General features: G+C 60.5%; 53 protein-coding genes, 1 tRNA gene and 1 pseudogene (1 of these 55 only partly in view). 21 read left to right on the top strand and 34 right to left on the bottom strand.

From position 1 onward, the window contains the following. The 5 genes from EI291_RS18540 to EI291_RS18520 form a co-directional block, all read left to right on the top strand. Positions 1-856: the end of a hybrid sensor histidine kinase/response regulator transcription factor gene (locus tag EI291_RS18540; RefSeq protein WP_125423564.1), read on the top strand. Its footprint begins 3,422 nt before the window's first position; only the last 856 of its 4,278 coding nucleotides appear in the window; its start codon lies off the left edge, out of view; its stop codon occupies positions 854-856. Positions 857-1,353: 497 nt separating this feature from the next. Further along, positions 1,354-2,592 (top strand): DUF2264 domain-containing protein, encoded by a 1,239-nt coding sequence (locus tag EI291_RS18535; protein WP_125423561.1) that lies wholly within the window; start codon positions 1,354-1,356, stop codon positions 2,590-2,592. Positions 2,593-2,642: 50 nt separating this feature from the next. After that, positions 2,643-3,830 (top strand): DUF4861 family protein, encoded by a 1,188-nt coding sequence (locus EI291_RS18530; protein ID WP_125423558.1) that lies wholly within the window; start codon positions 2,643-2,645, stop codon positions 3,828-3,830. Positions 3,831-3,870: 40 nt separating this feature from the next. After that, positions 3,871-5,052, top strand: coding sequence for a galactokinase (gene galK / locus EI291_RS18525; protein WP_125423555.1), 1,182 nt, complete (start codon positions 3,871-3,873; stop codon positions 5,050-5,052). Positions 5,053-5,079: 27 nt separating this feature from the next. Beyond that, positions 5,080-6,132 (top strand): UDP-glucose--hexose-1-phosphate uridylyltransferase, encoded by a 1,053-nt coding sequence (locus tag EI291_RS18520; protein WP_125423552.1) that lies wholly within the window; start codon positions 5,080-5,082, stop codon positions 6,130-6,132. Positions 6,133-6,211: 79 nt separating this feature from the next. Here EI291_RS18520 and EI291_RS18515 read toward each other — a convergent pair whose 3' ends face one another. From EI291_RS18515 to EI291_RS18470, 10 genes are all read right to left on the bottom strand, one after another. Next, positions 6,212-6,916 (bottom strand): RibD family protein, encoded by a 705-nt coding sequence (locus EI291_RS18515; protein ID WP_125423549.1) that lies wholly within the window; start codon positions 6,914-6,916, stop codon positions 6,212-6,214. A gap of 58 nt (positions 6,917-6,974) precedes the next feature. Beyond that, positions 6,975-7,520: a hypothetical protein gene (locus EI291_RS18510; RefSeq protein ID WP_125423546.1), complete on the bottom strand. Its 546-nt coding sequence runs from the start codon at positions 7,518-7,520 to the stop codon at positions 6,975-6,977. A 75-nt stretch (positions 7,521-7,595) separates the two neighbouring features. After that, positions 7,596-7,683, bottom strand: a tRNA-Ser gene (locus tag EI291_RS18505). A gap of 69 nt (positions 7,684-7,752) precedes the next feature. Beyond that, entirely contained in the window at positions 7,753-8,802 is a 1,050-nt protein-coding gene (locus EI291_RS18500) for an asparaginase (protein ID WP_240635598.1), read from the bottom strand. A gap of 201 nt (positions 8,803-9,003) precedes the next feature. Continuing rightward, positions 9,004-9,789 carry a TatD family hydrolase gene (locus EI291_RS18495; protein WP_125423539.1) on the bottom strand — a complete coding sequence of 262 codons (786 nt, stop codon included), beginning with the start codon at positions 9,787-9,789 and terminating at the stop codon, positions 9,004-9,006. 276 nt (positions 9,790-10,065) lie between these two features. Next, positions 10,066-12,339: a glycoside hydrolase family 3 C-terminal domain-containing protein gene (locus tag EI291_RS18490; RefSeq protein WP_125423536.1), complete on the bottom strand. Its 2,274-nt coding sequence runs from the start codon at positions 12,337-12,339 to the stop codon at positions 10,066-10,068. A gap of 234 nt (positions 12,340-12,573) precedes the next feature. Beyond that, the gene (locus EI291_RS18485) at positions 12,574-13,674 is read right to left on the bottom strand and encodes a glycosyltransferase (RefSeq protein WP_125423534.1); all 1,101 of its coding nucleotides are present in this window, start codon (positions 13,672-13,674) and stop codon (positions 12,574-12,576) included. Between the two features lie 3 nt (positions 13,675-13,677). Next, positions 13,678-14,307: a polysaccharide deacetylase family protein gene (locus EI291_RS18480; protein ID WP_240635597.1), complete on the bottom strand. Its 630-nt coding sequence runs from the start codon at positions 14,305-14,307 to the stop codon at positions 13,678-13,680. Positions 14,308-14,414: 107 nt separating this feature from the next. Further along, on the bottom strand, positions 14,415-15,545 hold the full coding sequence (locus EI291_RS18475) for a glycosyltransferase family 4 protein (protein ID WP_125423531.1): 1,131 nt from the start codon (positions 15,543-15,545) through the stop codon (positions 14,415-14,417). 48 nt (positions 15,546-15,593) lie between these two features. Then, on the bottom strand, positions 15,594-17,006 hold the full coding sequence (locus EI291_RS18470; RefSeq protein ID WP_170172716.1) for an oligosaccharide flippase family protein: 1,413 nt from the start codon (positions 17,004-17,006) through the stop codon (positions 15,594-15,596). A 234-nt stretch (positions 17,007-17,240) separates the two neighbouring features. Here EI291_RS18470 and EI291_RS18465 point away from each other — a divergent pair, with 234 nt between their 5' ends. Together EI291_RS18465 and EI291_RS18460 are read left to right on the top strand one after the other, a co-directional pair. Continuing rightward, positions 17,241-18,323 carry a GumC domain-containing protein gene (locus tag EI291_RS18465; RefSeq protein ID WP_125423524.1) on the top strand — a complete coding sequence of 361 codons (1,083 nt, stop codon included), beginning with the start codon at positions 17,241-17,243 and terminating at the stop codon, positions 18,321-18,323. After that, positions 18,320-19,771: an O-antigen ligase family protein gene (locus EI291_RS18460; protein ID WP_125423522.1), complete on the top strand. Its 1,452-nt coding sequence runs from the start codon at positions 18,320-18,322 to the stop codon at positions 19,769-19,771. Before EI291_RS18465 ends, EI291_RS18460 begins: the two co-directional genes overlap by 4 nt. A gap of 83 nt (positions 19,772-19,854) precedes the next feature. Here the strand turns inward: EI291_RS18460 and EI291_RS18455 are convergent, their stop codons facing one another. The 6 genes from EI291_RS18455 to EI291_RS18430 form a co-directional block, all read right to left on the bottom strand. Beyond that, positions 19,855-21,087, bottom strand: a complete 1,233-nt coding sequence (locus EI291_RS18455) for a PP2C family protein-serine/threonine phosphatase (RefSeq protein ID WP_125423519.1) — start codon at positions 21,085-21,087, stop codon at positions 19,855-19,857. A gap of 100 nt (positions 21,088-21,187) precedes the next feature. Continuing rightward, the gene (locus EI291_RS18450) at positions 21,188-22,360 is read right to left on the bottom strand and encodes an ABC transporter permease (protein ID WP_240635596.1); all 1,173 of its coding nucleotides are present in this window, start codon (positions 22,358-22,360) and stop codon (positions 21,188-21,190) included. 5 nt (positions 22,361-22,365) lie between these two features. Continuing rightward, entirely contained in the window at positions 22,366-22,623 is a 258-nt protein-coding gene (locus tag EI291_RS18445) for an ArsR family transcriptional regulator (protein WP_125423516.1), read from the bottom strand. Between the two features lie 52 nt (positions 22,624-22,675). Then, positions 22,676-23,218: a c-type cytochrome gene (locus tag EI291_RS18440; protein WP_240635595.1), complete on the bottom strand. Its 543-nt coding sequence runs from the start codon at positions 23,216-23,218 to the stop codon at positions 22,676-22,678. A gap of 95 nt (positions 23,219-23,313) precedes the next feature. Next, positions 23,314-24,492, bottom strand: a complete 1,179-nt coding sequence (locus EI291_RS18435; protein ID WP_125423513.1) for a glycosyltransferase — start codon at positions 24,490-24,492, stop codon at positions 23,314-23,316. Further along, positions 24,489-25,532 (bottom strand): lysylphosphatidylglycerol synthase transmembrane domain-containing protein, encoded by a 1,044-nt coding sequence (locus EI291_RS18430; protein WP_240635594.1) that lies wholly within the window; start codon positions 25,530-25,532, stop codon positions 24,489-24,491. Before EI291_RS18430 ends, EI291_RS18435 begins: the two co-directional genes overlap by 4 nt. 140 nt (positions 25,533-25,672) lie before the next feature. Here EI291_RS18430 and ruvC point away from each other — a divergent pair, with 140 nt between their 5' ends. Both ruvC and EI291_RS23555 read left to right on the top strand, forming a co-directional pair. Beyond that, on the top strand, positions 25,673-26,311 hold the full coding sequence (ruvC, locus tag EI291_RS18425) for a crossover junction endodeoxyribonuclease RuvC (RefSeq protein ID WP_125423507.1): 639 nt from the start codon (positions 25,673-25,675) through the stop codon (positions 26,309-26,311). 649 nt (positions 26,312-26,960) lie between these two features. Beyond that, a pseudogene (locus tag EI291_RS23555) lies at positions 26,961-27,092 on the top strand (KTSC domain-containing protein); the annotation flags it as partial. Positions 27,093-27,192: 100 nt separating this feature from the next. Here the strand turns inward: EI291_RS23555 and EI291_RS18415 are convergent. From EI291_RS18415 to EI291_RS18390, 6 genes are all read right to left on the bottom strand, one after another. Further along, positions 27,193-28,266, bottom strand: a complete 1,074-nt coding sequence (locus EI291_RS18415) for a tetratricopeptide repeat protein (RefSeq protein WP_125423501.1) — start codon at positions 28,264-28,266, stop codon at positions 27,193-27,195. Positions 28,267-28,380: 114 nt separating this feature from the next. Further along, positions 28,381-28,776, bottom strand: coding sequence for a hypothetical protein (locus tag EI291_RS18410; protein WP_125423498.1), 396 nt, complete (start codon positions 28,774-28,776; stop codon positions 28,381-28,383). Further along, entirely contained in the window at positions 28,760-29,449 is a 690-nt protein-coding gene (locus EI291_RS18405; RefSeq protein WP_240635593.1) for a class I SAM-dependent methyltransferase, read from the bottom strand. Before EI291_RS18405 ends, EI291_RS18410 begins: the two co-directional genes overlap by 17 nt. Before the next feature lie 68 nt (positions 29,450-29,517). Further along, complete coding sequence (locus EI291_RS18400) at positions 29,518-30,252, bottom strand: DUF2071 domain-containing protein (protein ID WP_125423492.1); 735 nt, start codon at positions 30,250-30,252, stop codon at positions 29,518-29,520. A gap of 18 nt (positions 30,253-30,270) precedes the next feature. Continuing rightward, positions 30,271-30,672, bottom strand: a complete 402-nt coding sequence (locus tag EI291_RS18395) for a DoxX-like family protein (RefSeq protein ID WP_125423489.1) — start codon at positions 30,670-30,672, stop codon at positions 30,271-30,273. Beyond that, positions 30,669-31,466 carry a PhzF family phenazine biosynthesis protein gene (locus tag EI291_RS18390; protein WP_125423486.1) on the bottom strand — a complete coding sequence of 266 codons (798 nt, stop codon included), beginning with the start codon at positions 31,464-31,466 and terminating at the stop codon, positions 30,669-30,671. The genes EI291_RS18395 and EI291_RS18390 overlap by 4 nt, the downstream gene beginning before the upstream one ends. Positions 31,467-31,713: 247 nt before the next feature. On the opposite strand from EI291_RS18390, the gene EI291_RS18385 reads away from it, so the two are divergent. From EI291_RS18385 to EI291_RS18375, 3 genes are read left to right on the top strand one after another with little or no spacing between them, the layout of a single operon-like run. Continuing rightward, positions 31,714-32,268 carry an RNA polymerase sigma factor gene (locus EI291_RS18385; RefSeq protein ID WP_125423483.1) on the top strand — a complete coding sequence of 185 codons (555 nt, stop codon included), beginning with the start codon at positions 31,714-31,716 and terminating at the stop codon, positions 32,266-32,268. Beyond that, a complete protein-coding gene (locus EI291_RS18380; RefSeq protein WP_125423480.1) occupies positions 32,261-33,820 on the top strand; it encodes an outer membrane beta-barrel protein in 1,560 nt (519 codons plus the stop codon). The genes EI291_RS18385 and EI291_RS18380 overlap by 8 nt, the downstream gene beginning before the upstream one ends. Positions 33,821-33,862: 42 nt before the next feature. After that, positions 33,863-34,831 carry a hypothetical protein gene (locus tag EI291_RS18375; protein WP_125423477.1) on the top strand — a complete coding sequence of 323 codons (969 nt, stop codon included), beginning with the start codon at positions 33,863-33,865 and terminating at the stop codon, positions 34,829-34,831. 71 nt (positions 34,832-34,902) lie between these two features. On the opposite strand, the gene hutI is transcribed toward EI291_RS18375, so the two are convergent. Further along, positions 34,903-36,168 (bottom strand): imidazolonepropionase, encoded by a 1,266-nt coding sequence (gene hutI, locus EI291_RS18370; protein WP_170172715.1) that lies wholly within the window; start codon positions 36,166-36,168, stop codon positions 34,903-34,905. Positions 36,169-36,434: 266 nt separating this feature from the next. On the opposite strand from hutI, the gene EI291_RS18365 reads away from it, so the two are divergent. Beyond that, the gene (locus EI291_RS18365; protein WP_125423471.1) at positions 36,435-38,006 is read left to right on the top strand and encodes a T9SS type A sorting domain-containing protein; all 1,572 of its coding nucleotides are present in this window, start codon (positions 36,435-36,437) and stop codon (positions 38,004-38,006) included. A gap of 56 nt (positions 38,007-38,062) precedes the next feature. Then, positions 38,063-38,614: a 2'-5' RNA ligase family protein gene (locus EI291_RS18360; protein ID WP_125423468.1), complete on the top strand. Its 552-nt coding sequence runs from the start codon at positions 38,063-38,065 to the stop codon at positions 38,612-38,614. On the opposite strand, the gene EI291_RS18355 is transcribed toward EI291_RS18360, so the two are convergent. Both EI291_RS18355 and EI291_RS18350 read right to left on the bottom strand, forming a co-directional pair. Further along, entirely contained in the window at positions 38,598-39,482 is an 885-nt protein-coding gene (locus EI291_RS18355) for a hypothetical protein (RefSeq protein WP_148103429.1), read from the bottom strand. The genes EI291_RS18360 and EI291_RS18355 overlap by 17 nt on opposite strands. A 125-nt stretch (positions 39,483-39,607) precedes the next feature. After that, entirely contained in the window at positions 39,608-40,036 is a 429-nt protein-coding gene (locus EI291_RS18350; RefSeq protein WP_125423463.1) for a BLUF domain-containing protein, read from the bottom strand. A 145-nt stretch (positions 40,037-40,181) separates the two neighbouring features. On the opposite strand from EI291_RS18350, the gene pncA reads away from it, so the two are divergent. Continuing rightward, entirely contained in the window at positions 40,182-40,778 is a 597-nt protein-coding gene (pncA, locus tag EI291_RS18345; protein ID WP_125423460.1) for a bifunctional nicotinamidase/pyrazinamidase, read from the top strand. Between the two features lie 6 nt (positions 40,779-40,784). On the opposite strand, the gene EI291_RS18340 is transcribed toward pncA, so the two are convergent. Next, positions 40,785-41,588 carry a class I SAM-dependent methyltransferase gene (locus EI291_RS18340; RefSeq protein WP_125423457.1) on the bottom strand — a complete coding sequence of 268 codons (804 nt, stop codon included), beginning with the start codon at positions 41,586-41,588 and terminating at the stop codon, positions 40,785-40,787. Between the two features lie 125 nt (positions 41,589-41,713). Between EI291_RS18340 and EI291_RS18335 the strand changes: the two genes are divergently transcribed. Both EI291_RS18335 and EI291_RS18330 read left to right on the top strand, forming a co-directional pair. After that, positions 41,714-42,832 (top strand): mechanosensitive ion channel family protein, encoded by a 1,119-nt coding sequence (locus EI291_RS18335; protein ID WP_240635592.1) that lies wholly within the window; start codon positions 41,714-41,716, stop codon positions 42,830-42,832. A 107-nt stretch (positions 42,833-42,939) separates the two neighbouring features. Further along, a complete protein-coding gene (locus EI291_RS18330; RefSeq protein ID WP_125423454.1) occupies positions 42,940-43,476 on the top strand; it encodes a GNAT family N-acetyltransferase in 537 nt (178 codons plus the stop codon). Positions 43,477-43,478: 2 nt separating this feature from the next. On the opposite strand, the gene EI291_RS18325 is transcribed toward EI291_RS18330, so the two are convergent. Next, positions 43,479-43,934, bottom strand: coding sequence for a hypothetical protein (locus tag EI291_RS18325; protein WP_125423451.1), 456 nt, complete (start codon positions 43,932-43,934; stop codon positions 43,479-43,481). Between the two features lie 183 nt (positions 43,935-44,117). Between EI291_RS18325 and EI291_RS18320 the strand changes: the two genes are divergently transcribed. Continuing rightward, on the top strand, positions 44,118-45,635 hold the full coding sequence (locus EI291_RS18320; protein ID WP_125423448.1) for a malate:quinone oxidoreductase: 1,518 nt from the start codon (positions 44,118-44,120) through the stop codon (positions 45,633-45,635). Between the two features lie 91 nt (positions 45,636-45,726). Here EI291_RS18320 and ctlX read toward each other — a convergent pair whose 3' ends face one another. Continuing rightward, on the bottom strand, positions 45,727-46,662 hold the full coding sequence (gene ctlX, locus EI291_RS18315; RefSeq protein ID WP_205701631.1) for a citrulline utilization hydrolase CtlX: 936 nt from the start codon (positions 46,660-46,662) through the stop codon (positions 45,727-45,729). A gap of 191 nt (positions 46,663-46,853) precedes the next feature. Here ctlX and EI291_RS18310 point away from each other — a divergent pair, with 191 nt between their 5' ends. Continuing rightward, entirely contained in the window at positions 46,854-47,912 is a 1,059-nt protein-coding gene (locus EI291_RS18310; protein WP_125423445.1) for a TolB family protein, read from the top strand. 9 nt (positions 47,913-47,921) lie between these two features. Here the strand turns inward: EI291_RS18310 and EI291_RS18305 are convergent, their stop codons facing one another. Next, complete coding sequence (locus EI291_RS18305; RefSeq protein ID WP_125423442.1) at positions 47,922-49,124, bottom strand: DUF1624 domain-containing protein; 1,203 nt, start codon at positions 49,122-49,124, stop codon at positions 47,922-47,924. Positions 49,125-49,330: 206 nt separating this feature from the next. Between EI291_RS18305 and EI291_RS18300 the strand changes: the two genes are divergently transcribed. Next, complete coding sequence (locus EI291_RS18300; protein ID WP_125423439.1) at positions 49,331-50,272, top strand: NmrA family NAD(P)-binding protein; 942 nt, start codon at positions 49,331-49,333, stop codon at positions 50,270-50,272. An 86-nt stretch (positions 50,273-50,358) separates the two neighbouring features. Here the strand turns inward: EI291_RS18300 and EI291_RS18295 are convergent, their stop codons facing one another. Next, positions 50,359-50,550 carry a cold-shock protein gene (locus EI291_RS18295; RefSeq protein WP_125423436.1) on the bottom strand — a complete coding sequence of 64 codons (192 nt, stop codon included), beginning with the start codon at positions 50,548-50,550 and terminating at the stop codon, positions 50,359-50,361. 390 nt (positions 50,551-50,940) lie between these two features. Here EI291_RS18295 and EI291_RS18290 point away from each other — a divergent pair, with 390 nt between their 5' ends. Further along, positions 50,941-51,867 carry a glycoside hydrolase family 43 protein gene (locus EI291_RS18290; protein ID WP_125423654.1) on the top strand — a complete coding sequence of 309 codons (927 nt, stop codon included), beginning with the start codon at positions 50,941-50,943 and terminating at the stop codon, positions 51,865-51,867. Between the two features lie 140 nt (positions 51,868-52,007). Here the strand turns inward: EI291_RS18290 and EI291_RS18285 are convergent, their stop codons facing one another. The 4 genes from EI291_RS18285 to EI291_RS18270 all read right to left on the bottom strand — a co-directional run bounded on the left by EI291_RS18285 (position 52,008) and on the right by EI291_RS18270 (position 56,425). After that, positions 52,008-53,576 carry an FAD-dependent monooxygenase gene (locus EI291_RS18285; protein ID WP_125423433.1) on the bottom strand — a complete coding sequence of 523 codons (1,569 nt, stop codon included), beginning with the start codon at positions 53,574-53,576 and terminating at the stop codon, positions 52,008-52,010. A 40-nt stretch (positions 53,577-53,616) separates the two neighbouring features. Continuing rightward, complete coding sequence (locus EI291_RS18280) at positions 53,617-54,435, bottom strand: helix-turn-helix domain-containing protein (protein WP_125423430.1); 819 nt, start codon at positions 54,433-54,435, stop codon at positions 53,617-53,619. A 244-nt stretch (positions 54,436-54,679) separates the two neighbouring features. Further along, the gene (locus EI291_RS18275) at positions 54,680-55,408 is read right to left on the bottom strand and encodes an NADPH-dependent F420 reductase (protein WP_125423427.1); all 729 of its coding nucleotides are present in this window, start codon (positions 55,406-55,408) and stop codon (positions 54,680-54,682) included. A 102-nt stretch (positions 55,409-55,510) separates the two neighbouring features. Beyond that, entirely contained in the window at positions 55,511-56,425 is a 915-nt protein-coding gene (locus EI291_RS18270) for a hypothetical protein (protein WP_125423424.1), read from the bottom strand. Between the last annotated feature and the right edge of the window lie 257 nt (positions 56,426-56,682).

The raw sequence follows: 56,682 nt of genomic DNA, 5'->3' as shown, positions 1-56,682 counted from the left end.
TGAGGAGCAGCTCCTCACACCGCTGGAGGATACCGAGCTGCCCGAAACCCTGCCAGTCACCCATTCGGGCCCGCCCCACCTGCTGGTGGTGGAGGACAACGACGAGGTGCGCCAGTACCTGCAGCAGCTCTTCGAGGGCGACTACGTGGTGAGTACCGCCGAGGACGGGCTGGTGGGCTGGGACAAAGCCCTGCACCAGCTGCCGGATTTGATAATCTCGGACGTGATGATGCCCCGCAGCGACGGACTGGAGCTGTGCCAGCGCGTGAAGCAGCACCCCAAAACGGCCCACATTCCGGTGCTGCTGCTCACGGCCCGCACCGCCGAAACCCACCAGCTGGAGGGCCTGGGCATGGGGGCCGATGATTACATGAATAAGCCCTTCAACCCCACGCTGCTGCAGGCCAAGGCCGAAACCATGCTCCGCAACCGCCGCAAAACCCAGGAATACTACCAGCGCCAGATTCTGCTGGAGCCCACCGAAATTGTGGTGGCCGATGCCGACCGGGAGTTTCTGGAAGCGGCCATGGCCATTGTGGAGCGCAACCTGGAAAACCCCGAGTTCAGCGTGCAGGTGCTGGTGCGCGAAATTGGCATGAGCCAGTCGGTGCTCTATCGGCGCATCAAGAGCATCACGGGCCAAACGGTTATTGAGTTTATCCGGGACGTGCGCATGAAGCGGGCCGCCCAGCTGCTGGCCCACACCACCATGCGGGTGTCGGAGGTGTCATTCCAGGTAGGTATCGAAAACGCCAAGTACTTCCGCGCCACTTTCCAGAAAATCTTCGGCGTAACCCCCTCCGAATACGCCAAGCAGCACCGCCAAAGCCGGGAGCCGGCTTCTTCAGGTGAGTAAAGGTGCGTGAATAGTACGTCATGCAGAGGCGCAGCCGAAGCACCTCGCGTGCTGACGTTGCTAATCAAGCACAAGTTGCGGACTAAAGTTAGTGAGCTAGTTCCCCTCCTTGGAAAGGAGGGGTTAGGGGTGGTTGACTGTTCCTGAACGATGACTAGAATTAGCTCTAAAATCAGTTCTAACAGCATCAACCACCCCTAGCCCCTCCTTTCCAAGGAGGGGAACTAGCTCACTAGCTCTAGCCTGCGACCTAAGTGCACTATTATTAGCAGTACAAAAAAAGCTTATGCTGTGATTTTTACCTGGTTACATCTGACTGACTACTTAAAAAGCAGCAACAAACAGCTGCTACCACGAAGCACCTGGCTGGCCGGCCTGACGAATTCGGCCCCGCTCTTTCCCCGATATCCCCCCCGGCCTGGGAAAGGGCGCTGCCTACTATTGCAGTTGATTTTCCTGCGCGGTAGAGCAGGGGTGCACTGGTCAGCTCAACACGCATGCAACGACGTTCATTTCTGACGGGCCTGGGAGCCGGGGTTTCGGTGCTGGCACTGCCGGCCGCCGTTTCGGCCGCGGCAGCCGTACCCACCGCCACGCCCACCGACCGAAGCTACTGGGTGAACACCCTGCTGCGGGTGGCCGAGCCGGTGCTGGCGGCCACCGCCCGCAACCAGCTGCGGGCCACCATGCCCGTGGCGGCCACCCCCGGCCACGAAGCCGACCGTCGCCAGGTAACACACCTGGAGGCGCTGGGCCGTACCCTGGCCGGACTGGCCCCCTGGCTAGAGCTGACTGCTGCGCCAGCCGCGGAACGGGCCGCGCAGCAACGCTGCGCCGAGCTGGCCCGTCAGGCCATTGCCAACGCCGTGAACCCGCAGGCCGCCGACTTCATGAACTTCACCCAGGGCGGGCAGCCGGTGGTGGATGCCGCCTTCCTGGCCCACGCCCTGCTGCGGGCCCCCAACCAGCTCTGGGAAAAACTGCCCACTGCCACTAAGCAACAGTTCACGACGGCCCTGCAAAGCACCCGCGTCATCAAGCCCTACTACAGCAACTGGCTGCTGTTCAGCGCCATGATTGAGGCCGCGCTGCTCCGGTTTACCGGCAGTGCCGACCTAATGCGGATGGATTACGCCATCAAAGAGCACCAAACTTGGTACAAAGGCGACGGTACCTACGGCGACGGGCCCGACTACCATTGGGACTACTACAATAGCTACGTGATTCAGCCCATGCTGCTGGATGTGGTGGGCGCGCTGGTGGCCGCAGGCAAGGAGAACAAGGAACTACTGGAAAAGCTGCAGGCCCGGGCCCGGCGCTATGCCGCCGTGCAGGAGCGCCTTATTGCCCCCGATGGCTCGTTTGCCGCCTTCGGCCGCTCCCTAGCCTACCGTTGCGGGGCCTTTCAGCACCTGGCCCAGGCGTCGTTGCAGCAGTTGCTGCCCGCGGAGTTGCCGGCCGGGCAGGTGCGCAACGCCCTCACGGCCGTTATTCGCCGCACGCTGGAAGCTAAGGGCACTTTTGATGCCAAGGGCTGGCTGCAGATTGGCCTGTGCGGGCACCAGCCAGGCATCGGCGAGCAGTACATTTCCACGGGCAGCCTGTACCTGTGCACCACGGCCTTTCTGCCCCTAGGCCTGCCCGCCGCCGATGCCTTCTGGAGCAGCCCGGCCCAGCCCTGGACGGCCCAGCGCATCTGGTCGGGCCAGAATGTCAAAACCGACCACGCCCTCTAGCTCCCACCCCCGCCCGGCCGCCTGATGGCCGGCGCTACGCTGCTTTTTCAATGAACATTTCTGCGCTGCTGCTTCCTTTTACCGCCCTGCTGCTGGGGGCCCTCCCGACCCCGGAGCAGCAAACCGTCACGGTGCGCAACCGCCTCCCGGCGGCCCGCACGCAGGAAACCGTGAGTGTGCCTGTGCGCCAGCTCTCTAAGGCCCTGCAGAAGCTGGGGCCCAACGGGCTGGTGGTGAAGGATGCCCAAAGCGGCGCGGTGCTGGTCAGCCAGTGGCTGGATCTGAACGCCGACGGCCAGCCCGAGGAGCTGCTGTTTCAGACGGATGTTCCGGCCAAGGGTATCCGCCGGTTTGTGCTTACGGCCGGTACGCCCCCTCCTGCCTCGCCCACCCTTACCACCTTCGCCCGCTTCGTACCGGAGCGTACCGATGACTTTGCCTGGGAAAACGACCGGGTGGCCTTCCGTACCTACGGCCCCAACGCCCAGGACCTCTACGACCGCAAAGACCCCAACGGCACGCTTAGCAGTGGCATGGACTGCTGGCTGAAGCGCGTGTCCTACCCCATCATTGATAAGTGGTACGGCCGCCACGTGCACGAAAAGCCCTTCGCCTACCACACCGACACCGGGGAGGGCTACGACCCCTATCACGTGGGCAGCAGCCGCGGCACCGGCGGCACCGGCGTACTCGACGGGGATAAGCTCTACGTGTCGCGCAACTTCACGGGCTACAAAGTGCTGGCCCTGGGACCCATCCGCACGGTGTTTGAGCTGACGTATGCACCCTGGAACGCCAACGGCCGCCGCGTGACGGAAACCAAGCGCATCAGCCTGGACTTGGGCTCCAACCTCACCCGCTACGAGGAGCACGTATCGGCCGATCAGCCCCTGCCCAACCTCACCGTGGGCCTCACCCTGCACGAGCAGAAGGGTCAAGTACAGGCAGACCCCAAAGCCGGCTGGGCCCGCTACTGGGAGAAAATCGACGACTCCTACCTGGGCACCGGCGTGGTGGTGGCCCCCGGCTACCTCACCAGCTACCAGGACCACCGCGCCGCCCAGAAAGACCAGAACCAGCTCTACCTCATCACGCGCCCCAAAGCCGACCGCATGGTGTTTTACGCCGGGTTTGGCTGGCAGAAAAGCGGGCAGTTTGCCTCGCCCGAAGCCTGGGACGCCTATCTCTCCCATTTTGCTACCTGCCTGGCCTCCCCGCTTACGGTTTCCGTAAACTAAGCTGCCGCGCAGATTTTCCCTCTTTTTTCTTTTTCTGCTTATGCCAGCCCTTGTTCACGCCATTGCCAGCGCCTTCACCGATGCCTTCGGCCACGATGCCGCCCTGCTGGTGCGCGCCCCCGGCCGCGTCAACCTCATCGGGGAGCACACGGATTACAACGGTGGCTTCGTGCTGCCCGCCGCCATCAACAAGGAAATTTTCTTCGCCGTGGCCCCCAACAACCTGGGCCGCATCCGGCTGGCTTCTTACGACAAGCAGGAGCACCACGAGGTGGAGCTGACCGCCGAGCCGCTCGCGCCCGGTCCGGTGCAATGGGCCAACTACCTACTGGGTGTGGCGGCGCAGTTTCAGAAGCGCGGCCTAGCCGTTCAGGGTTTTGACTGCGTATTTGGCGGCACCATTCCGATGGGCGCGGGTCTGTCGTCGTCGGCGGCCGTGGAGTGTGGGCTGGCCTACGCGCTGAACCAGCTGCACAACTACGGACTAAACTCACTACAGCTGGCCCAGCTGGCCCAGAAGGCCGAGCACGAGTTTGCCGGCGTGCTGTGCGGGCTCATGGACCAGTTTGCCAGCATCATGAGCCGGGCCGGCCAGGTAGTGCGCCTCGACTGCCGCTCGCTGGAATACGTGTACTTCCCCTTCGATACCCAGGCCGCCCAGGTGGTGCTGTGCAACTCCGGCGTAAAGCACAACCTCGCCGACTCGGAGTACAACGTGCGCCGCAGCCAGTGCGAGCGGGGTGTGGCGGTGCTGCGCCGGTACTATCCCACCATCCAAACCCTGCGCGACGTAACACTGGCCCAGCTGCAGGCCCATCAGCAGGAGATGGACGAGCTAACCTACCGCCGCTGCCGCTATGTGATTGAGGAAAACGAGCGGGTGCTGCGCGCCTGCGACTACCTGAACGCCGGCGACCTCACGGCATTCGGTCAGCAGATGTACGCCTCCCACGCCGGACTGCGCGACGACTACGAAGTAAGCTGCCCCGAGCTGGACGTACTGGTGGAAGCCGCCCGCGGCCTGCCCGGCGTGTTCGGCTCGCGCATGATGGGCGGCGGCTTCGGGGGCTGCACCATTAATCTGGTGGCTCCCGAGCACGTGGAGGATTTCGTAGCCGAAGTATCCCGGCACTTCACGGCTCAATACGGCCGGCCGCTGGAAACCTACCACGCCCACATTGTGGCCGGCGTAAGTGCCGTGCCCGTAACCGTAGGCGCTTAATTTCTGACTTGCTTTTTCCTGTTTGCCGTGGCTGATTTTGATCTGACCGAACACCCGCACCGCCGCTACAACCCCCTTACCGGCGAGTGGCTGCTGGTGTCCCCGCACCGCTCCAGGCGCCCCTGGCAGGGCCAGCAGGAAGCCACCGACGAGGCCCCCCGCCCCGCCCACGACCCCACCTGCTACCTCTGCCCCGGCAACGTGCGCGCCAACGGCGAGGTAAACCCCAATTACTCTGGCACCTTTGTCTTCGACAACGACTTTGCTGCCCTGCTGCCCGACACGCCCGTGGGCGAGGTCAACATTGGCGGGCTGCTGCGGGCCGAGGCCGAATCGGGCGTGGGCCGGGTTATCTGCTTCTCCCCCCGCCACGATTTAACCCTGCCCGAAATGAGCCCGGAGGCCATTCGCGGGGTGGTGGACGTGTGGACCCAGCAGTTCCGGGAGCTGGGGGCCCGCCCCGACATCAACTACGTGCAGATTTTCGAGAACAAGGGCCAGGTGATGGGCTGCTCCAACCCCCACCCCCACGGCCAGATCTGGGCCCAGCGCACCGTGCCCGGCGAGCCGGCCCAGGAAACCCAGCAGCAGCAGGCGTATTTCCAGCAGCACGGCCGCAGCCTGCTCACCGATTACCTGGCCCTGGAGCTGGAGCAGCAGCAGCGCGTGGTGCTGGCAAACGCGCACTGGGTGACGGTGGTACCCTACTGGGCCGTGTGGCCCTTCGAGACGCTGGTGCTGCCCCGCCGCCACGTGCAGGACCTGACCCAGCTCACGGACGAGGAAAAGGACGCACTGGCCGACATGGTCCGCCAGCTCACCATCCGCTACGACAACCTGTTCCAGACCTCCTTCCCCTACTCCGCCGGCCTGCACCAGCGTCCCACCGACGGGCAGCAGCACGCGGCCTGGCACCTGCACCTGCACTTCTACCCCCCGCTGCTGCGCTCGGCCACCGTACGCAAGTTCATGGTGGGCTACGAGCTGCTCGGCAACGCCCAGCGCGACATCACCCCCGAAGCCGCCGCCCAGCGCCTGCGCGAGCTACCCGATGTGCACTACAAATCTGCCCGCCAGTAAGTTATCTGATTAGGTATGTCACCAAAAACGGACCGGGATTAATTTCCCGGTCCGTTTTTATTTCATCCTAAACACACATCTACTCTGCTTTAAACCGGTATTTCAGCCACACCACGTCGTTATCCAGCTGCTGCACCTGCTGCAGGTAGAGCCGGGTGGCCGGGCCTTTTTTCAGGTAGTCGCTCACCTCGAAAGTGGTGGGCGACTGCGCCGTGCCGTCGGCAATGGGCAGCACCAGCAGGCTCAGCTCGTCAATCAGGCCGGCGTTGAGCAAAGAGCCGTTGAGGTGGCCGCCGCCCTCCAGCATCAGGGTTTCAATGGGGAACAACTCGGCTAATTGCGTCAATACCGAGGCAAAGTCAATTTCCTTCTTGCCCGCAAACAGGTAAGAAATGCGCCGGCGCTGCAGGTAGTACAGGTACTCGTCGCTGACCTGCTCGGTAAGCACTTCCACGATATGGTCGCCGCCGGTGGCGTTACTGTCCCAGCCCAGCTTGCCGTGCGCATCTACGGCCACGGCGAAGGAAGTGGCATTGGCATCTCCGATGAAGGGCTCCCGGGCAATGGGATGCGGGGCCGGCTGCAGATCGGGCTGCACGCCGCCGGAGAAGTCGCGCTCCATCGTCACGCGCCCGCACATCCAGGCCTGACTGGTGAAGGTGTCGTGGTACTTCTCGAAATAGCCGGAGTAAGTATCGGTAAGCGTTTTATCCCGCCAGTTGGCGGCCAGGATTTTGCCGTCCACCGTGGACATCATGTGGCAGATTACGTGGGGTCGTTTCATAATAGGCATTCAACGGGAAAACGGCCCCTTTGGTGGCAGCGACGGTAGTGGCACTGTTTTACTTGCTATTCGGTTTGGCCGCCAGCGTATCCAATATCAAAATGACATTTCGGTCCTTTTTTGCCATATAGGCAATGCGCACCGGCAAACCAGCCCGTATTACCCCGCCGTGGGAGGCTGCATTATTATACCCATAGTCCGCTACCTCAAAATCGGAGAAGCTGAACGGTACTCCAGCTACGGTAAAAGTCTCGTATTTGTGGCCTCCCTCTGGCATGGGGCTGAAGTCAGTTACAATACCTGTTACGGTTCTATACTGCTTCTGCTTGTAAACACTTTTGGTATGTGTGTATTCAATAATTGAGTTAGGCAGCAGAATAAATATCCAAATACCTGCAAAGCACATGATGATGATGCTTAACATTCTGCTGGGAGGACGCACATCCACGTCAGAAAACGGTGTCGTTTCCTCCTTCGTCGAATATTTTACAGAGGGATACCGCCAGCCGAGAAATAGAATAGCTAAAGGGAGAAGCACAAATAGTACATGTGCCAAGACGGGGGCGTCGTTAGCAAAATCATAGACATTGCGCCAAACATCCATAGTGGATATCAAATGTTTTTTATGTAAACAAAAAGCCCGTTTGCATCTTGCAAACGGGCTTTTTGTTAATAACTGCAGAGAGGATGGGATTCGAACCCACGATGAGCTTTAGACCCATACACACTTTCCAGGCGTGCTCCTTCAACCACTCGGACACCTCTCTGGGTATTGCGGGAAGTGGCGCAAAATAACACCCGATTTTCGGGATACGCAAGCCGGCGGGCGCTTTTGCCTATAGTATTGTGATTTCGCCGCGCAGGTCCTGCAGCAGCAGCTCGCGGGTGCGGGCGGGTTTCTCGTTGAGAGCCAGCACAAACATGAGCTTGGTAATGGCGGCCTCCACCGTAATATCGGCCCCGCCCAGTACGCCCATTTCGGTGAGGTATGCGCTGGTTTCGTAGCGACCCTGCAGCACGCGGCCTTCCTCGCACTGGCTTACGTTCAGCAGCAGCACGCCCCGCCCGGTGGCTTCCCGTAGCGCCTGCAGAAACCACGGGGCCGTGGGCGCGTTGCCGGCCCCGTAGGTGAGCAGCACCGCCCCGCGCAGGCCGGGGGCCTCCAGCTGGGCCCGCAGCATCCGCTCCGTCAGGCCCGGAAACAGGTGCACAATGGTCACGTTTTCTTCCAGCTGCTGATGCGCCCGCAGCGGAGCCGCCGGCAGCGGCCGAATCTGCTTGTCGTTGAACTCCAGCTCAATACCGGCTTCGGCCAGGGGCGGGTAGTTCTCGCTGCGGAAGGCGTTGTACTGCTGGCTTTCCACCTTCTTGGCCCGGTTGCCCCGAATGAGCTGGTCGTTGAAGAACAGGCACACTTCGGGCACGCGCACGGTGCCGGCCGTGGAGCAGCGGGCGGCGGCCATTTCCAGGGCCGTTACCAGGTTGCGGCGGGCATCGGTGCGGATGCGGCCTACGGGTACCTGCGCCCCAGTGAACACCACCGTTTTGCCCAGGTTTTCGAGCAGGAAGCTGAGGGCCGCCGCCGAATAGGCCATGGTATCGGTGCCGTGCAACACCACAAAGCCGTCGTAGTGCTCGTACTTTTCCTCGATAAGGGCCGCCAGCCGCAGCCAGTCCTGGGCCGTTACATTGCTGGAGTCGATGGGGTCGCCGAGGTTGGTTACGTCCACCTGCATATTGAGCTGGCGCAGCTCCGGCATCTTCTTCCGAATCTGCTCAAAGTTCATCGGCACCAGCTCGCCGCGCTTGTTGTAGGCCATCCCGACGGTACCGCCGGTATAAATAATGAGAATGGATGTCTGGGGGCGGTTTTCGACAGCAGGCACAAGCAGGTGGTTGGGTGGAGCGGCAAGTTAGCAACCGAAACAGAACGTCCTTCCGAGCGAGGCTATATAGACAGGACGCTACTTGAGTAGAGCATTCTGCGAATCAGGCAGCGACGAAGCATCTCGGGTGCTGGTGGCTAAACAGTTTGGCAACTTCAGCACCCGAGATGCTTCGGCTGCGCCTCTGCATGACAGCAGAATTTACTTCCTCAGGCGGTCAGCTTCGCCAAACAGCTCCAGCGTGTTGCGGGTAGTGGCAGCGGCTACTGCGGCACCGGTAACGCCCATGATTTCGGCCAGACGGTAGGCCACCAGCGGAATGTACGCCGGCTCGTTGCGCTTGCCGCGGTGGGGCACGGGGGCCAAGTAGGGCGCATCGGTTTCCAGCAGCAGATGCTCCAGCCCAATACCCGGCAGCACTTTATCGAGGCCGCCGTTTTTGAAGGTGGCCACCCCGCCAATACCCAGCTTGAAGCCCAGCCGGATTACTTCCTCGGCTTCGGCCGGCGTACCGGAAAAGCAGTGAAATACGCCCCGCAGCGTGCCATCCTGCTCGGCCGTGATAATGTCGGCGGCTTCGCGGAAGGCGTCGCGGGTGTGCAGCACCAAGGGCAGGTTGTGCTTTTTGGCCAGGGCTACCTGAATGCGCAGGGCCTCCTGCTGCTCGGCCAGGTGGGTTTTATCCCAGTACAAATCAATGCCGCACTCCCCTACCGCCGCGAAGGGCCGCTGGTTGAGCCAGGTTTCCACCTCGTACAGCTGCTTTTCAAACTGGCGGGTGACGTGGCAGGGGTGCAGGCCCATCTGGGCGAAACACTGGTTGGGGTACCTGGCTTCCACCTCCAGCATGGCATCAATGCTGGCGTGGTCGATGTTGGGCATGAAGATGGTTTCTACCCCGGCCTCAAAGGCGCGCTGGAGCATGTCGTCCTGGTCGGGCTTGAACTGCTCCGAGTAAACGTGGGCGTGCGAATCAGAAAACTGCATACCACAAAAGTAAGGCAGCAGTGCGGTGGTGAATTTGTGAAGTGGTGAATTTGTGAACTTTCATTGCGAGGCGGAGCCGACGCAATCCCTCCTTCTCAGCGCGCAAAGCATTAACAGAAAAGCCCCTGACGACCGGGTTGGCGTCAGGGGCTTTGGAATAGGTCAAAGTTAGGAGCTTCGTGAAGGAAGGATTGCTTCGAACACTGGCTTGATGCGCCACATGCCTCGCAATGACAATTGCCTTATCACCACCTCACAAATTCACCTTTCATCACTTCACAATTTCACCGTCCCCGTCTGACGGATGTCGCGGGAGGAGCTGCCGGCTTGCAGGGTGAAGGTGCCGGGTTCCAACACCCACTGCTTTTTGGCTTCGTCATAGAGGCGGAAAGCATCGGGGCCGAGGGTGAGGGTGACGGTTTTCGACTCGCCGGGCTTCAGGAACACTTTCTCGAAGGCTTTCAGCTCCTTTTCGGGGCGCTTCAGACTGGCCTGGTCGTCGTGCACATAGAGCTGCACTACTTCAGCCCCGGCCATTTTGCCGGTGTTGCGCACCGTGAGCGTAGCCGTGGCGCCCTGGCCGCGGGGCTTCACCGTGAGCTTGCCGTACTCGAAGCTGGTGTAGCTCAGGCCGTGGCCGAAAGCGTACTGGGGCGCTACGTTGTAGGTATCAAAGTAGCGGTAGCCGACAAACACGTCTTCTTTATAGGTTTGCTTCAGCTCGTTGCCGGGGGTGCTGGGGTATTCGCCCAGCTTGTGGGCCGGGGAGTCTTCCAGCTTCACGGGCCAGGTCATGGGCAGCTTGCCCGAGGGGTTCACGTCGCCGAACAGCACGTGGGCAATGGCGTTGCCACCCTCCATGCCGGGGTACCAGGCTTCCACAATGCCCTTCACCTGCCCCTGCCACGCCGATACGTCCATCATGCCACCGCCCAGCAGCACCACCACGGTGTTGGGGTTAGCGGCAACCACGGCCTTAATCAGCTCGTCCTGCCCGAACGGCATTTTCATGTCGGGCTTGTCGAAGCCCTCGGCGTCGTAGGCGTTGTCGCCCCACTTGCTGTAGTCGTAGCCGTGGGTAGAGCCCCCCACCACAATGGCCACATCGGCAGCCTTGGCGGCGGCCACGGCCTGGGCAATCAGCTGGGGGTCGGCTTTCTGGTCGCGGGCAATTTTGTAGCCCTGCGCATACGTGATGTTGGCACCGGAGCCCAGCGCCTTCTGCAGGCCCTGCAAAGGCGTTACCTCGTATTTGGCCTTCACCTGGGAGCTGCCGCCACCCATGGCATTCTCGCGGGTGGCGTTTTCGCCGATGACGGCGAAGGTTTTGGTGGTCTTTTTGAGGGGCAGGAAGTTCTGGTCGTTTTTGAGCAGCACAATGCCTTCCTCGGCCACTTTCAGGGCCGTGGCGTAGTGCTCGGGGGTGTTGTAGGCACCGGGTTTGCGCTTGGCCCCGTCTAGCATGCTGGTTTTGTACATCACGCGCAGAATGCGGCGCACTTTATCGTCCACCAACGGTTCCAGGCTCTTGTCCTTTTGCACGGCTTCCAGGGCGGCATCGGCCAGGAAAAACCGGTCGTAGAGGCTGCGGGTGGCCTGGGCGCCGGTGGCGGTCTGGTCCACGCTGCCGTACATGAGGGCCAAGTCGGTGCCCATTTCCAGGTCGGTGCCGTTGCGCAAAGCCTTCTGGGTATCGTGCACCGAGCCCCAGTCGCTAATCACCAGCCCTTTGAAGCCCCACTCGCCCTTCAGGATGTCGTTCATCAGGTAGGCGTTTTCGGTGGCGTAGGTGCCCCGAAACTTGTTGTAGGAGCCCATGAGCGTGTACACCCCCGCCTCCTGCACGGCCGCCTTGAAACCCGGCAGATAGATCTCGCGCAGGGCCCGCTCGCTCATCTCCACGTCGATGTCGTTGCGGTGGGCCTCCTGATTGTTGGCCGCGTAGTGCTTCACGCAGGCCGATACGCCCTGGTCCTGCACGCCCTTGATGTAGCCCACCACCATTTTTGTAACCAGGTAGGGGTCTTCGCTCAGATACTCGAAGTTGCGGCCGTTGAGGGGCGTGCGGATGATGTTGATGCCGGGGCCGAGGATGATGTCTTTGCCCCGGGCGGCAGCCTCGCTGCCCATCACGGTGCCAAAAGTGTAGCCCAGCGCGGGGTTCCAGGTAGACGCCAGGGCGTTGCCCACCGGCAGGTAGGTACCGGCGTCGTTGGCATTCTTCACGCCTTTCCAGTCCCGGCCCTGCTCGGGGCGCACCCCGTGGGGACCGTCGGAGGTCATGATTTCCGGGATATTCAGCCGCTTAATGCCCCCGGCCGCAAAGGCGGAGTTGGCGTGCAGCATGGATATTTTTTCTTCCAGTGTCAGCTTTTTCAGCAGGGCCTCAATTTTGGCCTCATTACCCAGCAGTTCCTGCTGGCGGTTGCCCGGAGCCAGAGCCGGTTTTTTGGCAGCAGGAGCCGGCGTCTGAGCAGTTGAAACGAGCGGGGCCGCGCAGAATAGCGCCGCCGCCAGCAAAGCCGCCCGGTGGGAAGGGAAACAAAACATATAGCGAAGGATGGGGATGGCGAAGACCGGCCCGGGGCCGCACAAACCGGGCTGCCGGGTAGTCAAATGTAGAGCCATAGTCGGCCAAAATCCACCCAAAAACCCGCTTTTCGCTTAGCTCACCAGCGGCGGTGGCAGGCGGCCATACGCTTACATCACACTTAACCGCGCCTGGCACGGCGGGGCGTCGGCTCTACTGTGCAGCCGTCGCACGGATAAAAAACAATGAAAATTTTAGCGGTACTGCCGGCCTTTCCAATCGAACCGCAGCGGCAGCAGCCGGAACATAACCAGACTGCCCGTTAGGGCTACTGTGTAGAGCTCGAACTGGGGCAACAGCGCCAGCGGGGGCCGGCGGCCTACCCGCCGGAAGCACTTGGCCGCCAGCCAGCCCTGCAGAACCAGCTTGGCAGCCCACACGCCCAGCGCCCAGGGCCAGCCCGCCACCACTGCCAATACGGCCAGCAGCGGGTAAAACGAGCCGTACAGCGCCAGGCAGGCCTGCAGCCAGCCGGGCAGCTGCTCCACCCCGCGCAGCCACCGCCGCCGCTGGTGCAGCAGCCCGCCCCAGGTATACATCGGCAATGACTCGGCCAGCACCTCGGGCCGGAACAGGTTGCGGGAGCCGTAGCCCTGGCCCAGAATGGCCTTGAACAGCTCGAAATCCTCGGTGACGGAAAATGGCAGGGCTTCGTAGCCGCCGGTGGCCTCGTAGGCGGCGCGGGTTACCAGCATGTTGTTGCCCATGGCCGTCACGGGCCGGCCCAAATCGGTAACCACCTGCACCAGCCCCAGCGACATCAGCCAGTCGAGGCCCTGCAACCGGTGGAACAGCCGGGGCCCGGTTACCAGTGTCAGGCCCGTGACGCTCCCGATGCCGGGCCCGGCGTGGGCCAGCAGGCCGGTAAGCCAGGTGGGCGGCACAGCAATATCGGCGTCGGTGATGCAGAAATAGTCGGTAGCAGCGGCCCGGGCCAGGTGGGCCAGCACATTGGCCTTGCCTCGGGCCGTACCCAGAGTTTCGGTGATGGGGATAATGCGGAACGAGCCGGCGTAGCCCGCCATAGCAGCGGCCGCCACGCGGGCGGTGGCGTCGGTGGAGCCGTCGTTGCCCAGCAGCACTTCCACCAGTTCGGGCGGGTACCCCAGCGCCCGGATGGCCTGCAGGCAGCGGCCGATGGCGGCTTCTTCGTTGCGGGCAGCTATCAGAATGCTCACGCGGGGCAATGGCTCCGGCAGCGCAGACACAGCCTGCTCGCGGCGGCCAAACAGCACAACAGCCGTGAGCAGCAGCCCAAACCAACCCAGAAAATACAGCGTCAGCGCTACCAGCATGCCCTACAGTTTATCGAAGTGGTAGCCGAGGGCGGCAAAGTGCGCTAGGTACCGGGGTAGCACGTAGCGCAGGTTGCGGCTGGCTTTCAGGCTGTCGTGAAACACCACCACGGAGCCGGGCCGGGTAAGCCGGATGGCCGTAGCCAGGCACTTTTCGGGGGCAAAATCCGGGTCGTAGTCGCAGGTCAGCATATCCCACATGATAATCTGGTGGGTATGGTGCAGCTGCCGCGCCAGGCCACGGGTGATGCGGCCGTAGGGCGGCCGCAACAAGGGCCGCGCTTCGGGCTGAAGCTGAAACAGCACCTCCTGGCAACGGGCTACATCTCTCAGATAATCAGCCTGGGTATGGCTCCAGCCGCTGATGTGATGGAACGTATGGTTCGCCAGCCGGTGCCCGCCCGCCAGCACCTGCCGGGCCACCTCCGGGTGCCGCAGCAGATTGTCGCCGACGCAGAAGAAGGTGCCGTGCGCCCCTACCCGCGCCAGCTGCTCCAGTACAAAAGGTGTTTCCTCCGGAATGGGCCCGTCGTCGAAAGTCAGATAAATGGTAGGCGGCCCGGCAGCCGGCAGCCGCCACACGCATTCCGGAAACAGCCGCTGCACCAGGCCAGGCATTCGGTGTAAGTGCATCTTTAGTTGTTAGTTGTCAGTTGCTCGTTGTTAGCTATCAATTGATTGTTGGCAGTTGCGAGTGGTCTTCTCCTTATAACTGACAACGAACAACTGACAACTAAAAACTACCCCCGGGCCGCCCGCACCACTTCCGCCCACAGCTGCCGGGCGCTGGTATCCCAAGAAAACCGCTGTACGTTGCGCTGCCCCTGCTCCACCAGCTGCTGCCGGTATTCCGCCGACTGGGCCACCTGCGTAAGACCTTCGGCAATGGAAGCCACCGAGAATGGATCAACCAGGTGCGCGGCATTGCCGGCCACTTCGGGCAGGGAGCTGCAGTTGGAGGTAATAACGGGCGAATGGCAGGTCTGGGCCTCGATAACCGGAATACCAAAACCCTCGAAATACGGTACGTAACAGGTGGCCAGCGCCGCAGCATACAGTTCCACCAGCTCGGCATCCGTAACGCGGCCGGTGAGGTGCACATCCTGCCGGTACCGGAGCTGCTGATACACATCGAAAATAGGCCCCGCTTTCCAGGCGGTACGGCCCACCACCAGCAGCTTCACGGGCGAGCTGGTAACGACTTTGAACGCATCAAACGCCCGCAGCAGATTCACCAGGTTTTTGCGCGGCTGCAACGCGCCCACAAACAAAAGATAGTCCTTCCCGGCCGCGTACCGCTCCCGGGTAGCCTGCTGCACAGTGGGGGGCTGCGGCTGAAAGTGCGCATCAACGGCATTGTACACCACGCTTATTTTCTCTTCCGGGATGCCATACGTCTGCACAATATCCCGCCGCGTAGCTTCCGAAACGGCCACCAGCCGTGCAGAAGCGTTGGCGAAGCGGGGCGTAAAATACCGGTAGTAGCGCAGCACCAATCGGTCCACATCCTGCGGAAAATGCTCAAACGCCAGATCATGCAACACCGTCACGCGGGGCACGCGGGTGCGCAGAGTGGTATAGCCGTCGGGACTCAGAAATACGGCCGGGCGGTGCTTACGCAGCCAGCGGGCCACGGCGCCTTCAAACCAGGCTACCCACAGCAGCGGATGCCGGGCCGGGGGCTGTAGCACGTGCGGCACCACGTTCGGCCCGAACAGATACCGCTCGTCAAACGCCCGGTCAAACAGAAAATGAAACGTGTGCTCCGGCTGCTGCTGCACCATCCGGCGCAGCGTTTCAAACGTGAAGCGCCCAATGCCCTCCAGCTTGTCGCCGGGCAACAGAAAGCGGACGTTGACAGCTATATGCACGGTGATGAAGAATGAGAGGCAAAGGGTGAATGATATCTGCTTAATACGTTATTCCTGCGTTGCACCGTGACTTTTCGTTCGCAGGGCTTTCAGCTCGGATACGCTTACAACGCCCAGCGCGAATATCAGCAGCAACAGCCAGATACCCGCTATACCGGTTTCCAGCCACCACGGCAGCCCGGCGTAGGTGCGCAGTAGATACCAGCCCCCGCACAGCCCCACAAATGCCAGGGCCAGCCGCCCCAGCACGCCCCATGGCAGTTGCACGCCTGTGCGGCGCGGCACCAGCCACACATACCCGATGGATACAAATACGGCGCACAGCAGCGTGTTGAAGGCACCGGCCAGCGCCCCGTAGCGCGGCATTAGCAGGAAGTTCAGGCCGGTGTTGAGCACAATACTCCCCGTTACCAGCCAGGAAACTGGTTTTTCGTGGTCGGTGCTGGTGAGTAGGGTGCTGTAAATGGCGAAGAAGGCGTGCACCAGCACGTTCAGAAACAGTACCTGCAGGCACTGAGTCATGCGTAGCAGCTCGGCGGGGGTGCTATGCTTGAACTGAAAGAACAGCAGCTCCCCCCGAAACAGTCCAAACCCCACCACCAGCAGCAGCGGTACCGTTACCACGCGCTGCCCGAACCACAGCAGGTCCTGTTGCTCCTGGGTGCGGCCGGTGGCAAAGGCAAAACGGGCAAAAAACAGCGGCAGCACCGTCCACAGATACATCATCACGGCATCTACCCAACGGTAAGCCGCGGCGTAGTAGCTGGCCTCTTTGGCCGAAACTATCCGCTCCAGCATCAGCATGTCAATCCGCTCGTTGAGGCCGTACACCAGCGTGATGAAGGCCAGCGGCAGACTTTCCAGCAGGAGATGCCGGGCCTGCGTCCAGCGGGGCCGCAGGGCCACTCGCCCGTACAGCCGCCGGATGAGCACCACCAGCAACAGGAAGGTGAACAGCACGGCCACGGTACGTGCGCCCACGTACCGGTCGAGGGAAAGGCCTACGGGCAGTAGCGCCAGCACCAGCCCCAGCAGCAGCAGCCGCTCCAGTACCGACAGCACAGCATCGGTATTGAAGCGCTGATGAGCCTGCAGTACCCCCCGCAAAAACAGCGTGTACTGCGTCAGGAGCAGGCCGGCAGCCGTTATGGCCAGCAGCACCAGCCAGTGCCCGCGGTAGCCCAGCAGCCAGCCGGCCACCATTGTCAGGAGCAGAAACCCAATGCCCAGTCCGGCCCGGAGCGGCAGCAGCGTCGGGAAGAAATCGGTAAAAAAGCCCGGGGCCGCCGCCAGCCGCTTGGTGGTAAGCTGAGTGGTACCGAGGTCGGAAATGGCGGCCACTATGGTAGCCAGGGTAAGAATAGCCGTGAACGTGCCAAACTGCTCGTGCCCAATGCGGTCCTGCACCACATTCTCCAGCACCACCCAGCCGGGTTTTACCAGCAGGTTGAGCAGTACCACAAAGCTGATGTTTCCGAGGAAGCGTTTGATACGATGGGAAAGTAAGGATGTCGAAAAGAAGCCAACGGCAAGGTGCCAGAGCCGCATTGCCCGGCCGCAGAAGCGTAAAACTACGGAAAAGACTGCGGGTGCAGCATCGGAAAAAGGGGCCGGACGCGGGCGTTTTTCCTCTATATTTGCCTGCCGCCGACGTCTGACCTTTCCACTTTCCGGTCGCGCGGCCCTATTTGCAGCATGTCGGAGCCGTCCTATTCCCTCCTGGGCCTGTGGCCTATCATTAACCGTTGGAAAAAACTTGTTGGCCTGGCCCTGGTGCTGGCACTGGTAGTGAGCGTAGTGGTTGCCCTGCTGCTGCCCAACGTCTATAAATCAACGGCCGTCTTCTTCCCTACGAACCCTCAGACCACCGACCCCGACCGGATTGCCACTGAGGGCAGTAAGCTGGAGCTGGGCGGCCGCACCGAAGACCTGGACCGGGTCATCACCATCGGCGAGTCGCAGCCGGTAGCCGAGCTGATTATCAAGCGCTTTAACCTGCATGCGCATTACGGCACGGGAGCTGCCGGCGACGATGCCGCCGATGATGCCGCCCTGCGCAAATTCAGCTCCAACCTGGATATTGTACACAACGAGCGGGATGCCATTGAACTGACTTTCTTTGACGAGGACAAGCAGCTGGCCGCCCGCATTGCCAATGCCCTGGTGCAGGTAATCGACTCCGTGAACCAGCAGCTGACGCTGGAGAACCGCCGCAACGTGCTGGGCATCTACCAGCAGCGGTACCAGTTTCTGAACAAGGAATTTGAAACGTCGCGGCAAAAGCTGATTCAGGCCCGCCGACACTACGGCATTTATGGGCTGGAGCAACAGTCGCGTTACCTGGCCCGGGAAATTATCAAGGTAGAATCGGAGCTGCGGCAGGCCGAAGGGGAAGGTGACGGAGGCAAAGCCGCCGGTCTGCGCCGGGCGCTGCGGGGCCTCACCCGCTCCGAGGAAGGCAACGTCATCAACCTGGAAGACTACACCCGGGGCGTGGACTCGCTGAACCTGTTCTCGGCCCGCATGACCGACCTGCAGACCCGCTTGGTAAAGGCCCGCGGCGACTTTGAAACGGCCGACGTTGCCCTGAAAGGAAAGCTGTCCTCGCTGTATCTGGTGCAGAAGGCGTATCCGGCCACCAAGAAAAGCAAGCCCATCCGCTGGCTGATTGTGGCGGGCTCAGTGTTCCTGACGCTAGCCCTCTCCATTGTGGTGATTACGCTGCTGGAGCTCTGGCGGCGTTCGACTCGCCGGCCGGCCGGCTCGACGGCCCTGTGAATCAGCGGTTAGCCTCCCTCCTGCCCCAGGATCCGGCCCAGCGCATTTTCGCGGGGTTTGTGCTGTTGTTGCTGCTGAGCGGTGCTACGGCGCTACTACTGGATACACCCGTGGCCTTGTTACCCGTGGCCCTGGTAGTGGGCCTGCTGGTGGTGTTTACGGAGTGGCGGCTGCTGTATTACCTGCTGTTCCTGACGCTGGCCTTCTCGCGGGAGCTTCCTCTGCCCGGCGGCCTCAGTATGGATGTGCCCTCTGAGCCGCTGCTGCTGGTACTCACGGGCTGCATATTGGCAACGGTACTCATGCGGCGCGGTGATGTGCCAGGCCGGGAGCTGCGGCATCCGCTCATTATCATTCTGCTGCTGATGCTGCTGTGGTCGGTGGTATCCACCACGTTTTCAGTGGATACGACCAAGTCCGTGAAGTATCTGCTGGCTAAAACCTGGTACCTCGTGCCGTTCGGGCTGGGTACGCTGCTACTGGTGCGCCGCCCCGCCGATGTTTGGCGGCTGGCGGGCCTGTACGCCATCAGTGCTTCGCTCACGGTACTCATCACGGCGGCCAAACACGCGGCCCACGGCTTCAGCTTCGAGTCGGTGAATGAGGCGGTGCAGCCCTGGTACCGCAACCACGTAATTTACGCCACGGTGCTGGCGCTGCTGCTGCCCTTTGCGCTCTACAGCATCCGGAGCACCCACGGCAAGGAAAAAACGGCCTGGTGGGTGGCGTTGTGCATTCTGCTGTTTGGCCTGATTACGTCCTACACCCGGGCTTCGGTGCTGTCGTTGCCGGTGGCGGGACTGTTTTACGGCGTGGTGCGCCTGCGCCAGACGCGGCTGCTGCTGGTAGCTGCTTTGGTAGCCGTGCTGGCCGGGGCTTCGTACTTCCTGAGCCAGAACAACTACATGCTGTACGCTCCCAACTTCGAGAAGACCGTGTTCAACGGGGAGAACTTTGAGAAGCACCTGGAGGCTACCTACAAGCTGCAGGACGTATCGGGGATGGAGCGGGTGTACCGTTGGGTAGCGGCAGCCCGCATGGCCGCCGACAAGCCGCTGGTAGGCAGCGGCCCCAGCACGTTTTATCCGGAATACAAGCGCTACACGGTGCGCAGCTTCCGCACCTACGTGAGCGAAAACCCGGAAAAATCAACCACCCACAACTACTTTCTGCTGGTGCTGGCGGAACAGGGCTTTCCGGGGGTACTCCTGTTTATCACGCTGCTGTGCGCGGCCCTCATCACCATCGAAACGCTGTACCACCGCACCGAGCCCGGTACCCAGCCGCGCTACGTGCTGCTGGCCTGCGGAATGAGCTTTATCATCATCGTATTTCACCTGCTGCTGAATGAGCTGGTGGAAGTGGATAAAATCGGCTCGTTCTTCTTTATCAATCTGTTTATGCTGATTCGGGTGGGCAGCTGGACGAAAGGTGAAGTGGTGAAATAGTGAAATAGTGAGTCTGACGTTCAACCCGTACAGGTAGCGCAAACAGAACGTCAAACTCACCATTTCACTATTTCATCACCTCACTACTTAAACCGGCAGCTCAGGATGGTTACATCGTCGGCGAAGCGGGTGCCGTTGGTGTTGAAGGCTTCAATTTCGCGGAGCAGCTCCCGGTGCACCACGGCCAGCGGGGCGTAGCGGTTGTGTTGCAGTACGCGCAGCACGCCTTCCTCGCCAAACTCCTCGTGGTCGGCATCGAACACTTCCGTAAGGCCATCGGTATAGGAGAGCAGCATCGTGCGGGGCGGCACCGTCACGCGGCCTACCTTCAGCATGGGCAGCTCGTCCATCACGCCCAGCATAATGGAGCCTTCCTTCAGGAGCTGCACGGGCCCGGCGTCCGGAATCAGCAGCGGGTCGTTGTGGCCGGCATTCACGTATTCCAGCAGGCGAGTACGCCGGTCGTAGAGGCCGAAGAACACGGTAATGAACTTGTCGCCGCCGGCATTGCGGAAAATCAGGTTGTTGAGCTCCTGCGCTACCGTGGCTAAATCGGCCTGCTGCCGGAGCAGAGTGCGCAGCCCGGCCTGGAAGTTCGACATCAGCAGCGAGGCCGCCACGCCCTTGCCCGATACGTCGGCCACGCAGAACAGAAACCGGTCGGCGTCCAGGTCCACCACATCGTAATAGTCGCCGCCCACGGCGGTGTGCGGTACGTAGCTGGCCTGCACGGCCACGTGCGCATCGTTGGGCAGCTTGCGCGGAAACAGCATGGTTTGCACCTCCTGTGCAATTTCAATTTCCTTGCGCATGGCCGCATCGGCTACCCGCTGCTGGGCCAGCCGGCGGTTTTGGATGGCTCCGATAAGGATGTTACTGAGCGTTTGCAGAAACTTGGTAGCTTCTTCGCTCACATAATCCTCATGCACATTCCCGATGAACACATACGCCAGTACCTCGCCGTTGCGTACCACCGGAATGCTGGTTTCCAGGTGCTGCCACTCCTTGCTAAGACCGGTATAGCTGGTAAGTGGGCACGGCAGCCCTTTGCAGTTATCCAGAATAACGTCCGGCAGCGGCACCTTCCGGAAATCGGTCAGCCCTGCTCCAAAAGAAACTACACACAGCCACTGGTTTTCCTCTTTCACGTACAGTACCAGCCGCCGGATGTTGAGCTGACCGAGCAGGGTAAATTGAAAGATTTTATAGAGTGAGGCCTCAGTAGGATCGTGGTTGATGGCCTGGGTAATTTCCAGTAACGCACCCAACTCCCGCTCTTTCAGAAACAAACGCTTTTCGGGGGTAGTATTTGGCATAGCTGTGAAATGGCTGAATGGGCGAATGGGTGAATAGTTAAATGAGTGAGTAGTGGATCATTATCCAGCCTTCCACCCATTCATTGCACCGTTCACTTACTTATCCAAGTGGAGTTTTAGGGTCGTAGGCGTCGCGGAGGCCGTTGCCCAGCAGGTTAAAGCTAAGCACCAGCAGGCTGATGGCCAGTCCCGGCAGCAAAGTAAGCCAAAGGCCGGCTTCAGTGCCCAATAATTGAAAACCTTCGTTCACCATCAGGCCCCAGGAGGGTGCCGGGGGCTGCACACCCAGGCCCAGAAAGCTTAGGCCGGCTTCCAGCAGAATAGCTGCCGCAAAGTTACTGGTGGCCAACACAATGAGTGGCCCCGTCATATTAGGTAGCAGGTGCCGCCAGATCAGGCGGCTTTGGGGCAGGCCCAGCACGCGGCCAGCCTCCACAAAGGTTTTTTCGCGCAGGCTCAGCATCTGACCGCGCACCACGCGGGCCACATCCACCCACATGGTGAGGCCCACGGCCACAAACGACGTCCAGACGCCTTTGCTGTCCAGGGCCAGGGAAATGGCAATAACCAGCATGATACCGGGAATGCTCCACACCACCGTCATCAGGCCCAGCAGCAAACTATCGACCCAACCACCCACGTACCCGGCCACGGCCCCGATGAGCATGCCCAGCAGCACGGAAATGAGCACGGCCACCAGCCCAATACCCAGGCTCACGCGGGTGCCCAGCAGCAGGCGGCTCAGTTCGTCACGGCCGGCTTTGTCGGTACCCAGCCAGTAGGTGCGGGACGTAATGTGCTCTTCAGCTGCTTCCCGGGCCAGCTCGGCCGCCGGCCCAGCGCGGCCTACTACGGCCGTCAGCGCGTACGCCTGCGGCTTGTCGGCCAGGGCTGAGTGATTTTGGTAGGGTTGGGTATAAAGCGAATCACCCTGGATGCGGTAGCGGGCGATGGGCACCTCCCGGTACTGCACCGGCTGGCCCTGCCACCACGTGCCCAGCCAGCTAGCGGGCCGGCGGGCAGTGTCGGCGGCGGGCAGACGCAGAAGGGTGGCGCTGAAGCCGGGTGCTTCCTTCTGAAGCTGCACCAGCCCGTTGTTGGCGTTGGGCGAGTTATCGGGCAGCACCCAGTAGCCCAGCAGGGCCACCAGCGTACATAACACGATAAAACCCAGCCCCAGCATGGCCGGAGTATTGCGTAGCAGCCGCTGCCGCACATAGTAGCCGGGCGGGCGGGCCTGCGGGGAGGCCACCGGGGCAACAGTAGTAGCCACGCCTGCTACCGCGAGTTATGTTGCAGTAGGCCCTCCTTGGAAGCCAGGAAGTAGGAGTCGCGCACAATGGCTCCGAACGAGCTTTCCTCATAGGCAAGCTCGGTATCGGGGTCGGGCCAGAAGCTGCGCACCAGCCCTTGCTCCAGCAACGGGCGCAGGTGGCGCTCCAGCAGAGCGGGCGCAAAGCCGGTTTTCTGGCTCAGATCGGTAAAGGAAGTGACGAAGTATAGCTCGTCGAGAATATCAAATTCAGCGTCAGTCACGGAAAGCAGGGGTTTTGGGCAAAGGTAGCACTCCGGGCGGGTTCCTGGGAGGCTATTGGCCACTTACGGTTTCGGAGGGGGCGTAGGCTACCGCATCAACCGCAACCGGCGCGGCTTTGGGCACGCCTTCCTGGGAGTTGATGTAATAAATGATAGCCTGAATTTCGGCATTGGTGAGCTGGAAGCTGGGCATCTGTTGCTGTTGGTACTGGTTGAACAGCTTCACGGCATACTCGTCGCCGCTGGCTACCAACTTGCTGGAGTTTTTCACCCACGGAATCAGCCACGCCATGGGCCGGCGCTTGGTGATGCCACCCAAGGCGGGGCCAACTACTACGTCGTTCACGGCGTGGCACTGGGCGCAGTTGCCTTTGAATAAAGCATCACCGACGGCCACGGCTGCCGGATCAACACCAGGGGGCAGCGGTTGTGCCTGCCTGACGGGTTCCAGCGGCCCCATCCCGGCGCAGGTTGATGTTTCCTCGGCTACCGGCTCCGGGGTCAGGTGGTCACCCAAAGTGAACAGGCAGATGGCAATGGCCCCAGCCACCACCGTCAGGCTGGCAGGCATGATGATTTCCAACAGATTTTTCATACCGATACAACTAATGAATTACCTATTGAAATACGGCCCGAACTTCCACAATAGCAAGCAAAACCGGGGTTGATTTGCCGATGAGCAGGCGGGTATTATGGCCGCACCTGCCGCCCCTTCCACTCGTAGCTGCCGCGCAGGCCGGCCAGCCCCGTGAGCAGCGCGTACGGCGCGTAGGCCACCTGCAGCACCGGCACCCACCACAGCCACCGGGGCCGCCGCAGAAACCGGAGTACCGGCCGCAGCAGCAGCACATCGCCCAGCAGCTTGGCGGCCCAGCTCAACAGCACCACCCCACCCGGCACCACGCCCAGCAGCCACAGCCCCGCTCCTACCGGAAACAGCAGATTGGCCAGCAGCACCAGTACGGCCAGCTGCTGCGGCGCCCAGGTTTGGTAGTGCCGCCACTTACTGGCCCAGCGCACCCGCTGCCGCAGCAGTTGCCGCAGCGTGGGCTGGGCCGGGGTGCTTACCAAGGCGGCCGGATCGGCCAGAAACCGGATGCTGCCGGGAAAAGCCGCGTGCAGCTTGTGCAACAGAAACTCGTCGTCGCCGCTGGCTACCTGCTCGTTCCCCCGGAAGCCGTGCACGGCGAAAAAATCCTGGCGGCGGTAGGCCAGGTTGGCGCCGTTGCACATGGTGGGCCGCTGCCGGGCAATGCCGGCGGCCCCCGCTCCTACCAGCCCGGCCAGCTCCAGGCCCTGCAACGTAGCCAGCCAGCCATGTCCCGTCAGCAGCACCGGGCCGCTGATAAACCGGGCCGCTGGATGACGGGCAATGCAATGGGCGTAGGCCTGCACCCACCCGGCAGGCACCCGGCAGTCGGCATCAGTAAGCAGCAGCCAGGGGGCGCGGGCGGCCTGCACGGCGGCCTGCACGGCGGCTTTCTTGCCGGTAGCCGCGCCCGGCTGCGCGGCAAGCCGCAGCAGCCGCACCGGAAACGGGGCCGTGGCGGCCAGCTGCTCTACCACGCGGGCAGTGTCATCGGTGGAGTGGTCATCGACGACGAGCACCTCGAACCCACCCGAAATGGGCTGCTGGCGAAGCAAATCGGTGAGCAGGTGAGGCAGGTTGTCGGCTTCGTTGCGGGCGGCAATGAGCACGGAAAACGCCGGGCTTTCAGTTGAGGATTCGGCTGTTAGGCCGGCCGCGGCAGGCGTGTCTTCCGCCTCGGCCACCAGCTGCCGCCACGCCCGCCCGAAACCGGCCATCCGGTGCAGGTACCCCCCGGCCACCAACAGCAGACTGCCGGCCCCGAAAATTCCGCTCATCATATCGGCGGCGAGGAAGCCGGCCGGCGCTTGCGCAGCACCTTCAGCCGAAGCACAAAAATGAGCCCGATGGCGCTGGGCACGGCAATATTGAGCACCCACAAGCTCAGGCTGGCACTCAGCACCGGCAGCACCGGCTGGCCCAGCAGCCCAAACAGGTGGGTGGCCGACAGCTCCCGCACGCCCACATCGGCCAGGGCGTTGAGCGAAGGCACCAACGACTTCAGCAGAAACGTACCCGCAATGGCCGCCAACGCCGGGCCCACCGCCGCCTGTACGCCATAAGCCCACAACAACGCCCCAAACTGCAGGCAGAACACCGCGTACCGCAACCCCGAAATCAGCAGGATGCGGGTGAGCAGCGGGGCCGGATAGGTGGGCATCACGGCCAGATACTGACTGAAACGTCGTAACGGCTTTACGGCCTGCACCGCCGCTACCAGCAGCTCCGAGTGGTACAGAGGCAGCAGAATGCCTACGTTAATCAACAAGGTAAGCACCACCACACCCAACTGGGCCGCCGGGTAGCCCGGCAGGTAAAACCGCAGCAGGAAATACAGCAGCCCCACGGTACCGGCCGCCACCGTGGCTACCAGCTGGCAGTAGCGTCCCAGAAATACGGCTCCCAGCGCATCCAGCCGCCGACTTTTCAGCTCCATGATGCGGCCGGCGTAGTCGCCCACGCGGTTAGGGGTTACGAAGCCCAGGGTGAGGCCCACCAGCACTGCCCGGAAGCTGCGCCGAAACGATACCGGTTCCAAGTGCCGGGCCAGCCACCACCATTTCCAGGCTTCCAGCCCCCAGTTGAGCGGCATCAGCAGCAGAGCGGCCAGCACGGCCCCGCGCCCCTGCCCGCCCAACGTGCGCGTGAACAGGCCGCGCCAGGCGGCGGCCGTGGCGGCATCGGCCACCACGGAGTGCCACAGCAGGCCCAAAGTCAGGAGCGTAATGGCCAGCTTGCCCGCCACAACCCAGCCTTTGTACCGGACCGGGGCCGATGGTTCGGCGGTTTGGGCGTAGCTTTGAGGCTTCAACTGAGGCAAAGTGGCGGATGGTTGCGTAACTTCGGCAAGTTAGCCTTTATGGCTGGTAGCTATTCGTTGCTGGCTTTCAGCGAATACAGAAAGTACCCTTCTTTTTTTCATAGCTACCAGCCAATAGCCATTCGCTAACCGCTACCAACATGATTCTGCCCCTCGCCTCTTCCTCCGAGCTGCTGCCCAAAGTAATTATGGGCGTTGACCCCGGCACTAACCTGATGGGGTACGCCGTAATTGAGGTGCAGGGCCAGCAGGTGCGCATGCTGGAGTACGACGTGATTGATATGCGCAAGCTGGGTACCAACCACGCCCTCAAGCTCAAGCGCATTTTTGAGCGCATGACGGAACTCATTGACGAGCACCTGCCCGATGAGCTGGCCATTGAAGCGCCGTTTTTTGGGGTGAACGTGCAGAGTATGCTCAAGCTGGGCCGGGCCCAGGGCGTGGCCATTGCCGCCTGCCTGGCCCGCCAGATTCCGTACGTCGAGTACGCACCCACCAAGGTAAAGCAGAGCGTAACCGGCTCCGGCAACGCCAGCAAGGAGCAGGTGGCCCACATGCTGCGCCAGACGCTCAAGCTCCCGCCCATCGAGGAAGCTCCCAAGTTCCTGGACGCCACCGATGCCCTGGCCGTGGCTATGTGCCACCACTATCAGAAGGGCAACAACGTGAAAGCCGGCGGCAAAAGCTGGGGCAAGTTCCTAGCCGACAACCCCGGCAAGCTCGCCGCCCCCGTAGCCGGCAAAAAGGCTCCGGCCGCGCGGAAGAAGCCGGCGGCGTGAGTAGTTTTGTTTAGCTTAAATTGACTTATTGGACTAATGGTATCAGCCTAAATCCCTTATCTATTGAAGATGCGCTTTCTCATTTTTGCAGCGGCCTTATTACTGTTAATTAGTTTCTCTCCTCCCCAAATGCAGATGCAGCGTTTCGCACTTGGCAAGTACACCTACATTATCCAGCTACAGAAACAATACAATCACGACGACAATGTCAAATCGGCCACTAACAACAAGCAGCTGTGTAGTTCATTTGAGCTGGCTGAGCGCAACGGCAAGGTATTTACGCACGGGACATACCGTATTAGTCGGAGTAGTATACAGTTCACAGAGCGCTACTTTTACCCTCGCAACGGAGAGGCCGTTGACTCTATAACAAAAACTTTTATCCCCACTGCAAAGGGAGTTTTGGTGTTAAGTAAAGTCATCTACTATAAGCAGGGAAGGACTACTACCACTTGCTATTAAGCTAGAGAGTTTCCGAGTTGCGAAACGACCTTTGCCTTGCAATGAATTGAATTTTCAATAGGCAGAATCAAGCTTATTCGCTTATCATAATCGGAGTTATTTCCGAAACCTTGTAAAGGCGCTATTCCCTCTCTTGGCCACAGACTCATCTATTTTGTAGATTTCCTGTATATAATCAACTCTATCCATGCAGCGCCGCCCTGTTCGTTCTACTTCCCTGAAAGCCGTGGGCTACGAGGCCGCCACGCAGACGCTGGAAATTGAGTACCGCCACGGCGGACTGGTGCGCTACACGGGCGTGCCCGCTGCTATTCACGCGGCCCTGCTGCAACTATACCCAACAAGCTCCTGTTCGTGGAGCAGGTGCTGGAACGCAACGACTACGGGCGAGAACAGCTGCGCGGGTAGCGGCTCCGCGCCTAATTCGGCCACGGGTACGCCGCCGACCAGGTGCGCAGCTCGTCCACGGTGGCGGTATGGTTGGCCAGCCAGGTCTGCACTTCGGGGGTGCTGCCGGCGCGGGAGGCCTGAATGGAGTACGCCAGGGCCGGCAGATAGCCTTGTTTTTTCAACTCAACAAAGTAGGGCACCATGTACTGCCAAGTAAAGCCCTCCTGCTTTTCGGGGTGCAGCTCCGCCAGCACGCCAATCAACGATTCCAGCTTCCGGATAAGCTGCTCGGTGGGTGTTTTGTCCTTATTTTCTTCGGTGTAATCCATCGCGCCGCTCATGCTCAGCATCATATCGGCGGGCCCGAAGTTGTCGGCGCGACCTTTCTTGCCGGCGTTTTTCAGGGTTTCGGAGGGGATGCTGATGGTAATGGCCTTCTCGCCGGTTTTCTCCACGCCTCGTCCCATCAACGCATCGAATCTTTTCAGCGTCGCCTCGGCCCGCTGGCCGGTGGGCTCCACCTGCAGCAGACGCAGCATTGCCAGCAGGGCCGGCACCCGGTTGCCTTCCTGCTGCTGCAACAGCCCCAGGGCATTCAGCGAGCTGCCATGCACCGGCCGGCATCGCACCGCCTGCTGCATGCTGACCGTGGCTTCAGCCGGTTGATTGAGGGCTGTGGCCTGCGTTACCCCGAGGTTGAAGTACAGCGCCCCATCATTGGGGTACCGTTTCAGGCCCTCCTGATATATTTTAGCGGCTTCTTTCGGCTTTTTCAGCCCATCCAGCGCATTGCCGTAGGTGCTGTATAAAGAAGCGCCGGGGTTGGGGTCCTGCTTCAGGAGCTGTTTGCACAGCTCCACGGCTTCCTCGTTCCGGTCGAGGGCGTTGTACGTCATAGCCAGCTCGTAGCGGGCAGTGGTATTGGCCGGGTCCTGCTTCAGGGCTTCCTTGTAGCGCAGTACAGCTTCATCGTACTTGCCCTGGTCGAAGAGAGAAACGCCCTGCTTCACCAGCTCCTGACTACTAGCAGTAGTCTGGGCCTGGGTGGACAACGAAGCCGCCAGCAGCAGCGCAACAAGGGAAGCTTTTTGGTACACGGACATATAGTAAAGGGGAATTATGCAGCTAGTGAATTGGATAGCAGTTTAGGCATGTAAGGCCATATTCGGTGCAGCAACCGCCGTTTTTTGTGGATATGTAGTAATTCTTAGCAGATATTATTGCCAGTATATTCGCAGAAAAACAACCGTTAGGTACAGCCAAAACAGGGAAAACACACTATGCACGGTAGTTTCAAATGTCTTACCCCGCCACAGCAAGGGCGAATAACCTGCAAACTGTACCACCAACCGCACCAGCCAGAAAATCCCCATTCCCAAGCATACTACCCGCCCCAGATGCGTTTGCACCAATTCCGGCGCAAAATTCAGGCACAGTAATCCAGAAAGCAGTACCAGCAGCGCGATGAACAGCGTGTGCACGTACATCATCTGCCGGTTAATCAGGCTGAGCGGCTTGAACTCAGTCGCCCAATTGAAATAGCTCGGAAAGCCAGCGTGTAGAAAGGCCAGCCCAATCAGCAATGCGCCGATAATTTTAAGATGCAGTTCCATTAATAGCACTGAGAGTAAAGGCAGAAATAAAGCGCGTCAGCTTCTGCTCCCTTTCCAGGCGCAACCCGCCTGCTCGAAAAGCGGCCAACCAAGTAGCCCGTGAGTAGAAGTGTAGGAACCCGACGGTATAGGCCATGAAATTGGCCGAATCCCGCAGATGCTCCACTACCACGGCCCGTCCGTTCGGAGTCAGCACCCGGCCTATTTCGCACAGAAATGCAACCCGCTGGGCTGGATGCCGGATTTCGTGGGCCGCCAGCATCACCACTACCAAATCGATGGAAGCCGTAGCCAATGACAGTTGGGCCGGGCGTACGGCTTCGGTGCCGGGGTACGGCGTTATGGCCGCCCGCGCCCGTCGGATGGAAATTTCCGTGTGCTCGGCTGGGTCGTAAAAGTCCAGCACCCGCAGCGCAGCTCCCGGAAACCGTTGGCGCAGCAGGGCACTGGTTTCGTCGAAGCCTGCGTGGATATTCACGACCCGTTGTGGCGGTGCTGCTGTGCATGACAGCCACCGAAACCCATACAGTCCCGAAATATCGTACACATACCAGGATATGAGCAGGGAAACTACCGTGGGCAGCAGCACAGCCAGCAATATCAGCCACAACCCCAAGCGCCACGCAGGATGGTCGCTGGCCACCCCAATACCCACGGCCAGCAATAGGACCATCAGCCCGGCACCGGCGTAGAAATGCCAGTTGAATTGTACGATGTTCCTAACGCCCTCAGCCTGCTTTCTCATCCGGCCCACGTTTCAGTCCGGCCTTTTTTCCACCGGTAAGGAATGTTCTGCATGGTGAAAGCACTCGCCAGCCGGACTTCACCGAGCCCGAGGTTACGGATAAAGGCCACCTCTGCCGCTACGACGCGCACCGGCTGGGGCCGCCACTCCTCCCGTTCGCCTTCCACGATTACCACTTGCTTGGTAGCCGGGCACCACGAAAAGGTAAAAGGCAAGGGGCCTGCAAACCGCCGGGCCTGCTGCCAGTTCCGGAACGGCGAGCCATCCGGTAATTCCGGCTCATCAATCAAGTTTTCCACCTCAATACACAGCCCCGCCTGCCTGGACAGGATTGCCTGACTGGTGGCTGTGGCCGTCTGGCGTATGTCTACGGTCCGGTAATGGTAAGAGGTAAGCAGATTGCCGAGCCATTGCATGTGGCGCTTATCGGTTTCTGACCCTAGGATATATAAACCGCGCAGCCGCTTTCCGGCCGCCGTGGTGTAGCGCACGAATACCCGGTACCCAATCAGAAAGAAACTATGCCCCAGCCAGGCTGGCAGGCCCTGCGGGCGCAACTGCCGCGTTTGCACTAAAGCTACCGCCATAAAGCCCCAGGTATCGTCCAGCGTGTCGAGAGTCAGACAGGCCGGAAGCAGGCGTTGTAGCGCGGCAGCTGGCGCGGCAAACGTCAGCACCGTTGTACGGCTCAGCAGCGCGTCGATGCCGAAGGGATGATGCGCAATGGTCATCGGTGAGTAGAATTATTGTCAGGCACGGCGACGCCGACTGGTCACTTTAAGTATAAACTCTTGATAATATATCAATACCGCAAATGCTGCCGCAAAGCCTAGGTTCAGTCGGCCCCACAGCAACAGGTCTGGAGCCAGAAAAAACTCCAGCACGTTCATCACCAGTACCAAGGCTATTTGAAAGGAGGCCGTTAGTTTAGTATGCCGGCCGCCGAGTATCCACAGGCCCAGTACTATTTCCGCTGCCCCGATGCTTCGCGTGAGTAGTCCCGCATGGGTAGGGCCCAGAATCCGGGCTACGATGGCCTCATGACGCGGCACCAGGAGCAGCACTTTGCACAGCAGCCCGTTTATCAGCCACACTGCCGCTATACCGCCGCGCAATAGCCGCTCCCAGACCCGGGAGTGGCTACCATTCATCCGGCCACTTCAATTTCGCCTTTGAGGTACGTTACGGCGTGGCCACTCATCAGCACCCGGTCGCCGCGCAGCTCGCACCACAGGTCGCCGCTGCGGGCCGACACCTGGCGGGCGTGGAAGTGGGTTTTCCCGAGGCGCTCCGCCCAGTAGGGTACCAAGGTAGTGTGGGCCGAGCCGGTTACGGGGTCCTCGGGTACACCCACGCGCGGACCAAAAAAGCGCGACACAAAGTCCACGCCATCGGTACCGGGGGCAGTGGCAATAACGGCCCGGTACTCCACCTTGGCAAGATGCGTCATATCCGGGTGCAGGGCGCGCACTTCGGCTTCGGTGGCAAATACGCACACCAGGTCGGGGCCGGCCAGCAGCTGCAATGGGGTAGCCCGCAGGCCATCCAGCAGGCCATTGGGGTGCTGGTGAATGGGGTGCGGAGGCCGGGCCGGAAAATCGAGCGTGAGCATTCCGGCGTCGGCTTGGCTTACCCGTAGGGGGCCGCTTTTGGAGTGGAAAATAATTTCCGGTTCCTGAAAATTCAGGTGGCGGTACAGCACGTGGGCCGAAGCCAGCGTGGCATGTCCGCACAGCTCCACCTCCACGGCCGGCGTAAACCACCGGATTTCATACTCGTTGCCCTGCCGTAGCACGAAGAAGGCGGTTTCGGCCAGGTTATTCTCGGCGGCAATGGCCTGCATGGTTTCCGCGGGCAGCCACTCCGTGAGCGGACAAACAGCGGCAGGGTTACCGGCAAACGGCCGGTTGGTGAAGGCGTCAATCTGATAAATGGGCAGCAGCATAGCAGGCAGATAAGTGACAGCGCCGACCCGTTTTCGGGTAAAATGGCCTGCCAGGTGAAGGCTGCCAGCCAACGAGCCACGCAGCGCCGGCGAAACTACTGGTTAGTGCAATACCGCCGGTAACTTGCGCCATTATTATTACCGGATAAAAAAGTTGACTAGCTCACGCAACCCGAAGCAGGGGGCAGCCGGTCATGGCTGCAAAACGCTAGCGTCCGATATTTCTACCTGTTTATTCCCCCTGCCTATGGCCGAATCACTTGACGCACTCGTGGAGGGCTGCCGCCGCGGACGGCCCGCCGCTCAACGAGGTCTGTATGAGCGGCTGGGCTACCAATTAATGGGCGTGTGCCTGCGCTACTGCCCTTCGCGGGAGGAGGCGGAAGATGCCCTGCAGCTCACCTTCGTGAAGATTTTTACCCGGCTCGACCAGTTCCGCAACCAAGGCCCGTTTGAAGCCTGGGCGCGCCGCATTGCCGTGACAACTTCTCTGAACCTGTGGCACCAGAGCCGGCAGCGCGGTCAGCAGCTGGAAGTTGAAGAAGCCACCGACGTGCATCATCCTGACGGTACGCCTTTCGACCAGCTTTCGGCCGATGATCTGGTGCGCCTGATAAACACGCTGCCGCCGGGCTACCGCACGGTGCTCAACCTCTATGCCATCGAGGGATACTCGCACGCCGAAATCGGGGAGCTGCTGGGTATTTCGGAAGGCACCAGTAAATCACAACTTTCCCGGGCCCGCCGCCTGCTGGAAGAACGACTGACTCAACAGGCACATACGCCGCTGTACCATGACTGAAAACGACTCGGAACAACTATACCACGACTTACGTCGCAAGCTGGAGGGCTACGGCAGCGCGCCACCGGAGTCGGTGTGGGCCGGCATTCGGGAGCAGGTGCCCGCCCGGCAGCCCCGCCGCTGGCGTCCTCTGCTGGTCCTGCTGCTGCTGGGCTTTCTAAGCGGCAGCGTGCTGGTCGGCAGCCACTACTGGCCGTCTTCTGCCACATTTGCCGGCGGCAACCTCGCTGACGCCGGAAAGCCGACTGCAGCCAGAACTACGTCAGAAGGCAGTGGAGAAGCTCCTGTCGTGGCAGCAGCTCCCCCCCGCCTGGCTACAGAGCCGGCTGAGGCAGCGGCCACGCCGCGCACCACCACGACTCCTGCAACTGCGGCGCCTTCAGCTACTGCAGCTCCTGAGGTTGCGGCCTCGGCCACCAGCAAAGCCACTTCCGGCCGAGCCTCCGTGCTACCAAGCCGCGCGCCACACATCCTGCCTACTATCACCGCCCGCACTAAACGGGAACGGCTGACCGGTGTTGCCAGACGTTCCGCCGAAATTGCGGACGCTACTGCCACACGTGGGGCACGGCAACGCACAGGGGGGCTTGGTCTGCTGGCAGTGGCTGCCACTCGCTCCGGTACGCATCGGGTCAGGTTTGGCTCCCGCGAGGCAGCTACACGAGGCGGCATTGATGGCAGCAGATACTCCCGCGCCGGCCGTCGGGCCCGCACGGACATACGGCCGGGAAATTCACTCACTACCAGTTCCACTACCTCCACAGGCACTGCGGGCAGCCGCAAGAGTACGCGCGCCACAAAACTCAGCAACGAGCCGCTGGACCTGCTGGCCGTACGTCCTCAGGCGTTGGAGGTGGAAGAGCCAGAGGTGAAACGGCAGCGGCGGGCCCGGAAGAAGCCTTCCCGCCAGGAGCTGCGCCTGCGTAACTGGAGCGCACAGCTTCTGCTGGGACAAAACGTGACGTACCGCCTGATAGGGGCCTCGGCCACCCAGCTGGAGCGCCTGGAGCGCCCCGGTATGGGCTTCAGCGGGCAGGTCTCGGGCACGTATGCTTTTTCACGCCAGCTGTCTGTTTCCGGCGGCCTGGGGTACTCAGAGTACGCCAACTCGCTGCATTACCAGCTCAGAAAGACCAGTTCCGAAACACTGCGGCAGATTGATTTCCGCGACGTGTACCGCTTCATCACCATTCCGGTACAGGCCCAGCTTACCCTGGGCGGCAACCAGCGCTGGCGCTACGGCCTGCTGGGCGGCGGCACCCTGGCCTTCCTGACCAGCGCCCGCACTACCGAGGGCTCTGCCTGCAACTGTGGGCAGCGCGAATGGACCAGTGACATGCCCGACAGCACTTTCAGCCGTACCAACCTGGCCCTGACGGCCGGAGCCTTTGCCAGCTACCAGTTTGCGCCCGGCCAGTGGCTCACACTTCGCCCGCAGGGTCAGCTGTTTCTCAATTCCCTCACGGCTCCTTCCAGCAGCGCCCCGCGGCGGCCCTGGGGCGTGGGCGTACAGGTAGGCTATAGTTGGGACCTGGACCCGCGCAAACGATAATCCTCTGTCTTTTATCCACTCAGCATTACTTGCCTCTACCCTATGAAACGCTTCCTGTTTGCTACCCTGCTGGCGTTGCCCGGCCTGTTATTCTCCGCCTGCCAGTTTGATTCCGGCGTAGTTATCTGCGACGATGGCACCCCGCCTGCTCCTCCCGTACCGGTGCCGGCTACCATCAAGGAAGTCCTGACGCAGCTGGGTCCGCCAGTGCAGAAATTCATGTACGACCCCACCCGTTCCAACACGTTTACGGGCCAGAAAGGCACTGTTTTCACCATTACTCCCAATGCTTTCCTGAAAAATGGCCAACCCGTAACCGGCCTCGTTGAGCTGGCCGTGCGGGAAGTGTTCAGCCGGGCCGATATGGTGCTCAGCAACATGCCCACCATTTCCAATGGCACGGTACTGAAATCGGCGGGGGAAGTGTACCTGCGCGCCGCCCAGGATTCCAGCATCCGGCTTGCTGCCAATGCCAGTATCCGTATTCAGACGCTGAACCCGCCCGGCGTCAGCTCCCAGGATACCATGCGCCTGTTTGTGGCCCCTACTACTCCGGTGGCCCAAACCAGCTGCTTCAACTGGATGGTTAACACGGACCCCGGCTCCAGCATCAGCCCCACTCCTACCGGCCATATTATTACGGTGAGCAGCCTGTTGTACAACGCTGGTATTGGTTGGTTCAACTGTGACCGGTTTTACTACACGCCTACCCTGCCCCTGACCGTTACGGTACCCGGCACCAACATCGACCCCATGCAGAACACCATGGTATTTGCCGTGTTCCGCTCCTTTAATGGTACGCTGTCGATGTGCGACTTTACGGCCCCGAACATCTTCCGGGCCAGCCGGGCTCCGCAGGGTGCCTCCGTCAGCGTGGTAGTTATCCGGACAGAAAATGGCAAGCTGTACTTCGGCCGCAAAGATGGTATTGTACAGGCCGGCGCTGACCTGAGTCCCACCCTGCAGGAAACCACACCTGCCGATTTGGTAGCCAGCCTGAACACGCTGTAAACACGTTTTCAAGCCCTGTATACACCACAGCCGTTGCGCTGGCATAGTTGCCAGGCAGCGGCTGTAATGCGTTATGCGTGTTGGATCCGCCCACCGATGATGACCTGCTGCACTGGGTTTTCGCCCAGCCAGTAGGGTATTTCTTCCAGGGAGGGCACGTGCAGCAGCAGGATATCGGCGCGCTTGCCGGGCTCCAGGCTGCCACATTCCCGCTGCTGCCCGACGGCCCAGGCGGCGTTCAGGGTAACTGCCGCTACGGCTTCGGCCGGATTCAGGCCCATTTTCAGGCACGCCACCGACAGGGCCAGCCACAGGTTTTTGCTGGGGCAGGAACCGGGGTTGAAGTCGGTGCTGATGGCAACGGGCAGCCCCGCATCAATGAACGCCCGGCCTGGCGCAAACCGCTCCTGCCGCAGAAACAGCGGCACCAGCGGCAGCAGCACCGCCACCGTACGCCCCCCCGATACCCGCGCCACCCGCGAAGCGCCGGCCGGCGTGAGGTAATCGGCGTGGTCGATGCTGATGGCGCCCAGCTCGGCGGCCATTTCGCACCCTCCCAGGTCGTGGAGCTGCTCGGCGTGAATTTTCAGCTGAAACCCCAGGGCCCGGGCCTGCTCCAGGTAGCGGCGCGCTTCGGCCACCGAAAAGGCACCTTCCTCGCAGAAAATATCCACGAAAGGCACCTCTTCCGGGTAAATATTCGGCAATACCTCCTGCACCAGCATGTGCAGATAGTCGGCAGGGTGGCCCCGGTATTCCGGCCCCGGTACGTGGGCTCCCAGAAAAGTGGGTACCACCCGCACTGGCTGGCGGCGGCCGGCCTCCCGCGCCACCTGTAGCAGCCGCAGCTCCGTTTCGGCATCCAAGCCGTAGCCGCTCTTTGCTTCCAGAGTGGTTACTCCATACTCCCGAAACCCTTTCAGGTGGTGCAGGGCCTGCTCCAGCAGTTGCTCATCGGAAGCGGCACGAGTGGCCCGTACGGTACTCAGGATGCCCCCGCCGCTGGCCAGAATATCGAGGTAAGTTTCGCCCTGCAGCTTGCGCTGAAACTCGTGGGCCCGGTTGCCACCAAACACCAGGTGCGTATGGCACTCCACCAGCCCCGGCATTACCACCTGCCCGCTGGCATCCAGCACAATGGTAGCCGTTGCAACCAGCGTATCATCCAGTTCCGCCATAGGCCCTGTAGCCACTATTCGGTCATCAACGCAGGCCACGTAGCCATCCGGAATGACACGCCAGTTGCGCTGGTTTTCCCCGGCCAGCGGCAGATGGGTAGCGGGTCCGGCCAGGGTGAGGAGTTGGCCGCAGTTGCGCAGAAGCATGGTGTAAGCCATTGCAGGAACGATGAGGGTGGATAGTAAAGATGCGCAGAACCCACAGAACTCACGCAGCCTTTTGCCATTGGGCTTCTCTAGGAACCAGCCAACAGCAAATAGCACTTCCTTACTTCTATATAAGTATGTAAGAATCAACCAAATATTACGCATCCATTTCTGGGAAAACGCAGTTTAAAGTCTCGCAATTCGTACCTTACAGTGCTGCTAAGAACAGCTTTTACAGATGGTTACGAAACGGTTTATCCCTAACCTGCTTTCCCAAAATGAAAAAGCTTCTACTTGCCTGCCTGATCTTCAGTACAGAAACAGCACTGGCCCAGCTTCCTACCAGTAGCTACGCCGTTTCGTCGGCCTGCCCGGCTTCGGCGCGTAACCCTTCGCAGCTTTATCAGATTGCACAGGACGGCTCCATGCAACCCATTGGCACCATTCAGAGCAGCGCCAACGGGAATAAACTCATCATTAATGCCCTAGGGTACAATCAGGCCGATCAATCGGTGCTGTATGGCATGCGGGTGGAGCAGCAGAGCCTTTCCAACTTCACCACGTTCGTTCCGCAGCTCTACCGCATTAACCTGAGCACGGCCGTTGCCGACTCCATCGGCCCGGTGACGCCCCCACCCACTCCGCCCACCGGTGAGCTCACCCCCACTACCGGCACTCAAACGGCCATTGATGTACGTCAGACGCTCAACTTCGTGGCCGACAGTGGCCCCGATGGCACGTATTACACCGGCGGCGCTACTTTTCGGGTCATTTTTTCCACATTTTTCGGTATTCCGATACCCGCCTCGGCGCAGGTCACTGACGTGCGGCTGTACGTGGGCACCATTAACCTGACGGCTATAACGGCCCCGGTCTGGCTCCGGCTGAACACCACCGACCCCGCCACGGCCGCCGTGGTGGAGAACTTCCGCAGCCAGACGGAAACCTACATCCGCTCCAACGGCTCCGGGCCAACGCCGGAGGGCGGAATTCAGGATTGGGTGTTTGATAAGGAAACCGGCAACCTGGTGAGCTACCTGGGTCTTACTGACCAGTACCTGACGGTGCGCAACCCGGCCTCGGCCCCAGTGGCCACAACCACCAATATTACCACGCCGGTACCCGGCACCACTGCCAACGACAAGAACATCGGTTCCATGTTCTCGGACCGGTTTTACAATGTATATGCCGTGCGGTCCGCTACCGGCGAGATTTTCCGGATTGACAACCAAACCGGCAATTACACTGGCCGCTCGTATGGGGCGGCGCTGGGCTGCACCCGCGGAGATGCCGTGAGCTTCCGGGATGCGCTGCCGCTGCCCGTGAAACTGGTGAAGTTTGCCGCTTCGGCTACTTCCGAGGGGGTGCGCCTCAATTGGGCCACTGCCAGCGAGCAGCACACAGCTTATTTTGCCATTGAGCGCAGCCCGAACGGCACCGCCTGGGCGCCGGTACAGCGGGTACAGGCGGGCAACAAGCCCAATGGCCAGCAGTACACTACCCTCGATACTGCGCCTCTGCCCGGCACCAGCTACTACCGCCTGGCCACGCACGATGAGAATGGTGACGTTGCGTACTCCTCGGTACTACCCGTCAGCCGCGCCGGGAAGCTGCAGCTGTATCCTAACCCGGCCAGCACGGTCGTGCAGGTGGAGCTTCCGGCTTCTGGGGCTACCACTACCCTGGAGCTGCGTGATATTCAGGGGCGCGTAGTGCGTCAGCAGCGGCTGGAAGCCGGCAGCACCAGCACCGAGCTCCGCACTGCCGGGCTGCCCGGCGGAGTGTACATGCTGCGGGTAAGCCAGGGCGCTGCCAGCTCTACCTCCCGCCTTGTGCTGATGGCTCCTTAAGGATAGAGTAGCAGGCCAGGCTCCGTCGGCAACGGTATTTTTTACGTAGAAAGGGCATGACTTTGCCCGATACCGCTCCTGTTATCCTGACGCTGACGCTCAATGAAGAGGCGCACCAGCACTTTACGCATCTGCGCCAGCAACATTTCCCACCGGACCGCAACTTTCTGGAGGCGCATGTCACGCTTTTCCACCATTTACCCGGTTCCGAACTGGCTGCCATCCAACAAGAACTGGCCGTACTTGCCGCTACCGTACCCCGGTTGACGCTGCAGCTGACCGGCGTGCGGTTTCTGGGCAACGGCGTGGCATATTCTCTCGACAACGCCCGCCTGCTCCAAGTGCACCGCACGCTGCAACAGCAATGGGCAGAGTGGCTGACTCCGCAGGACCGGCAGCCGCTACGGCCTCACATAACGGTACAGAATAAAGTGGCCCCGGCCGTTGCCAAAGCCCTCCACGAAGAGTTGCAGAACAGCTTTCGGCCCGCCGTGATTCAGGGCACCGGCTTTACCGTGTGGGCATACCAGGGCGGCCCCTGGCAACAACTGGCGCAGATACCGTTCACCGGCCCCGAGGATACCGATGGAGCTATTTCCGGGCGGTGATGGTGTGCGTCAGGCTTTTGAACTGGGCCAGGGCTGTTTCCGCATCCTGGCTGGCAATGCCCTGCATGGCTACGGCCGTACTCCCAACAATACTTACCTGCTGATATACCAGCACCCGCTTGCCCTGCAGCTGAGCAAAGCCTTCGGTTTCGTAGGTTACCAGGTCATTCACTTTACCCGAGGTCATCTTGCGGGCCACGAAGCCCGTCAGGCCCGGCCGCTGACTGAGCACCTGCCGGCTGATGTCGGCCGCCGTGATGGAGGGGTTGTAGGGGTGCGTGGTGATGATAATCTGTGGCTCTGACGCGGCCTCCGATGGGCGCTGACCTTCCACGGTGTACACGTAACGGCCACTGCGGGCTTCCTGCAATGCGAAGGGTGACTTCTTCTCGTCCAACGCAAACACGGCAACTCCCGGCTGGACAGAAGCTCCTGTTTTCTGATAGGTGGCACTCAGGAGGCTGCGCCGCAACTGGGAGGCAAGGGCAGTATCGGCGGCGGGGTAGCGGGCATCCAGCAGAACAGCAAACGTAGAATCGCCAAACAGCAGCTGCGACGACTCCTGGGTGGGCGACAGGCGTACCCGCACCAAGCGGGCCGGGTAGGCAGTTCCCTGCACTTCCTGGTAATTCAACACCTGGCCGCCCCGGGCCTCAAATCGGGCTTTGCTGAAACCGCCGGCCTGCTGGTAGTAGTTGCTGCCTTTCAGATCAAACACCTGTAGCACAGCCTCGCCGCGCCGCAGCCCCGTAAACCCGGCCGCCGGTCCGAAACCAGCTGGTGGCGTCAGCCAGACCTGCGTACCCGGAATGGCCCGGGCAGCCGGCTGCGCCTGCCCATGCGCCGTGATGCTTGCGGCGCTCAGCACAACGCCTACTCTCACAAAGAAAAATATTCTCATTACTACGCCCTACCACCGCCAAAACTCCGGGTCGGTGGCTGGCAGGGCACAAGGTAAGTACATATTGCAGAGGTACTGCCTCAACAACGTGGCTAAAGCAGATGCTGCTGGCGCACTGCTCCGGTATACTGCTGAAAATCATGCAGCAACATGCACAGCGCCGTATCCGTTATCGTCAGCATAATTGGTTGGGGATCAGCAAAACCCTCTTCCGGGCAGGACACGTAATTCACTAGGCCCATAGCCCACTGCCCAAACTGGCGTTGCGCAATCGGGCCATTAGCCAGTACCTGCACTTCGGTGTGGCGGCAATCGGTACGGATGCGGGCGAAGGTGGCGAGTACCGCCTCAGCGGGTCCTTCCAGCACCTGCAGAAACCGGTTGCCATCGTACAGGAGCATGCCCGTAACATCCGCAGCTGCGTTACGAGCCTGTGACTGACTCAACATCCGACCTAAATCGGCTCCGGATAAAGCTACAGCAGCTGTACTTTGGTAAATAAGATGATGTAAGGGAGCCATGATTCGACAACTGAATAGCAGAAGTATGATTACAACAGTAAAAAATACGACAATATTTATGCAGTGTTGACTTTTTCGGCGCACTATTTTGAATTTCCTGTTTCCCAATATGAATTTTCACTGAACAGTTTTTCTCTATCCACCAATGAAGGCACTTCTGCTAATTGATATTCAACTAGACTTTCTGCCTGGCGGCTCCCTGGCTGTGCCTGGCGGCCACGAGATTCTGCCGCTGGTAAATCAGCTGCAACCCCGCTACGAACTGGTAGTGGCCACCCAGGACTGGCACCCGGCCAACCATCAGAGCTTCGCCAGCCAGCATCCGGGCCACCCCGTTTTCTCACAGATTGACCTCCACGGTCTGCCTCAAACCCTCTGGCCCGACCACTGCGTGCAGGGTACACCCGGCGCCGAGTTCAGCCCTCAGCTGGATCAGCACCGCATTGAGGCCATCTTCCGGAAGGGCACCTCCCCAGAAATTGACTCTTATAGCGGCTTTTTCGATAACGGCCACCGCAAAAGCACCGGCCTGGCCGATTACCTACGCGGCCGGGGTGTGCAGGAAGTACACGTATGTGGGCTGGCGGCCGACTATTGCGTGTACTTCTCGGCGCTGGATGCGTTGCAGGAAGGCTTTGCGGTGGTGTTTCTGGAAGCTGCAACCCGCGCCATTTCCCCCGAAGGCTACCAGCAGGCCCGCCGCCAGCTGGAACAGCGCGGTGCCCAATTCGCGGCTGAATAGCAGCAGTTAGGCCTTTTTCCGGGCTACTACGGAATACATCATGGGCAGCTTGCCGGGCAGGGCGCTCAGTTGGTAGCGGCGCTCTGCCACCTGCTCCAGCCCGGCAAAGCAATTGTAGGGCGAGTAGTCATACTCCTCAAACTGCTCAACTGCCAAGTCCTGCCGCAACAGCGCGCCCAGCACTTCCGCCAGACTGTGGTTCCAGGAAACGGCCGTTTCCCGGATGGGAGCCGTCAGGTCGGCGTAGGTGCCGGTTTCCGTTTCCGCAATGGTTTCCCGGTTGAAATAGGCATAGTCGATGCGGCTGAAGCTGGCGTCGAACATCCATACCACCGGATGAAACTCCACCAGCACCAGCCGGCCACCGGGCTTCAGGAAATGTGCTATTACAGCGGCCCAGCGCTCCATATCCGGCAGCCAGCCCAGCACCCCATACGAGGTAAAGACCACATCAAACTGCTGGTGCAGGTGCTGCGGCAGCGCGTACACGTCGGCGCAGATGAACTGCGCACCCAGGTGAAGCTCATGAGCCAGCGTGCGGGCGTAGGCAATGGCATTTTCGGCCAGATCCACGCCGGTCACCTGCGCCCCCAGCCGGCTCAACGACAACGTATCCAGCCCGAAATGGCACTGCAGGTGCAGAATCTGCTGTTCCGCTACTTCCCCTAGTAGCCCCAGCTCTACTTCATTCAGCGAGGACTTTCCGGCCCGGAAGCCGGCCACGTCATAAAACTCCGACTGCACGTGATACTCGGTTTTGGCGTTCCAGAGTCGGCGGTTCAGCTCCAGGTAGTTATCGGCGGCACTCATGAGCAGCTAGTTGATTGGGCAGGTAAAGTGCAGATATTTTCGGCGGGCAGCCACCACTGCAGCCTATAACCTTTCGCGGGCGGTCTGGGTACCTATACCCATGCTTCTTCCGTGCCTCTCTGTTCATGCTGCCGCCCGATATGCCGTTTCAGCTCCCTGATTTAGTTCCTGACCCGCTTGAGCGGATTCTGCGCGCGGCAGGCGTAGTAATGGGCAGTTTGGTGGCCGGGTGGCTGCTGAGCAAGTTGTTGTTCGGGGCACTGGCCCGCTATGCCCGCCGTCAGCCCGGCGTGATGGCGCAGTCCGTGACAGAGCATCTGTGCCGGCCGGTCAGCTGGTTTCTGCCGGTACTGGTGGTATCCTTCACCCTACCCCTCACGCTGCTTGATAATCAGGGGCTGGAAGTAGCGCGCCGCCTCGTGGAAACGGCCCTGCTGACCACGTTTGCCTGGTGCCTGATTAAAGCCCTGGATGTGGTGCAGACCCTGGTGCAGCGACATTACCAGATTACCGATGCCGACAACCTGCGAGTGCGGAAGCTGTTCACACAGCTACAGTTCGTGAAGAAGCTCGCAGCCTCCCTCATTGCCTTTGTGGCGGTGGCTATGGTGCTGATGAGCTTCGCCACGGTGCGCAAAATCGGGACTGGACTGCTCACCTCGGCCGGCATTGCCTCCGTGATTGTAGGTTTCGCGGCCCAGCGCTCCATCAGCAACCTGCTGGCCGGCTTCCAGATTGCTTTCACGCAACCCATCCGGCTGGATGATGTGCTGGTAGTGGAAGGTGAATGGGGCCGGGTGGAGGAAATTACGTTTACCTACGTGGTATTGCGCATCTGGGACGAGCGGCGGCTGGTGCTGCCCCTCAACTATTTCATCGAAAAGCCCTTCCAGAACTGGACGCGCACCACCTCGCAGCTGCTGGGCACCGTATTTCTGTACACCGACTATACGATTCCGGTGGAGGCCGTGCGCAGCGAGCTTCGGCGCATTGTAGAAGCTAACCCGCTCTGGGACCAGCGCGTGTGCGTGCTACAGGTTACTGATTCCAAGGAGCGGACCTTGGAGCTGCGCTGCCTGGTAAGTGCTGCCAACTCCAGCCGCGCCTTTGATTTACGCTGCGAAGTGCGCGAGCAGCTGGTGCGCTTTATTCAGGAGCACCACCCCGATAGTCTGCCCAAAACCCGCACCCTCACCGAACCTACCGACCAGCCGTTTGCCCCGGCGGCGGCGGCAGCCGAATAAAACCAGCCGACGTACTAAAACCCGTGGTGCGGGCCGTATCTTTGAGAGTTACGAACCGGTCTGACCTGCCCGACAGGCGGCTTTTCAGCTGGTTCATTCTCTGCTGCATGATCCGTCTGGAATACTTTACCCCCGAAGACTTCTCCCAACTTATTACCTGGATTGACACGCCGCATCTGCTCATGAACTGGGCCGGCCCGATGTTCAATTTCCCCCTCACCCCCGACAAGCTTGACTGGTATCTGCAGGATACTAACCAGCTCGGCGAGTCGGACGTGTTCATCTTCAAGGCCGTGGACACTGCCACCGGGGCCGTGGTCGGGCACATTTCACTAGGCAGCCTCAGTCAGAAAAACAGCTCGGCCCGCATCAGCCGGGTATTTGTTGCGCCGGAGCAGCGCGGCCGTGGGCTGGCCACCCGCATGCTCACCGATGTGCTCCGCTTCGGCTTTGAGCAGCTGCACCTGCACCGCATTGACCTGGGCGTGTACGATTTCAACGAGGCGGCCATCCGGGCATACACCCGGGCCGGGATGCACCGCGAAGGTTGCTCGCGCGACATCCTGCGCTACGATGATGAATACTGGAGCTTGGTAGAGATGAGCATGCTGGAGCACGAGTGGCGGGCTCAGCAGCCAGCGTAGTGCTACTGGCCGCTATCCGCCAGCCGCTGCTGTCCCTCTGCCGATAGTGCCCTGGAGCGGCTCAGTTGCTTTACGTAGCTCACCCGCCGAAACCTCAGCGCCGTCCAATCGGCGTCGATGGCCACCATCCGAACGGGCTCAAACCCCAATTCTCCGAGCACAGCCCAGCCAGTATCCCGATTGAAGTCGCAACGGTATTTTTTGGAACTGCCTTTGGGATACGCAAACCACACGGTGGCGTCGCCGGGGGCCTGAGTGGCTAGGGCCGGGGCAGTTTCGTTGATTTGCTGCTGCGTAGTGGCAAACACCAGCGCCGCTTCCACGGGTTGATCCAGCGTTTCCGTAACCACAGCCAAGGCCTGCAAATCGGCCCGCAGTGCCGACAAATCGGCCGGAAAATTCTGGACAAATACCGTACTGCCTTCTTTCAGGTTCAGTTTTTTCAGAATCGGGTTCATAGAGCGCAAAGCAAAAACAGCCAGTACAGCAGTGCCTAACTGCCAGAGAATGATGCCGCCTGAGCGAGCCACGAAGCTAGCAGATTATACTCCTTGTGCTACCTCGACCATATATTTCTGCGCAACCAACGCCCACCTTTTTTGCTTTCTGCCGTACTTCGTAAGTCCTATTCTGAACTACGCATGAGCACGACCGACAGCGCTGCTCCTCTCACCGCCGATGTGGTGCTGATTGGAGCTGGAATCATGAGTGCAACCCTGGGCCTGATGCTCAAGGAGTTGCAACCCGACCTCACCATTGCCATTTTTGAGCGGCTCGACGTGGCCGCCGCCGAAAGCTCCGACGCATGGAACAACGCCGGCACCGGGCATTCAGCCTTCTGTGAGCTGAACTACACCCCCGAGAAGCCCGACGGCAGCATCGACATCAGCAAGGCCATCAAAATTGCCGAGCAGTTTGAGCAAAGCAAACAGTTCTGGGCGTATCTGGTAGAGAAATATCAGGTAACAGGAGTTACCCGCTTCATCAACCACATTCCGCACCTGAGCTTTGTGTGGGGCCCGAAAAACGTGGAATTCCTGCGCAAGCGCCACGCAGCCCTCACCCAGTCGCCGCTATTCAAGGGCATGGTATTCAGCCAGGACCCGGCCGAGCTGGAAAGCTGGATGCCACTGGTAATGGATGGGCGCGACCCGCAACAGGAAGTGGCGGCCACCCGCATGGACCTGGGCACCGATGTGAACTTTGGCTCCCTCACCCGGGGCATGTTCACGCTACTGCAGGAAAAGCCGGGCGTGTCCTTCTACTTTCACCACGATGTGGAGAGCCTCAAGCGCAAAGAGGATGGCAGCTGGCGGGTAAAGGCCCGCGACCTGACTACCGACAACAAAGTGCGAATCCGGGCTCCGTTCGTGTTTATCGGGGCGGGCGGCGGATCTTTGCCGCTGCTGATTAAATCCGGCATTCCGGAGGGCTCGGGCTTTGGCGGCTTCCCCGTGAGTGGGCAGTGGCTCAAGTGCATCAACCCCGAGGTAATTGCGCGCCACCACACCAAAGTGTACGGCAAAGCCGCCGTGGGCTCGCCGCCCATGTCGGTGCCCCACTTGGATACCCGTGTAATCAATGGCAAGCAGGAGTTGCTGTTCGGGCCGTATGCCGGCTTCAGCACCAAGTTCCTGAAGCAGGGCTCCTACCTGGATTTACCGTTGTCGGTGAAGCTGAGCAATATGCGGCCCATGATTATTGCCGGCCTCAAGAACATTCCACTCACCAAATACCTCATCAACCAGGTGCGCCAGTCGCCCGAAGACCGGCTGGCGGCTTTGCGCGAGTATTTGCCGGAAGCGCGCAGTGAGGACTGGCAACTGGAAACGGCCGGCCAGCGGGTGCAGGTGATTAAGAAAGATGCCAAGGAAGGCGGCGTACTGGAATTTGGTACCGAGGTAGTAGCTGCCGCCGATGGCTCCATTGCGGCGCTGCTGGGGGCCTCTCCGGGTGCTTCCACGGCCGTGAGCATCATGGTAGGCCTGATCCAGCGGTGCTTTTCAGATAGTGCCCGCACTCCGGCCTGGCAGGCCAAAATGCGCGAAATGATTCCCTCTTTCGGCAAAGACCTCAACGCCGATGCGCAGCTGCTGGAGCAGCAGCGGGCCCGTACCAGTGCCGTGCTGGGCCTCAATGAGCCCGCCCCGGTGCAGTAGCTCTCTTGCCTGACTTCTAGAAAAAAAGCCGCCCGAAAAATGCTTCTGGGCGGCTTTTTTGCGTGCGTGTACTGTCAGCTACCGCTTAAGGCTAGGCCTCTGCTGGCTCGTGCCGGGGCAGAAACACTTCTGCCAGCATGCAGCGGGCACTACCGCCCCCAATGGTTTCGATGGTGGGAATAGACATGGGCAGCAGCTCCGCGTAGTGGCTCAGGCGGTGGCGCTGCACCGGGGTAAGAGCATCATACGCCCGCTGCGACATCACCAGCAGCCCGGTTCCGAAGGCAGTACGCAGCGTCAGCATATTCCCGGCAAATCGCCTTACCTGCTCCAGGCTGATGGCTATCAGCTCGTGGCCGGTACTGGTGAGGGAGGCTACCACGGCGGCCCGCTCGGCCTCATCCCGGATGCTTTCCAGACAAACCACCGCAAATTCAGCCCCCACGCACATCATCACGTTGGTGTGGTAGATTTCCTGCTCCAGCTCATCGAGGGCGTGGAAGGACACGGGCTGGTACCCCAGCCGGGCACACACGGCTTCGAATAGTGCCTTATCGGTGCGGGCTGAAAGGCCGGCGTAGGCAATGCGGTGTACGTGGTCGAAGATGATGCTGCCGGTGCCTTCCAGAAACCGCTCCTCCTGCTCGTGGGCTGAGAGGTCCACCACCTCCCGGATCCGGAACTGCCGGCCCAGCTGCGCCAGAATATCGGGGCGGCGCTCTGCCCGGCGGTTGGGGGCGCACATGGGGTAGAGCAGCACCCGGCCATCGGGATGAAAAGTGCCCCAGTTGTTGGGAAATACGGCATCGGGGGTGTGCGGCTCGGGCGTATCCTCGAACACCAGCACCTGCACGCCCCGCTCGCGCAGCCGGGCCACCACGCCGTCGAACTCAGCAAACGCCCGGGCCTGGATGGCACCATCATCGAGGCCGGCAATGAACCCCTGAAAATGGTTGGAGTGCGCCGTTTCGGTATTGAACGTGAACCGGGTGGGGCGCACCAGAAATACGGTGTGGGTGGATTGCATGAGGGCGGGCGGGTGGTGGAACTAGTTGATGGCCACAAAGAAACACGTTGTCCGGGCCTTTGCCAAGTTCTGCCGTCTCACTTTCCCTTCCGGCCTTCTTTCTGTTTTCCAGGAAGCAAAGCCCTGAGAAGACGCACGTTTTCTCAGGGCTTTGCTTCCTGGAATAGGTCCATCATAGCTATGTTTAGTGTATGAAACTCGGCTACTCCCTCCCCTCCCTGCTTGTAGTTGGCTGCCTGTTTTTTTCGGGCAATGCTTCCGCCCAGTCGAAGCCCAAACCAGCTCCTAAAGTCCCCGCACCGGCCACCACCGCCTGGAAAGGCCGGCTGGTGTACGGCCACGCCGCCGACATCAACACGTTCACCTTCGCCAGCAAAGCGGATCAGCTGTTTCTGCAGAAAGCCAAGCAGCCCTATACTACTCCCGAGGGGGAGGTATACTACGTGAATGATGCCTTCCCGAAGGCCAATGTGCTCATCAAGAAGAGTAACTCCACGGCCACCCAGTTTCGTACCGTGCTGGATATGTCGAGCGACAACCCCGACTACAAACAGGCGCTGGAGGAATACAGCGTCATTCGGGGCACGGGCATTTCGGCCGTACTCAGCAGCCTCCACGACCCGCGCGTGTCCCCGGATGGCCGGTTTCTGTCGGTGACGGTTATAGGGTATCCGGGTCAGGCATTTCCCAACAACTGCGTGGCCGTATTCGAGCGGGCTACCGGCAAGCTGGTTACCAGATTTGAGCACCGCTACTACGGAACCTGGCTGCCCGATGGCCGCCTGCTGATGTGCGGGGCACATAAATCGGGCAGTACCGACACGGGATTCTACCCGCCCAAGGAACCCGGTATTTTCCTGACCGATGCTGCACTGGCCAATTCACAGCGCATCGACCAGGGGCTGGATGAGCCGGCTCCCTACCACGCCATGCCCAGCCCCGACGGGAAACGGGTGGCTTTTGTGCTGAACAACCACGTGTGGGTGATGAACCTGGATGGCAGTGCCCTCAAGCAGCTCACCGCCGTAGCCAACGACAACATCGAAACCTATCCTACCTGGTCGCCGGACGGTAAGTACGTGGCCTGCTGGGCGTACAAATCGTTTGAGCGGAGCTATTACACGGCCATTGCCGTTGTACCCGCCGCCACGCCCCAGCCAGTTTCCCTCACCGATGCCGCCCCCGTATGGCCCCGCGACACCAAAAACTACCGCATCAGCGGAGGCGGCGGGCAGTTTTCCTGGCGCTGACTCGCAGGCCTACAGATACGACAGCCACCAGTACGAATGCCGCTGCTTGAAGCCCTCGTACCAACGGCACGGCCAGTACAGCGTCAGTACAACGGCTGCCCACACCACATACGCCCGCAGCAGGCTGGGCTGATACGCGGCGGGCCAGGTGGCCGGCGTGGCAAACGAGAAGTTGAAAGGTGCCCCAAACGCCAGCCGCGTCCAGACCCAGGCCGAGCCGCTGATAAGCAGCAGGTGCAGCAGGTAATAGAAAAACGGCACCCGTCCGAACGTGCGCAGCCAGCGGCTCAGGCGGCTGGCGGCCGTTTCGGTAACGCTCAGCAGCAGCAGCGCTACGCCCAGCGTGAGGCACACAAACAGCAGGGAAGGCGGATATTTGGTCACATTCAGGAACGACAGCGCGCTATACAACGGGCCCCGGGACTGAATACTCCAGGGGGCCAGGTCGCCGTACCAGTTGGTTGCCCGCAGCAGCCCAAATGCCAGCAGCAACCCGACTCCGGACCACCGCAGCCGCTGCGCACGTTGCGGCTGCGGCAACCGGAACCACGGCCCTACGAGGTAGCCGGCCAGCATCACGCCCAGCCAGGGCAGAATGGTGTACGCCACCAGAAACGGCGGCAATGGCCCCACCGGCAGCACAAACGGCGTGTTGTGCAGCAGGGCCAACAGTGCTGTGCCTGTTGTAGTTGGCTGCAGTACCGGCAGCAGGTTGTGGCCCAGCAGGATGCCCGCCGCCAGCACCACCAGCACCCCGCGGGGCAGCCATAGCAACCCGGCCAGCAGCAGCATGCCCCACCCAATTGCCCAGATTACCTGCAGCAGCAGAATGCCATAGCCCCACTGCAGCACGAAGTTGATAACCATCAACTCCAGCGCAATCAGCCACCCACCCCGCAGCAGCAGAAACCGGCTTACCGCGCGGCGGCTGGGCTGTTTCTGCGCATACAGCCAGATGCTCAGCCCCGACAGGAACACGAATGTAGGGGCGCAGAAGTGGGTAATCCAGCGGGTGAAGAACAGCAGTGCAGAGGCATTAGCCACGTCTTCCGGCCGCACCAGCGTAGGGCTCCAGAACTCCCGGATGTGGTCGAGGGCCATAATAACCATTACCAGCCCCCGCACAACATCAACGGACTGGACCCGCACCCGGCCAGGCGGCTGTTCGGCCAGCAAGGGAGCTTCTGCAGAAAGTGGAGCGGTAGCGGACATAGGCTTCTGATATCAGGCACGCAACATGGTTGGCTAATATACTTGGCTGCAGCCATATGCCTGGACTTGCCCCCTCCCGCTTGGCCGCCTGCTAATAACCTTCCGGGCCGCAGCAGGGTATTACTCTCGCCACCGCCCTTCCGGCTGATTCTGCGGCCGCAGCAGCAGGCCCTACTGGCTATTCCCCACGAAAAGATCCCTGACGTATGTCCCAATCCAACACTGCTCCTACCCCACCCTCTGCCCCGCAACCGGCGCTTATTGTACTGGCCGGGGCTACCGGGGCGCTGGGGCTGCTCATTGCTCACCAGCTACGCCGCCGGGGTGCGGCCGTGCGGGCGCTGGTACGGCCCGAGTCCAGCCACAAAGCCGAGGCAGAATCTCTGCGGCTGCAGGGCGTGGAAGTAGTATCAGTTGATTTCAGCAATGCTCCGGCCCTCACGGCCGCCTGCACCGGCGCCAGTTGCGTGGTATCAGCTCTATCGGGGCTGCGCGAAACCATTGTGGATGCCCAGTCACGGCTGCTGGATGCGGCTGTAGCTGCCGGCGTACCCCGCTTCATCCCCTCCGATTTCTCCGCCGACTTCACCCGCCTGCCCGAAGGCTCCAACCGCAACTTCGATTTGCGACGGGAGTTTCAGCGGCGGCTCGATCAGGCTCCGATTCAGGCTACCTCCGTGCTGAATGGCATGTTTACGGACCTGCTGACGGGGCAGGCCCCGCTGATTCAGCCGGGCATTCGCCGCATAGTGTACTGGGGAGATGCCGACCAGCCCCTCGACTTTACCACCATGGTCGATACGGCCAGCTTCACGGCCGCCGCCGCCCTCGATAGTACCACGCCCCGTTACCTGCGCATTGCCGGAGAGGTAGCCAGCATCCAGGGGCTGCGGACCATTGCCAGCAATGCCCTGGGCCACGAGTTTAAGCTGTTGCGCGTGGGCAGCCTCGATTTTCTGGCCAACATGATTCGCCTCACCCGCACGCTGATGCCCGCCCGAAACGAGGTATTTCCGCCCTGGCAGGGCATGCAGTACATGCACAACATGCTTACCGGCCAGGCCAAGCTGTCGGAGCCGCTCGACAACGCCCGCTACCCGGACATCCGCTGGACACCGGTGCAGCAGGTATTGGCCGGCTTGAAATAGCCGTTGGCCACGCCACCTAAAACTGCACAAACAAAAAGAGCATGCCGGCTGGCATGCTCTTTTTGTTTGCTTGAAAAGCGGGACAGTTAAGCGCGACGCACTTTAACGGCGTTCAGCCCTTTGCGGCCCTGCTCTACCTCAAACTCAACCGTGTCATTGTCACGGATTTCGTCGATGAGGCCGGTTACGTGAACGAAGATGTCCTGACCGGTGGTGGCGTCGTTGATGAAACCAAAGCCTTTGGTTTCATTGAAGAATTTTACGGTTCCTGTTGACATGATGCTTTTAGGAAATGGATGAAAAAAAAGCAACTGACAACGGAACGCTACGATGATTCTGCAAGCGAATTGATAGTAGGTGACACGAGGCAATTTGCCTTAAACATTGTAAACGTACGCCTTTTATTTTGAACATCTACCCAAATGGGGTACTACATTCATATGCTACGATACTTGAGCTGTTAACTGCGAGCATCCGGCTTAAGTTCAAACCCGTCTTATTTAAACGAAATAGTAGCGTTTCGCCCCCTGCAAGGGGTATTGCAGGCTGCACTCTGTCAATTAATCCGTATGGTTGTGCCCATGAAGAAACTTCTGCTTCTGAGTCTGCCGCTTGGGTTGCTGCTCACGCATGCAGCCGTTGCTCAATCGGCCAAACCCGCCGCCAGGATGAAACCGGTTCCCGGAACAGAGCTATCAGGCAACCCCATTTTGCCCGGTTGGTACGCCGACCCGGAGGCCGTCATCTTCGGCAGGCAGTACTGGGTGTATCCCACCTATTCCGCGCCGTACAATCAGCAGGTATTCATGGATGCGTTTTCCTCGCCCGACCTGGTGCACTGGACCAAGCATCCGCGCATACTGGATACTACCAGCGTGAAATGGGCGCAGCGGGCCATGTGGGCCCCGGCCGTGGTGCAGAAGGACAAGCGGTATTTCCTGTTCTTCGGAGCCAATGATGTGCACGAGGGCGAAGTAGGCGGCATTGGAGTAGCCGTAGCCGACCGGCCGGAAGGGCCGTTCCGGGATTACCTGGGCAAGCCGCTCATCGGCAACATCCACAACGGCGCGCAACCCATCGACCAGTTTGTGTTTCAGGACCCGGGCGGGCAGTATTACATCATCTACGGCGGCTGGTCACACTGCAATATTGCGCGCCTCAAGCCCGATTTTACCGGTTTTTTGCCCTTCCCCGATGGTACCATTTACAAGGAAATAACGCCCCAGAACTATGTGGAAGGCCCGATTATGTTCCGCCGCCAGGGCAAATACTACTTCATGTGGAGCGAAGGTGGCTGGACCGGCCCCGATTACTCCGTGGCCTACGCCGTAGCCGACTCGCCGCTGGGGCCGTGGCAGCGGGTGGGCAAGGTCCTGCAGCAGGACGCTGCCGTGGCTACCGGAGCCGGCCACCACTCCGTCGTGCAGGTGCCGGGCACCGATGAGTGGTACATCATTTACCACCGTCGCCCCCTCTCCGAAACCGACCAGAACCACCGTGTCACCTGCATCGAGCGACTGTACTTTGATTCCCAGGGCCGCATCCAACCCGTGAAACTTACCCAGAGAGGCGTGGCTGCCCGGAAGCTCAAGTAGAAGGCATTACCTGAAAACAGTTGGGGCCACCCTGCTATGCCAGGGTGGCCCCAACTGCTGCTGCACCAGGCAGCGCACTACCGGAAATCCGGCTTCAAACAGGCGGTTTGATTCGACAGGAACCGAACCACTACTGCGGCCTACAGAAATATGGCCTGACCGACAACCCAACGGGCCGCTGCTTCCCGAATGGCCTGTTCATCAGGCTCCGCATCAGTAGCCCAGGCCACAAACCCATCCGGACGGATTAGCAACGCGCACAAGCCGGCCTGCTCCTGCGCCTGGCCCGAAACGTACTTCAGCTGGTCGCCAAACTCGCCGGCAAAAGCTTCCAGAGAAGCTGTAGTACCAAAATCAAGCAGGATTCCCCGGCCGTCGCGCAGCAGCGTGCTCAGTGTCGTACCGTCTTCAAACGTAAAGTTCGGCGCACTGTACCCAACCAGCGGATGACTGCCACCCAGGGCATAACAGGTGGAAATTCCCCAGACCCTGCCGGCAAAATAGGTGGCGCCGTCGCGTGTATTCAGCAGGTCCTGCATGATGCCGCGCAGCGCCTGAGCTTGCGGGCTGGGGTGCATAATGGCCACCTGTGCACGCGACCAGTCCAGCACCTGCGCCCCAATGGGGTACCGCTCGGTATAGTATGTATCCAGCAAGCCAGCGGGTGCCTGCCCTTTCAGGGTGGCGGCCAGCTTCCACCCCAGATTCATAGCGTCGCCCAACCCCAGGTTCAGGCCCTGCCCCCCGAGGGGTGAGTGGATGTGGGCGGCGTCGCCGGCGAGCAGCACCCGGCCGTGGCGGTAGGCCGTAGCCTGCCGGGAGCGGTCTGTCCAGGCAGTGGCAAGATGCAGGGCGCTGATGGTGACGTCGGTGCCGGAGATGCGGCGGATTAGCGCCTGCACGTAGTCGAGCGTAAGAGGCTGTTGGGCCTTGTGGAATGCCCCGCCGTCAAACTCCTGCATAATCAGGTAGCCGGGCTGGGACTGCCAGTACATGCCGGTGGGTGTCAGGGTGCGGCCGGAGCTGAGCTTCTCCTGGTCGGGAATATCCACCTGCACCGAGTAGCCGGTAAACTCCGGCTCCGTCCCGGCAAAGTCGAAGGCACCCAGCTTGCGCACTACGCTACGGCTCCCGTCGCAGCCTACCAGCCAACTGCCGGTAAAGGCATGGCCCTCAGTTTGCACCGATACAGCCCCGTCAGTTTGCTCAAAGCCCGTAATGGCCAGTCCGCGCAGAATGGTGACGCCCAGGGCCTCGGCCCGGCGGGCCAGCACCGCTTCCAGTTCCTGCAACTCCGACATGATCAGGGTTTCGGTAGAGCCGGGCAGGCGGTACGGCCACTGCGTGGTATCTACTTTACTTACCTCAAACTGAATGCCGGCAAAGTGCCCGCCAGGCTTTGGTTTAGCTCCCGGGCCGGCAGCTGGGGCAGTCGGGAGCAGGTTGAAGCGCTGGTGCAGCTTCAGCTCCGACAGCAGCCCCCGGCGGTCCAGCGCCTCAATGGAAAGCGCATTGAGCCCCCGGAGCCCGAATGGCATTTGCTTCAGGGGAGAATCCGGCTGCGCCGCCTTTTCCAGCACCAGCACAGAGCAGCGGCGCAGGGCCAGCTCTGCGGCCAGAAACAACCCCACCGGCCCCGCGCCGGCAATAATCACATCGTACTCGGCCGGCTGGGCGGCAATTTGCTGATTTTCCAGTGTCTCGTTCATAGTGCATGAGTGAGACGCAAACTTCCGACAAGCGCCGGCCCTAGGCTTGTAAAAACGCGACAAAAGCGTCGCTCACGGCTGGTCTTCCGCGCCGGGCGTTGCGCGCAAAAGCGGCGGGCGTGGTACCGCTGTAGCGTTTGAACTCCCGGCTCAGGTGAGACTGGTCGGTGTAGCCCAGCTCGTGAGCCAGGGCGGCCAAGTTGGCTTCCGGCTGCAGCCACAGGTGGTTGCGCACCTGCTCAAAGCGCAGCAGCCCCGATACGTCCTTCACCGTGTGGCCCGCCGCTTGCTTAAACTTCCGCTCCAGGGTCCGGACTGTGGCATGGGCCGCCGCCGCTACCTCGCTGACCGGCAAGGTACCGCCGGCCTCCCGCATAGCCTCGCCTGCCTTAGTCAGCGTGTTATCGGTAGCCTTTCCGAGCCGGGCATCCAGAAAATACTGCTGTACCAGCGCCAGAGCCGCCTCTACCTGGCCCGCCCGAATCAGCTCGGCCAGGGCGGGATGCAGCCTGGCAATGGGATGCCGGAAGGTGCGCACGCCGCCCGGCCCGGCGGGCAGCCCCAGCAGCTCAAACACCGTCCAGGGAAAGCACTTGACACCGATAATGTCCAGCCGGCCTTCCCCGTGCAGCAGCACCGGCTGGTTGAGCAGCCCCATCAGAAACGGAGAAGGCAGCGGCTGCACGCCGCCCGCAGTAGCCACACGGCACGGACGGCCGAAATGAAAAATGATTTCTGCAGACCCATCCGGCACTATCTCAAAGCCCGCAGGCAGCCCGGCAAAGTCGATGCTGTTGTACCAAAAGCCCTGGATAGCATCCTGTAGCGCGGCCGGGGCCGATATTCCTTGGTACTGCATGAGGGAAAGATAAGACGGTTGGCGTACTCTCTGGCGTATGGCAGCCACGTATTCCAGTGAGTACGTACGGGCAGATAAAAGAACGTCCTGCTAAGTGCAGCCAAAGCACCTCTGCCGCTTCGTTCACACGAAATTGTTCGGCAGAGGTGCTTAAGCTGTACTCAGCAGGACGATTCCAGACAGATTTTAAAAACGCTCTATGGTAGTGCGTACTGGCACTGTAACCGGCGGCTACAACGGGGGCCTACTTCAGCTTGATGCCCTGGTCGGCCATGGCCTGCTCCGTTTTGGCGTGGTTGGCCAGGAACTCCTTGTGCTGCTCCTCGGTGCGCTCAGTGCCGAGGCTGGCCAGGTGCTCGCGCAGCTTGTCGGCGGGCATATCAGCCCCGTAGGAAGGCGTACCCGGCTGCTGCCGCCACGATTCATGCAGGGTGCCGTCGTCCACGGCGTCGAATCCTAGCTCCTCCACCACGGCCATTACCTTCTGCTTGGCGGCAGCATCGTCGGAGGCTACGGGCAGCGAGATGCGGCCGGGCGTACCGGCAGGCACCCCCTTATTCTGGAGGTGGTCGGCGTAGATGTTGTTGAACACCTTCACCACCGGGCGGCCCAGGTGCTGCTGCACCCACTCGCTCTCGGTGAGGCTGCCGGTTTCCAGCTCCGCAATCTTGCCGTCGCGCAGCATGGGGTAGTAGTTACTGGTATCGATGATGGGCGTCTCCTTAGGCACGCTGGCCAGCAGGCCCTTAGGCAGATCTGGAATGTTCTTAAGCGGGATGGTTACCACTACCAGGTCGGTGCCGTGCTGAGCGGCTTCCTCGGCCGTCACGGCCTTAGCGCCCGTCTTCTGCTCCACGTCTTTGAGGGTTTCGGGCCCGCGGGAGTTGGCAATGTAAACCGAGTGGCCGAGGTCCGTAAACCGAACGGCCAGGGCGCTGCCGATGTGGCCGGCACCAATGATTCCGATGTTCATAGGGTGTGTAGGTTTGGTTCGTGCGCCGGTGATGTGCCGGCGCAGGTTACTTAACAACCAAGGCAGGAAAATGCTTTTTGCATTGAGACAATTACGCTGCAGCTACTTCTTAAAATCTGTGCAAACCAGATTTATCAGAAATGCTAATATCCCGCCTACATATAACACTACTAATAATAGCCCTGCGTCTTTGGTACGGTCCTCAAATGAAGTGGTACGCGGGTATAGCAGCACGGGAGCCTGCACAGCAGCGCTGAAATAGTGATACAGAGGATTACGGAATAATGCTTTACGATATGGCTGATCCTGTTCACCTGCCCCAGCTCGTTCCAAATACTGAATGTCCGACAGCTGTTGGGAGGAGGAGTTCAGAATGTCAAGGCGCAACTCCCGGTACGCACGACGCTGAAAAACTTCCAGAGAATCATGCGACGCATCGACAGACATTTGACGAGCACTTTGAATACCTAACCACGCTACTGGCAACTCCCATACAGCGCTGCCTAACGTGTCTCGTAACGGAAATACAGCGCGCATGTAAACCGTTGGATTTTGACCTTTAGGGGTTTTAGTTACCGAATCAAAGCCACATAACTCACGATCAATATATATGTTCTTCATAAAGTAAAATCTTGCGGGCTTCTGGGTCGCAAGATCCCGCACCGACTTCACAATGCGGACAACTCCCAATGATTCTTTGAAGTACAAATCAATCCTCCATGTCAGTAGCAACACCATAGCTGCCACTATTATGTAGAAAGATGCATATCCCTGATCTCTTTCCTTTGTATCTCTGGATGCGTCTTCTTGCAGCAGAAGAAGTCCCGGGTGCAACACCAGCCAGCATAAAACGGCTGTGGCAGCAGCTGGCAATAAATACACCCACCAGATGGGCAAGTCGGCAACGTTATCAATATTCAGATAGTAGTCTAACCCTGCAAAACACAGTACAACTCCCGTTACAATCAGGAAAAAAGGCGCAAAAATTCGCCGCATTTTTATATTAAATCCTTCCATTTAGCGACAATGGGATTATCCGATTAACTCAGCAATTGTATTAATATTCATAAAAATCCCAATCCCGAATCTGAACGCCCCGCGCCACATCCTGGGCCATTTTTGTAACACATCGGTGTGACGGAAAACACTATATAGCGGATTCATGAACGGTGTAGCTGCCGTCGCCTAGCGTACGTAAGCAGGTATATGCAAGCGTATTCGATGGATTTGCGCCAGCGCGTGGCGCAGGCGCTGACTGAGCCCGGAGCCCGGCA

Source organism: Hymenobacter rigui (assembly GCF_003944715.1).
Lineage (GTDB): Bacteria > Bacteroidota > Bacteroidia > Cytophagales > Hymenobacteraceae > Hymenobacter > Hymenobacter rigui.
This window is presented reverse-complemented; position numbering and strand designations above follow the sequence as displayed.

Excerpts from the sequence above, each read along its gene's own strand:
- EI291_RS18390 (WP_125423486.1), bottom strand. The coding sequence starts at position 31,466 with ATGCTGCTGCCCATTTATCAGATTGACGCCTTCACCAACCGGCCGTTT.
- EI291_RS18465 (WP_125423524.1), top strand. The coding sequence starts at position 17,241 with ATGTCGGAGCCGTCCTATTCCCTCCTGGGCCTGTGGCCTATCATTAAC.
- EI291_RS18285 (WP_125423433.1), bottom strand. The coding sequence starts at position 53,576 with ATGAACGAGACACTGGAAAATCAGCAAATTGCCGCCCAGCCGGCCGAG.
- EI291_RS18385 (WP_125423483.1), top strand. The coding sequence starts at position 31,714 with ATGGCCGAATCACTTGACGCACTCGTGGAGGGCTGCCGCCGCGGACGG.
- EI291_RS18415 (WP_125423501.1), bottom strand. The coding sequence starts at position 28,266 with ATGTCCGTGTACCAAAAAGCTTCCCTTGTTGCGCTGCTGCTGGCGGCT.
- EI291_RS18310 (WP_125423445.1), top strand. The coding sequence starts at position 46,854 with ATGAAACTCGGCTACTCCCTCCCCTCCCTGCTTGTAGTTGGCTGCCTG.
- EI291_RS18280 (WP_125423430.1), bottom strand. The coding sequence starts at position 54,435 with ATGCAGTACCAAGGAATATCGGCCCCGGCCGCGCTACAGGATGCTATC.
- EI291_RS18365 (WP_125423471.1), top strand. The coding sequence starts at position 36,435 with ATGAAAAAGCTTCTACTTGCCTGCCTGATCTTCAGTACAGAAACAGCA.
- EI291_RS18325 (WP_125423451.1), bottom strand. The coding sequence starts at position 43,934 with ATGAACCCGATTCTGAAAAAACTGAACCTGAAAGAAGGCAGTACGGTA.
- EI291_RS18290 (WP_125423654.1), top strand. The coding sequence starts at position 50,941 with ATGAAACCGGTTCCCGGAACAGAGCTATCAGGCAACCCCATTTTGCCC.
- EI291_RS18405 (WP_240635593.1), bottom strand. The coding sequence starts at position 29,449 with ATGGTCCTATTGCTGGCCGTGGGTATTGGGGTGGCCAGCGACCATCCT.
- EI291_RS18515 (WP_125423549.1), bottom strand. The coding sequence starts at position 6,916 with ATGAAACGACCCCACGTAATCTGCCACATGATGTCCACGGTGGACGGC.
- EI291_RS18360 (WP_125423468.1), top strand. The coding sequence starts at position 38,063 with ATGACTTTGCCCGATACCGCTCCTGTTATCCTGACGCTGACGCTCAAT.
- EI291_RS18340 (WP_125423457.1), bottom strand. The coding sequence starts at position 41,588 with ATGAGTGCCGCCGATAACTACCTGGAGCTGAACCGCCGACTCTGGAAC.
- EI291_RS18320 (WP_125423448.1), top strand. The coding sequence starts at position 44,118 with ATGAGCACGACCGACAGCGCTGCTCCTCTCACCGCCGATGTGGTGCTG.
- pncA (WP_125423460.1), top strand. The coding sequence starts at position 40,182 with ATGAAGGCACTTCTGCTAATTGATATTCAACTAGACTTTCTGCCTGGC.
- EI291_RS18270 (WP_125423424.1), bottom strand. The coding sequence starts at position 56,425 with ATGGAAGGATTTAATATAAAAATGCGGCGAATTTTTGCGCCTTTTTTC.
- EI291_RS18400 (WP_125423492.1), bottom strand. The coding sequence starts at position 30,252 with ATGACCATTGCGCATCATCCCTTCGGCATCGACGCGCTGCTGAGCCGT.
- galK (WP_125423555.1), top strand. The coding sequence starts at position 3,871 with ATGCCAGCCCTTGTTCACGCCATTGCCAGCGCCTTCACCGATGCCTTC.
- ctlX (WP_205701631.1), bottom strand. The coding sequence starts at position 46,662 with ATGCAATCCACCCACACCGTATTTCTGGTGCGCCCCACCCGGTTCACG.
- EI291_RS18330 (WP_125423454.1), top strand. The coding sequence starts at position 42,940 with ATGATCCGTCTGGAATACTTTACCCCCGAAGACTTCTCCCAACTTATT.
- EI291_RS18295 (WP_125423436.1), bottom strand. The coding sequence starts at position 50,550 with ATGTCAACAGGAACCGTAAAATTCTTCAATGAAACCAAAGGCTTTGGT.
- EI291_RS18410 (WP_125423498.1), bottom strand. The coding sequence starts at position 28,776 with ATGGAACTGCATCTTAAAATTATCGGCGCATTGCTGATTGGGCTGGCC.
- EI291_RS18480 (WP_240635597.1), bottom strand. The coding sequence starts at position 14,307 with ATGCACTTACACCGAATGCCTGGCCTGGTGCAGCGGCTGTTTCCGGAA.
- EI291_RS18300 (WP_125423439.1), top strand. The coding sequence starts at position 49,331 with ATGTCCCAATCCAACACTGCTCCTACCCCACCCTCTGCCCCGCAACCG.
- hutI (WP_170172715.1), bottom strand. The coding sequence starts at position 36,168 with ATGGCTTACACCATGCTTCTGCGCAACTGCGGCCAACTCCTCACCCTG.
- EI291_RS18275 (WP_125423427.1), bottom strand. The coding sequence starts at position 55,408 with ATGAACATCGGAATCATTGGTGCCGGCCACATCGGCAGCGCCCTGGCC.
- EI291_RS18455 (WP_125423519.1), bottom strand. The coding sequence starts at position 21,087 with ATGCCAAATACTACCCCCGAAAAGCGTTTGTTTCTGAAAGAGCGGGAG.
- EI291_RS18530 (WP_125423558.1), top strand. The coding sequence starts at position 2,643 with ATGAACATTTCTGCGCTGCTGCTTCCTTTTACCGCCCTGCTGCTGGGG.
- EI291_RS18490 (WP_125423536.1), bottom strand. The coding sequence starts at position 12,339 with ATGTTTTGTTTCCCTTCCCACCGGGCGGCTTTGCTGGCGGCGGCGCTA.
- EI291_RS18395 (WP_125423489.1), bottom strand. The coding sequence starts at position 30,672 with ATGAATGGTAGCCACTCCCGGGTCTGGGAGCGGCTATTGCGCGGCGGT.
- EI291_RS18305 (WP_125423442.1), bottom strand. The coding sequence starts at position 49,124 with ATGTCCGCTACCGCTCCACTTTCTGCAGAAGCTCCCTTGCTGGCCGAA.
- EI291_RS18335 (WP_240635592.1), top strand. The coding sequence starts at position 41,714 with ATGCTGCCGCCCGATATGCCGTTTCAGCTCCCTGATTTAGTTCCTGAC.
- EI291_RS18535 (WP_125423561.1), top strand. The coding sequence starts at position 1,354 with ATGCAACGACGTTCATTTCTGACGGGCCTGGGAGCCGGGGTTTCGGTG.
- ruvC (WP_125423507.1), top strand. The coding sequence starts at position 25,673 with ATGATTCTGCCCCTCGCCTCTTCCTCCGAGCTGCTGCCCAAAGTAATT.
- EI291_RS18380 (WP_125423480.1), top strand. The coding sequence starts at position 32,261 with ATGACTGAAAACGACTCGGAACAACTATACCACGACTTACGTCGCAAG.
- EI291_RS18350 (WP_125423463.1), bottom strand. The coding sequence starts at position 40,036 with ATGGCTCCCTTACATCATCTTATTTACCAAAGTACAGCTGCTGTAGCT.
- EI291_RS18440 (WP_240635595.1), bottom strand. The coding sequence starts at position 23,218 with ATGAAAAATCTGTTGGAAATCATCATGCCTGCCAGCCTGACGGTGGTG.
- EI291_RS18375 (WP_125423477.1), top strand. The coding sequence starts at position 33,863 with ATGAAACGCTTCCTGTTTGCTACCCTGCTGGCGTTGCCCGGCCTGTTA.
- EI291_RS18510 (WP_125423546.1), bottom strand. The coding sequence starts at position 7,520 with ATGGATGTTTGGCGCAATGTCTATGATTTTGCTAACGACGCCCCCGTC.
- EI291_RS18485 (WP_125423534.1), bottom strand. The coding sequence starts at position 13,674 with ATGCTGGTAGCGCTGACGCTGTATTTTCTGGGTTGGTTTGGGCTGCTG.
- EI291_RS18495 (WP_125423539.1), bottom strand. The coding sequence starts at position 9,789 with ATGCAGTTTTCTGATTCGCACGCCCACGTTTACTCGGAGCAGTTCAAG.
- EI291_RS18435 (WP_125423513.1), bottom strand. The coding sequence starts at position 24,492 with ATGATGAGCGGAATTTTCGGGGCCGGCAGTCTGCTGTTGGTGGCCGGG.